Origin of the sequence: Colwellia sp. BRX10-9, assembly GCF_014077405.1 — a bacterium.
In the GTDB taxonomy this organism is placed as follows: Bacteria; Pseudomonadota; Gammaproteobacteria; order Enterobacterales; family Alteromonadaceae; genus Colwellia_A.
In genome coordinates, this window is the sequence record NZ_JACGVV010000014.1 from 1 (window position 1) to 57,671 (window position 57,671).

Consider the following 57,671-nt stretch of genomic DNA (forward strand, 5'->3'; position numbering starts at 1 on the left):
CCTGCGTTCGTAAGATGATTATTATTCTTAATTCTATGGTGAGGGATGGTGTCATGTGGGACCCTGAAAGGAATCAGAATTAATAATTGACACCATAGTCACTTATTAGACCGAAAAACTAAGCAATATATAACACTTAGCATTCCTTGTTTATTTAAAGTTACAATCATCATACTTTACAACATAATAACAACACTAACATTTTATTATTATTAAATATTTCAAAAGGTGCAACACCGAATCTTTCGGTATATTGGCAAAAGAACCGAACACCAGCTAAGCTGTATATAACAACAGTAAATGGATTTTATATTATGGACGCTAAATCGCCTTTTTTAATGAGTATCGAAGAGCATATGCGTAACTTAAGATACGCGAAAAGAACCATAGAAACTTATATTCATTGGATAAAGTATTTTATAAATTACTCAAATAAAACTCACCCTGCACTCATGGGGGATATCGAAGTTGAGAGATTTCTCAGTTATTTAGTTAATCAACAAAACGTTTCAACAGCTACCCAGTCACTTGCACTGAATGCATTAGCTTTTTTATACAAAGAAATTTTAAAAAACGAATTAAGTTTAAAGCTAAACTTTAACTTAAGCCGCCGGCCTAGAAAATTACCTGATGTGCTTACACCCACAGAAGTAATGAAACTTCTATCAAAAATACCCTCACAACATCATTTATTAGTAAGCCTCTTATATGGTAGTGGCTTAAGGCTAATGGAGGCTATTCGTTTAAGAGTACAAGATATAGACTTTAATTATCACTGTATCGCAGTTTGGAACGGTAAAGGGAACAAACATCGTCGAGTTACCCTCGCCACTGAGCTTATACCTGAACTGTACCGTCAAATTCAAAGGACTAATAAATATCATACTAGCGATATAGAAAATATTGACTATAAAGGTGTCTGGATTCCAAATGCTCTTAATCGCAAATACCCCAATGCCGCAAAAGAATTCAAGTGGCAATATTTATTTCCTTCTGCTCGATTAAGTATTGAACCAGAATTCAAATATCTTAGTCGGCATCACCTCAATGAAAGTAGTATTCAAAAGTCAGTTAAAAAAGCAGCAAATCAATTGAAGTTAAATAAGGTAATAACTTGTCATACTTTAAGGCATTCATTTGCTACGCATTTATTGCAAAGAGGGGCTGATATAAGAACAGTTCAAGAACAACTAGGGCACAGCGATTTACGTACAACCCAAATTTATACCCATGTACTTGAGCATGGCGCTAATGGTGTTCGAAGCCCTTTATCTGACTTGCTTTAGAGCATAATAATGATATCTAAATATCATTATCAGTACGTAAAGCATCAGCCCATAATTTTAACCATTGTTGAGCCTCTTTTTTCTCTGGAAAATCACGTTTACTATTAACCACTTCTAATAAGGTATTAAAAGCCTCTTTTTCTCGATTAAGCGCTTTGAGGGTTAACGCTAAATGATATTTAATTTCAATTTTAGAGTAATCTAGTGCAAGCGCTTGGCGAAATAGTGGCAGTGCTTTATCAAATTCTTGAGTATGATAATAAATCCAGCCAAGTGTATCGAGGGAATCAGGGTGGTTTTTTGTAATAGCTAAAGACGCTAAACTATGCTTTTCTGCCTCATCATACAAGGCTAAATTCAAAGCAGCAAACGCTGCATTATTATGTAATACGGCTTGTTGTGCATATTTCGTTAACAACAAAATATAAATATCGTAAGCTTTTTTCCACTGCTCATTAATCATATAAATTTCTGCTAGCGAAGAATTCATTAAAAAATTCATCGGCTCTTTGTTCAAATACTTTGTCAATAGCTGAGTTGCTTTGCTATTTCGTTTTTGTGCTTGATACACCAGACTTAAACCAACGACAATATTGTCATGATATTCATCTTGAGGTGGTGTTAATGCTAATGTCTTTTTATAACTCTTTTCGGCATTATCATATTGGCCAGACAAATAATAAGAATGCGCCAAAATCATCTGTAATTTAGTTGAATAACTTTCTAAAAAATCATTAGCAAGTTTAATCGCTTCAAGAGGTTTTTTCTGTTGATTCAAAAACTGACTTGCCGCCACTAACGGTATCTGCTTATTTTCAGACCAGGCAATAGACTTTTTATAGGCTTCAAGGGCATCATCTGGTTTATTATTTGCTTGGTAAAATTGGGCTATATAAAAATAGACCTTCCCTTTATCACCATCAAATTTTATAGCATTGTTGAAGCTTTGCAGTGCTTTGTCAAAATTGTTTTGTTGCTGATAGTAATTGCCTAGTAATACAAATAAATCAGCCGTTTGTTCATGATTAGATAAATAACTTTCTATTATTTCTATTGCTTCGACGGGTTCGCCTGCCGCCATGTAGCTAAAAGACAATTGTTTAAGTAAGTCTTTATTATTGGGTTCTATATTATAAGCCCTCTTAAACCAAACGATTGACTCTTTAAATTGTCTGGTTTGAGTATAATTCTTCCCTAAAGCGCTAATGAGTTCTTTATTATTTTCTTGTTTTAAAAGTGCTTGCTCTAATAATTCAAACGATGCTTTTATTTTGCCCGTCGCAAGTAGTGTTTCTGCCAAACTAATCAGTGATTTAATGTGTAAAGCGTCGATACTAAGAGCATGTTCGAATGCTTGTTTTGCTTTATTATAATCACCCACTATTTGATAAATAAAACCGAGATGATGAAGGAACTCTTTATTATCTGGTTGTGCTTTAACTAATTTTTCAGCAAGCGCTACCGCTTTAGTCATTTGCCCTGACTTTACATAGGCTTGCACCAATAAAAAACTAATGGTTGACTGATACTCCGATGAAGCGTTGATTGAAAGCAAGGTATCTATGGCCTGTTGATACGCCCCCATATCAATACTATTTTTTGCTAACTGTTGCGAGGCAATCGATGAGTCAGGTAGTAATTCAATAACTTTTTGAAAGTAAAACTTTGCTTTCTCATATTGCTTAAGCTCAGAACTGACCAACCCTAAAAGAGAGATAACTTTAGGGTTATTTTCTTTTTGTAAATTGGCTTTATTCAATACTGACAATGCCGCGGTATAGTTTTTCATGGCGATGTGAATTGTCGCTGAGAAGGTCATCGCTTTAATATTCAAGCGATCAATATTTAAATAATTTTTAATATATTGATCAGCTGCTTCATAATTGTTTTGCTGAAAAGCCACAACACTGGCCAAATAATAATAACTAGGGTTATTATCCAAGGTATCATTGTCAAGCGTTGACAATGATTCACTTAATTTTGAAAGTTTTTCCCTAGCATTTGAATTTTCGTCTTCTCTGGTTTCAATCATTGCTGATAAGAACATGGCCTTAGGTTCATAAGGGATAAGCTCAAGCACAGTTGCAATATCTTTTTTTGCGCTCTCGTATTCAATAAACTCTATATATAAACTAGCACGTAAAATAAGTGCCTGAATATGATTAGGGTTTTCTAATAAAGCATTATTTATAGCTTTAAAAGCAATATCTAATTCAGCTATATTTTGGTGGATACTCGCTTTTAATATCCAAGCATTCACTGGAGGAAAAAAACCGCTGAGTACATCATCAACATATGTTTGTGCTTCATCATAGCGATAATAATTTAAAGCCACCTGTGCTAAACCTAATTTTGCATCAGTATTAGCCGCATTAAGCAATAACGCTTGTTGGTAACGTTCTGCTGACAATGTTAACTGTCGCAAGCCTAGTTGTGCATGGCCTCGCAAAACAAAGATTTTGGCTTCGAGTATTTCATCTTGTACCTGTTTGTCTAGGTGATTGATGGTGTCATGGTATTTACCTTGTAATAAATAAGCTTCCGCAAACAGCAAGAATGTTCGGTTTTTGTCTGCCCCTAAATTTTCAGCAAAATTGAGTTCAACTTCTGCAGTAGCCCCTTTGCCAAAAGCAATAAGTACCTCAGCCATTAAAAGCCTTGCCGCTAAATTATTGGGTTCTTTTTGGGTTAAGTTTTTAAGATGAATGAGCGCTTCATTATGGCGGTTATCTTTAAAAGCGATATTAGCTTGTTCAAGCACATCTTTATCATTCCCCTGAGCTACTTGCTGAAAAGTTATTAAAAATAAAAATAAAAATATTTTGGGTATAAAAACGTGACGCACCATTAACTTCTCGAACAATTTAAAAGACAAGGATGATTGTGCTTTTTATCAGTAAACATTTCAATAAAAACCATTATCTACTCGTTAATAAGATAAATATTGCGCTATAATCTTTTCATGAAAAAGCAATTTATTAGCTTAACTATATTGCTCAAGCATAATACACTGTCAGGATATTTTACAACACTCTAGAGAAATAGGATAAAACTGGGCCCTAACGCCTACATCACCTTGTTTTAAATCTATATTTTTTTTACGGCTTAGTTATTGCATTGATTGTAAGCATCATGTACAAGATTTATCATATAATTTGGAAGTTAAGAATGACAATTTTCCGTTGTATTAAAAAACACACAACAAAGCTAATGATAATATCATCACTAGCTTTAGTTTCATTTAATAGCTTTGCTGGCTATACCCAAGTATCTGCATTAATAACTGGGTATAATGAATGTAATTACTATCTCCCAAATACTGAATCTGAATGCGTAATATCTGTGGTAGATGGTACTAATGGTACACAGTATCTATCTAATATTATTGCCAAGTTTGATATTGATGATGAAGATTCTAGTAAATCAATATTAGATAATTCCACATATTATGAATATGACCCATATAAGGACGACGTGGCAGAAGAAGATTGGGCGTTTTCTATTCCTGGAAATACAGAAGAAAACAAAACAGGTACTTGGACTTTCAACAAAGGCGTATATAAGTATCCGGATATACGTTTTTGGGTAGCAAAAGCAAGTAATGACTTTCGCTTGCATTGGCTAATTGAAGATAATAGTGTCAATAACTCTATTTGTGACGCTGGTAATGAAGCTGCAGATGGCGCAAACTTAAATTATGCTTGTATGAACTTAGCTGCATCAGTAACCAGTGGCGATTGGGTTACTCCCCCTAATGCTCAAAATGGAAAGAATTTTGGCTTGTCACACATTACCTTTTTTGGTGGCTTATGTGACAAAGTGGCTGGCTGTGCAGGCGACTCAACTACTTCTGTACCAGAGCCTGCTAGTTTAGCAATTTTAGCTCTAGGTTTATTAGGATTAGGTGCTCGTCGTAAGCAACGAATTAAAACAAAAATCTCTACTAATAACTAATTAACATTAGTTATTAAACCATTAGTACTAACTTGCCGATATTACCATTCTCCAACATACGTTGATGGGCTTTATCGGCATTTCCCCATGAATAGCAAGTATCAATTACCGGTAATAACTGCCCTGCGCAAAGTAACTTGCCAAAGTCTTCTTTGAAGTTAGCCACTAATTCAGCTTTATAATCATTGCTCCTGTTTCGTAATGTTGAAGCTGTAATAGTGACTCGGTTTGAAAGCATCTTACCTATGTCAATTTTTTCGCAGTAGCGGCCTTGTAAAATAGACAGAATAACAATGTGACCATCAACTGCGGCGACATTTATGTTTCTCTGTAAGTAATCTCCGCCCACTACATCAATAATGACATTAAAGCCATCGGGAACGTTTGCTTTTTTCCATTGTTCAAAAGAATTTTGATGGTAGTTAATCGCAACATCTGCACCTAATTTTAAACACGCTTGGCATTTTTCTTCACTGCCAGCGGTCACAACAACAAAACAGTCTTTCGCTTTGGCAAGTGTAATAGCAGCACAGCCAACACCACTGGCACCAGCATGTATCAACACTGATTGCTTAGGTTGTAACTGGGCAATTGAGAATAGACTTTGGTAGGCCGTTAGAAACGTTTCTGCGCAAGCTGCACCTTGTTCAAAAGTAAAGGTAGTAGGCAGATAAAATAACTGGCTAGATTTTATAACAACATATTCTGCGTAACCACCGCCAGCAACCAAACCAAAAACTTTGTCATTAATTTTCCAGTTATTTACCGCCCTACCACAAGCAACAATTTCACCACAAACCTCCAGTCCTAAAATAGTAGACTCGCCTTTAGGGGCTGGATATTTTCCTTGTCGCTGCAAAATATCGGCTCGGTTCACGCCAATAGCTTTTACACGAATTAAGCACTCATCTGCCGAAAACTCAGGTACGGGTGTTTCAGCAAAAGTTAACTGCTCATCGCTTGTTACGTTAATATATTTCAAGAAAACCTCTAAATTGTAAACGCTTGTTCGTTTTACGGGTAATTATCTACACAGTAGATTAGCTAATCGCGAAAAAGTTATGTTGTTGCCATTTAACTTGTTTTTTCTCCATACTTACCACTTCAGCTTCTGGTGGTCCGTACGCGAGCCATGCTAACATTTTATCTACGTCTTTTTCTTCACCGCAAATTAAAATTTCTACATCCCCATCATCCAAATTTTTTGCATAACCACTTAAACCATAATCAATAGCGACTTGTTGGCTAGACGCACGAAAATAAACCCCTTGTACTTTTCCGCTAACATGGGCGATATAACTAACATTCATACTTATTGTTCCTTAACGTAGACTGAAATAACTTAACGTGAAGATTGCACCCGAGCTTGGCATTGACTACACTCTGCGCAATTTCATTTACCAATTCATTAAGTATAGTCACATGTCAGCAAGAATTTATTTAAAAGTAAGCCGAGAGAAGTCTTTATTACGAAAACATCCTTGGATATTTTCTCAAGCGATTAATAAAATCAAGGGAAATCCGATGTTAGGCGATACCGTTGATGTCTTTGATCACAAGGAAAAATGGCTTGCTCGCGGTGCTTACTCGCCAGAATCACAGATTCGAGTTAGAGTTTGGAGCTTTAATGAAAATGAAGAAATTGACAGTGAATTTTTTCGTAAAAAATTAATAAGTGCTCAATCTAGACGTGAATGGTTTATCGAACAAGGCGGTTTAACCGGTTATCGTTTAATTGCTGGTGAATCTGACGGTTTACCCGGTATAACTATTGATAAATACGATAACTTAATTGTTTGCCAACTATTAAGTGCCGGTGCCGACTTTCAACGTTATACCTTAGTTGAAGTGATTAAAGAGCTCTATCCTCAATGTAGCATCTACGAACGCTCTGATGTTGACGTACGTAAAAAAGAAGGATTAGAGCCAATCACAGGTTGGTTAACAGAGCCACTTGAGTCAACCGCATGTGTGATTAAAGAGCATGGTTTATCGATTAATGTTGATATCGCAAAAGGCCATAAAACAGGTTTTTATTTAGATCAACGTGATTCTCGTGTGACTGCAGGTCGATATGCTAAAAATAAATCAGTCCTTAATTGTTTTTCTTATACCGGAACATTCGCCTTACATTGTGCAGCAAATGACGCTAAAGAAGTTATCAATGTTGATGTTTCTCAATCGGCACTCGACTTAGCCGAAGAAAATATTGCCCTTAATAACCTGCAAGACAAGAATGTTTCTTTTGTTAAAGCAGATGTATTTAAGTTACTCAGACAATATCGCGAAGAAAAACGTCAGTTTGATATGATAATTTTAGACCCACCTAAATTTGTTGAATCAAAAGCACAACTAACCGGTGCATGTCGTGGTTACAAAGACATTAATATGCTTGCTATGCAATTACTCAAGCCAAACGGTATATTACTGACCTTTTCTTGCTCTGGTTTAATGGAAGCAAGCCTATTTCAAAAAGTAGTTGCTGATGCCGCTCTTGATGCTCGTCGCGAGGTGCACTTTGTTGAGCGCTTGCAACAAGCTGGTGATCATCCAATATCGAGTAACTACCCAGAAGGTTATTATTTGAAAGGCTTAGTCTGCCAAGTAAGTTAGCTCACTTTTTGTGACTGTCTTAAAATAAAAAACGAGCACTTAGTGCTCGTTTTTTATTAGTTTTTTTATTGCCTAGTTAAGGCTCAGTCTTTAATCTATTTCGGCAATATTAATTCCAATTAAAAAGCACTCTTCACCCTCTTCGGTGACGCGTACTATTTTCCCTGAAACTTCCAACGGTTGAACATTGCTGCTCGCAGACCGCACACTAACTTTAACATGGGTATTAAGCTCTAAAGGATGCGTCATTTCAATCGCCATACCAGTCGCACTTAAGTCTCGACAAGTCGCTAATATTTGACTGTTCGCTTCATCGTCGATAATGGTCACGGTTACATCACTATTTAACATCATCCGATAGAAATCTCGTTTATCATCAAAGTTAACCATTACTACTCCATATTATTATTTAAATTTTTATTGTCTCTTTTATACCCATTGTAGTGTTTAGTGTCAAATTTCAAACTTGAATTGTTGATTAAATCGACTTAATCTGCTGAAATTTCTTTCAAATGATTTAAAATTCGCTTTGCAGAGACCGGATAAGCTGTCTTTAAATTTTGCGCAAATATCGAAACACGAAATTCTTCTATCATCCAGCGAACCGCTAAAATGTCATCAACAATAGGCTTGCCTTTGCTCTGTTTGGCAAGCAACGCTAAATAAACATCATTTACTTTCGCAACCTCTAACATTTTCAATCGGTCTTGGTTGGGATCAACCGGCAGCTTTTCCATACGTCTTAACATCGCTTGTAAGTAACGCGCAATATCTTCTAATCGTTGATGACCAGAAGCGGTCACAAAACCTTTAAACACCAGTAAGCCAAGTTGTTCTTTAATGTCGGCTTGTGCTTGAATAACCTCTAAAGACATTCGACCCTTTAGTTTTTTCCCTATTTCATGGGTTAAGGTTAATACTTTTTCTACTTTTAATGCTGACACGAGCACACAGTCGGCAAGTTCAGCACGAACATGGTCTTTAGCTTTTTCAAAATCATTTTGGTTACGTGGTATGTCGCCATGCTCTTTCACCAAGTGCTGGCAAGCAGCGAGTATACAATCGTCTAATAAATCAGGTATTGAACCAAAAGGGTTAAAATATAGGCTTAACTTAGCTTTATTAGGCAATTTTTGTTGTAGATATTTAACTGGAGAAGGTATATTTAATAAAATTAAACGACTCACACCATTAACCATCGCTTGCTCAGCAAGACTTTCTTGTTCAAATAATTCTATAGCAACCGTTTTATTTTTATCAACTAAGGCTGGAAAAGCTTTTATGGTGATATTAGCAATATTTTTTTCATAGCCTTTGGGAATGTTGTTGAAATCCCAGCTAGTAATTTGTTCACGTTCTATTCCTTTATCAGCCACTTTCTTAATTGATGCTTTTACTTTTCCTTGCAAAGAGGCTTTTAACTGTTCAAGCTTCCGGCTTTGATTAATAAGCACTCCTTTTTCGTCAATCACCTTAAAATTCATCGTTAGGTGAATGGGCAATTCAACATCTTGCCAAATATCTTCGGGTAAACGCACCCCCGTCATTCTTAATAAATGTTTTTCAACAGCGGCAACTAACTTACCGTCCTCCTCACTAATCACTGACAAACAAGCTTCTGCGTAGTTAGGAGCCGGCACAAAATTTCTTCGTGAAGATTTAGGTAAGCCTTTGATCAAGGCAATAATAAGCTCTAGTCGCAATGCTGGAATTAACCAATCAAAATCACGATTTTCAATTTGATTCAAAATACCAACAGGAATATGTAAGCTTATTCCATCATCTATATCGCCTGGGGTAAAATGATAACTTAACGGCAAGGTCAAATTACCTTGATGCCAAACATCAGGATAATCGTTGGCCGATAATACTTTAGCCGTTTCGTTTAATAAAAAGGCTTCGGTAAAATTAAGTAACTGAGCATTTTTTTGTTTAGACTTTTTCCACCATGACAAAAAACTACGTTGGCAAATAATGGTTTCTGGTAACTTTTCATCATAGAACTCAACTAAACGTTCTTCATCTACTAAAAAGTCTTTACGGCGAGCTTTTTGCTCTAACTTCTCAATGCTCGCAACTAGTTGGTGATTTTGCTGATAAAATTTTTCATTAAGGGTGCTATCACCATTGACTAATGCTTCACGAATAAATATCTCACGGCAGGTATGAGGTTCAATATGATTGAAGCTGATCTTTCTTTTCGCAACTATGGTCAGGCCATATAGCATCACTTGTTCAAAAGCCATTACCGCACCTTGCTTTTTCTCCCAGTGCGGTTCGCTATAATTGCGCTTAATAAGATGTTCAGCTAAAGGCTCTATCCATTGTGGGTCTATCTTTGCGACCATACGGGCAAACAAACGGCTGGTTTCAACCAATTCAGTTGCCATTATCCACTTAGGTGATTTCTTTGCGACACCCGACCCCGGAAATATGAAGAATCGGCTATTGCGTGCACCTTTATATTCTCTGTTTTCGTCAAGTTGCCCTAAATGACTGAGTAAACCTGACAAAATAGCTTGGTGAATAATATTGTTATTATTACTTTCTAGTGGCTCAGTTTTTTTACTTACATCGGTATTATTAGCATCTAATGATGGCGGAGTATATTCAACTCCGCTCATTGGAATGTTTAAATCGCGCAGTGTATGTTTAAGCTGACTAAAGATGTCTTGCCATTCACGAATACGCATATAAGCTAAAAACTCTTTTTTACACATATTTCGAAATTGGTTATTAGTCAGCGCTTTTTGTTGCTGTTGAATGTAGTGCCACAAATTAAGCAAGCTGATAAAGTCAGATTCTTTGTCTTTAAAGCGATTATGTTTTTCATCTGCCGCTTGCTGTTTTTCATGGGGACGTTCACGCGGATCTTGAATACTTACCGCACTAACAATAATAAAAATTTGCTCAATACAGCCTAAATCAATAGCTGACAGAATCATTTTTGATAAACGTGGATCGGTGGGGAATTTTGCTAACATCCGTCCCGCTTTGGTTAATACCACTTTGTTTTGCTGTTTTTCTATCGCCGCTAATTCTTCAAGCAATGAAACACCGTCATTAATATTACGACTGTCCGGTGGCTGAACAAAAGGAAAGTCACTGATTTCGCCGAGATCAAGCGCCAGCATTTGTAAAATAACTGTCGCTAAATTAGTACGCAATATTTCAGGATCAGTAAATTCAGGGCGACCAAGAAAGTCCTCTTCACTGTATAAACGTAAACATACACCCGCTGAAACACGACCACAACGCCCTGCTCTTTGATTAGCACTGGCTTGAGAAATAGCTTCTATAGGCAAACGCTGTACTTTAGTGCGGTAACTGTAACGAGAAATACGCGCGGTACCCGGGTCAATAACATATTTGATACCTGGTACGGTTAAGCTGGTTTCTGCAACGTTAGTGGCGAGCACAATATTACGGCCACTGTGTGGTTTAAAAATTCTATTTTGTTCTTGTACCGTTAACCGTGAATATAAAGGCAACACTTGGGTGTGTCGTAAATTTGCTCTTTCTAAGGCTAATGCGGCGTCTCGTATTTCGCGCTCGCCATTAAGAAAAATAAGAATATCGCCTTGGCTGATATGACCAAGTTCGTCAACGGCTTGCAAAATACCACTAATGATATCGTTACTACTTACTTCTTCTGTTTCATCATTATTGTCGCCATTAAGCGGACGATAGAGGATTTCAACAGGGAATGTTCGCCCCGAGACTTCAATAATAGGCGCGGGTTTGCCGTCTGCTGAAGCAAAATGCTGTGAAAATCTTTCTGGGTCGATGGTTGCCGAAGTAATAATGATTTTTAAATCAGGACGTTTAGGTAATATTTCGCGCAAATACCCCAATAAAAAGTCTATATTTAAACTACGTTCATGCGCTTCATCAATAATAATCGTATCGTATTTTCGCAGTAAACGGTCATGTTGCATTTCTGCCAATAAAATACCGTCGGTCATTAATTTTATATAGCTATTTTCACTCACTAAGTCATTAAAACGGACTTTATAACCAACCGCGTCGCCTAATGTTGTCGATAATTCATCAGCAATACGTGTAGCAACTGTTCGCGCCGCAATACGACGTGGCTGAGTATGACCAATCATGCCGTCGATACCGCGACCTAAAGCAAGACATATTTTTGGAATTTGAGTCGTTTTGCCCGAGCCTGTTTCACCCGCAATAATAATCACTTGGTTTTCAGTTATCGCTTTAGCAATAACGTCAGAATTTTGTGATACCGGCAAATCTTCTGGATAGGTGATTTTTGGAACATTCTGAATTTTACGCTGCTTTTTTTCGATTGACTCATCAATATGGGCAGAAATTTGACTGAGTGATTTTTGCTTTTTGTCACTATCAGTGATTTTCTTACTCGACATTAAGCGCTTTTTCAAACGAAACTGATCAGATTTAAAACACAATCCAAGGCGGCTAAAAAGCTTATCAATGTTAATAACTTGGCTGCGCTGAGATTCAGAAGAGGTAGTAATAGATTTTTCAGAAGACAAGGTTGACCCAAACAAAATAGCAAAAAATAATTTTACCAGCTTTATTAAGTCTGTACCACTTCAATCAAGTGGTACAAATAGACAGTGTGAAATTAACTCAGCTGACTAAGGTTTAAAGGTACTTCGAGTATATTGATCAATACCGTATAGAACATCATTACGACATATAGTACCCAGTAAAATACCATCTTCGTCTACCACTGGATAAACTTTAGGTTTATTCTGTAACATGCTTTGCGCAAGTTCTATGACACTGTCAGAGGGTTTAACTGATAATACTTCTTTGCGCATCAATGCGGCAACATCACTCACATGTTCATTATGATAAATCGTCTGTAGCATTGTTGCTAAAACATCACTTTCAGAGAGAAAACCAATAACACGATTATTACCATCGATCACTGGACCACCAATTTGCTTTGTTTTTAAAAAGCGCAACGCCGCCTCTTCAACCACCATTTCTGAAGTAAAAGTAACTGGATAGTGGTTCATATAGTCTTTTACTTGGATACTCAACATAGTTATTACCTCACTAAAATCAAAAATAAAATGCCCAACCAATAAAAATAACTGTAGACGCTTTTATTTAATAAATCATGAATTTAGTGAAAATAATTTTTTTATTTTTAATAAACATAGCTTGATTAAAGTAAAGACAGTAAAACGGGATCCGGAGAATTTTTTATGGTGTTTGTTAAAGCATGATAGGAAAGCGAAAATTGTTTTCGTAAATGTGATTTTAAATGAGGTTTTACCGCGTTAGGTCTTATCGCTTTAAGCAAACAAAATAGCGCTAAAGCATGCACTGTTTCATTTTCTGGCAATGCCGACTGACGGTTTGCATTAGGATTATTACACGAGCCACAGCCGCCTCTAAATTGATAAGCTGTGTTACTAAATATAATACCAAAGCCCATAAAACAAGCGATAACATCAACGGCTTGAGGAATAAACTCTTTGCCACCTGGTGGTAAACTAGCTTGTTGAACAATCAGGATATTCGCAAGGTTTTGTACAATCGACGAAATAAGATCTTGTGGCTGATTAACTTGATTTTCGCCATAAGAAAGCATGATCGGCTGTTGTTGGAGCTTCGCTGTATCTTCTTCACTTAATTTAGCAAAGGGCGTATTGTCACCACGACAATGGTCAACCATATTAAACGGTGGAATGGTTATTTGCTGAGTACCCGCAAAAAACTGCTCTGGTGTGATCAATATAATGGGCCACTGCTGCATACCAGCATAGGTGGTTGTTTGTTTAAAAATACTCAGTGCCATTTCATGAACACTAGTTACACTACCTTGATAAAATTGATTATTAGGTAATACAAGCTGACTATTGTTTTTAAACTCTGCAACATCAAAATGTGTAAGCGCCCAAGAAAAAGTATCGAGGATCCATTGATGACTATCTTGGTCAATGGCATCACTTACATCAATTTTACTCGCCGGTTTTATAATATTTAATAGTTTAGCTAGCATAACCAATAATTACTCAGTAAGTTGCGGTTCATCAGTTGTTTGAACAGCCGCTTCTTTTCCTTCTAAAAGTGCTCGTTCAGCTTTTGAAACATAACGGGGCTTGTTGCTGGTATGTAATTTAGCATTGGCTTTTTTCTGCTTACTTTTTAACGCGGCATTTATTTTTTTCTTACGATTCATTTTATTTTTCTATATTTAAATTTATAAAGCGTTATTTAAACGCACAGACCCTATCATTAAAATAGGCATTTATTACTTAAGTAATGGATGGTCTTCGGGTAATTGCTTTGCTATCCACATTGCTAATCGGTGTTTCATACTAAGCAAGTCTTCACCATCAGCAGGCGAAGCTTGAATAAGCTTGTCGTTAACCAATAGACGGTACAAGCTTTCAACCTTGTCTTTTGAAGCATTGGTGGCAGAAAAACCATTATAACCTCGGTTCATCGCATATTTTTCGCCAACTTCAATCGCTTTTTTTAATAAAGCGGTTTCATTCTTTAACTTTTTAGGTTTTTTCATTGGGCTTCTTTTATTGTGGCTTCACATCAAAGTAAAAGGCATTTAATTTACTGCCATCAAGGTCGATTCGTTATTTATAGCTTGAAAGTAACACTTTGGTAAACTGCTCGGTAGTAATTTCTTTTCCATGTTGAGTGATTAATCCCTCAAGATGAGTAATATCAGCCTCTAACGACGACATAGTCAGTGTATTGTCATCTAATAAATAAAGTTGCTTTAGGCTAGCATAATAAAATTTCAAAATAATTAAGGCACTTTCATCACCATTAACACTCGCTTGTTTAATTTTTTTCAAACGACGATAAATAATATTTTGCGTTTGTTTAAGTTGCCAAACATAATAAATTTCATTAAAAAAAGGGGTGTTTTTTAATTGTCTTAGTATCCCAGCACACGTTAACAATGCCAGAATAACGCCTAAAAAGTTATAACGAAAGTTACTGGTTTGCTGGCCCGACTCTATCGCGGTATTCATACTCGCGTGAGCCATGGTATCAAGCGCTAAGGGCTCAGCAAATACCGCAATCAATATACCACCAAAAGCAATGGCTAATATTGCGAAGGTAACAATAAAACCAACAATCACTTGATTAAGCTTACTGCGATAAGCTTTTTTATCTATGTCTTTTAACGTCATGGTACAACTTATTAATGGGTTACTAAAATTAAAACGTTATTCTAACGTAATTTCTTTCAGTAAACCCTATTCTCTAGCTTTATTTTTTATAGAGGTCGACACCTGAATAGCGTGTTGTTTTTGTCGTGACTCCTTGTCGCCAAACATTCGCTAAGGTAGCTATACTCAGTTTTTTCTTAGCCCGAGTAATAGCGGTATACATTAATTCCCTAGAAAGTAATTTATTATCAGTTTGTTCCGGTAATACCATCACAACATGTTCGAACTCACTTCCTTGAGTTTTATGAATGGTCATCGCATAAACGGTTTCATGCTGAGGTAAACGCGCCGGATTCACCCACTTATATTCATTGTCTGCTTGCTCAAAAACAGCCATTAAATGGCCCAACTCATTTTTCCACAATAAACCAATATCGCCGTTGTATAAACCTAGTGAATAATTATTAACATTGATCATAATAGGTTGCCCGCAATAGCGAGTATCAAAAGCATTAATATCACCGCGTTTAATCAGTATATTTTGTACTTGTTCGTTTAACGACTCAACCCCATGCTCACCAACACGTGTTGCGCATAAGATACGAAATTTTTGTAATTGTTTAAAGGCAGCAGACACTGTTTTTTGCGCGAAAATGGGCGCGTAATACTCACTGACGAATGCCGTTAACCAAGAACTAGTTTTACCTTCGAGTAAGCATAAGGTATTCCCAGACTGAGGCACGTCTTGGTGATTATTATCTATAACTGGTTTTTCTGTTAATAATTGCCAACTTTCGCTAAAGCGACCATTAATAACATGGCTCGCTATTTTTCCGATCCCACCTTCACCATCAAAACGTCTACTTTTGTCAAGAAACACCACGTGATCTGCGGCTAGGGTCAACCCTGATGATTTTGGCGACTTTTTCCACTGAGGTAAGTTTGCACATTGGCTGACTTGGCTTAAATATTGATGATTCTCGGGGCTGTAGCCACGATGAGGCTTAGGTGCTAAATCGTTAAGTACGCTACCAGCAGCAACGGACGGCAGTTGATCAGCGTCGCCTAAAAGTATGATTTGGCAATGGCTAGGTAAAGCTCTAAAAACTCTTACCATTAACGCCAAATCGACCATTGACACTTCGTCAATTAACAGCACATCAATATTCAGTAAATTGTCTTGGTGATGGCGAAAGTTAACACTGTTAGGAATAACACCTAAGAGTCGATGCAGCGTTTGTGCCTCTTGCGGTATTTTTGATAAAACCGCTGCGCTTATTTGTCCTGTAAATCCTTGCAAAGCATTAGTGACTGATTCAGATAAACGCTGAGCCGCCTTACCCGTTGGCGCTACCAAGGCTATCTTTAAGTCTGCATTGGGCTTTTCATTTGAGCTTGAGCTTGAGTTTAACATCACCAAAGCTGCTAACAACTTAGTCACCGTATAGGTTTTACCTGTGCCTGGCCCGCCAGCGATAATACTGAATTTTTTATTAATGGCATTGGCGACCGCAACCATTTGCCAATCTATTTCATCGTTATCATCTGCTGACTGTTGCTGTGGAAAGAGTGTTGCTAAACAGTTTTTAATATCAACGGCGTCAAATGTTTGTACATTTGAATCCTTGGCTTGAGCACTTTTTGCTGAAATAAAAGTCAGTAACTCTTGCTCAAAATGGTAATAACGACGTAAATACAGGTTATTTTCATAAAAAACAATAGCATGGTTATCATCAGCCATAATAGACAACTGTTCACATAAGCTGACTAGCTGTGGTTGCTCAGCAAAGGTAAAACCGTTATGAGTAACAATACCTTGTTTATCGCAGCTGTAACCAAAGCGTGTACTCGCGATGGTGGCTAAAGGTAAACAACTATGGCCTGCCCTAAGGCTTTCACTGAGGGCAATCAGTAAGTGAAAAAGTTGTTGGTTGTCATTATTGTTATGCTTGTCGCGATTAACTAGGCTTTGTTGAATTTCTTTTGCAAAAAAGTAGTCAACCGCTTCAATATTATTAAGCTGCTGTTGAGCATGACTGAACTGCTTATATAACACTGCCATATGCTTATTCAACTCCTAAAAACAATTGATCAAGTGCGGCAAGTTCGTGCGCCTCGATTTTTCGATAGTAAACACCACAATTAATGTGTTCAACTTGGTCAGTCATACCCCGTAAATATAAATAGTAAGTGCCGCCAAAATGCTGTTCTACGTCGTAATTATCTAAGCTGTGACTTAAATAACGGTGCAAGGCTAACGCATAAATCAAGTATTGTAAGTCATAGTGATTTTTTTCAATATTCTCTTTCATTGCTTGCTGGTTATAGTCACTAAAATCATTGCCTAAGTGGCTGGACTTATAATCACAGATATAATATTTATTATTATGCTCAAAAATCAAATCGATAAAACCGTGCATCATACCTTTTAACTGCTGGTATGCCGGTAAGCGAACAATTGATTGCTGTGTTGATTGACTGTGCGTATTTCGATGTTTCGACAATATCTGGGTTAATTTATCAGTACTCGCTGAGCACATTGGATAATAAAATTCACTTTCTCGCAGTGTTTTTGTTTGCTTTAAGTCAGCTAAGCTAAAGGGCTCGCTATTATCAATCTCTAATGCGCTATCACCCAACGGCGAATTAATCATTTGCGCTAACCAACTCTGCAGATCTTCAGCTTGATAACCCGCAGTTAATTCTCCGTACTTTTGCAAAGGCCAATGCATAGCTTCTTGCCAGTCGGGGGCATTAAAATCGGTATGTTCTAAAATATCATGCAATAAATTACCCGTATGAGCACCTTTTGCTAAATTAAAGCGTAATAAACTACTCGCTTGCATTGCACTAGATTGAAGCTCAGTCATGCTATTTTTTTCGAGTGGGTTATCTCGATCAGGCGAAGATACACCGCCGTGACGTAAATTTCGACTTAAGGCTGAAAATGAACTTAGCCACCAATCGCGTTCTATTTTACCGTTAAAGTGAGCAACTTGACCGGTTTTATCACTAACTTCCGCTAATGGCGCTTGTTGAGCAATAAGCTCACTGGCGTTTTCTAATGATGATAGGGTCACTAAACTGATGTTGTTAGGTTCATCATTAACCAGTTGGCGTAAGTTTTCTTCAATATCTTGCTGACTTTGCCACTTTAACGCTCTGCCCAGTGGCGAATGCTCGGCTTTATCAAAAGCGGTTGTTAAGATATAACAACGTTTTTCTGCTCGGGTTACCGCAACATATAATAGCCGAATGGCTTCAGCGTAAGCCTCATTGGCCATTGACTCCTTAGCATGGTCAGAGCCATCTAAACTTAATTTTAGCTGATGGTTTTCATCATGATACTCAATAAAGGTCACCGAGCTTGCACCGAACTTAAGTGGGTCTTTATGACGGGTGGCAAAAGGAACAAACACCACCGGGTATTCTAAACCTTTTGAGCCATGCTGGGTAATAATGCGTATTAAATTATCATCACTTTCTAAGCGTAACTCGGCTTCAATTTCAGGGTCGTCAACCCGACTTTGTTGTTCAAGCCAATAAAGTAATTCTTGTGGTTGACGGTGGCGTTGACTGGCCGTTTGCAGTATTTCAAATAAATGCAATAAATTGGTTAAAATGCGATCTTGGTTTTCATCGGCGATACAAAAATGATCATGCATTAATTTTAATGCCATCGAAATAAAACCTTTATACAACCATTCATTACGTAGTTGCTCAAAATCAAATTTCAATGCTTGCCAAGCAAGTTCGTTTTCTTGTAATCCACGATATTTTTCAGGGTGATAGTCGAGTAAATCACAGGCAATGGCAGCACTAAAGTAGCGTTCATTTTCAACAAACAAGATCCCTTTTAGCAGCTGTATCAATTGCTCTGTTTGCTCACTTTTTATTAAGTTAGCGCGATTACTCATAAAGACTGACGCTAAATTAGCCTGTTCTAACGCTTGTTTTATATCACGTGCTTCAGCGCCATCACGCACTAAAATAGCAATATCTTTTGAGCTTAATTTATGGTTATTTTCGTTAGTAGGCGCGGCAAGTAAATTGATAATTTCATTGGCACACCAAGTGGCCATCACTGGGCGAAAACTTTGAGCAACCGATTTTTTTGCTTCTTCATCAACAAAATGCACAAATTGTAAGGCGTTATCGGTAATTGCTTTATATTTAATAAGTGCTGGCGGTGAAGCTTTTACCGGAATATAGGGAATATCGTAACCAAACACCCGACTATTCCCTTGAGTAACATCAACTTTATCGGTGATCGCTTCGCCATAAAATAAGCGGTTATAGCCAGCGATCATTGCTGGTGTTGACCGCCAATTAGTATCCATTAACCACTGTTGGTCACAATCTTTTCGGGCAGATAAATATGCAAAAACATCGCCCCCTCGAAAACCATAAATCGCTTGCTTGGGGTCGCCTATCATGTATAAAGCGGCCGTACTTTGGTGATAATATATGGCTTCTAGTATCGAGAATTGTAAGGGATCGGTATCTTGGAATTCATCAACTAACGCCACCGGATATTGTTCAAATAGGGTTTGTGCTAGGACTTGTGCGTTACTGCTTTTCGCTTGTAAGCAATTGGCCAAGGTTGAAATAAGATCGTCAAAACTTAAAATATTGGTGGTGCTTTTTTGTTCTGTGATATTGGCACGTATTTGATAAATACCTTCGCGGACAATGACCAGTGCCTTGGCTTTTTCAATTTTTTTAGCCAGGGATTTCAATTCAGCTTTAACCATTTTTACGGGTTCAAATACCGCTAACAGTTCAATTTTACCCACCGAGCGCGCGTAACGCTTGCCATCAATAAAACCATCTGGCATTTTTTCATCAGCAACACGCAGATCTTCAGCAAGTCGATGTAACCATTGTATTAATGAGTCAAGCTCTTGTTGGCGTTTTTCACGTTCACTGCCTTTTTTAACATCAATAAGGTACTGAGTCAGCAGTGGTAGATTGTTCTCGAGGTTATAAACCGCTTGCTGTACTAATTCGGTAAATAACTGCTCTATTGCAGTAACATTGACGACATCAAGCGCATTATGTTTACTAATAGCTTTAGAGAATTGACTGAGAAAGTTTAACGGATTTGGCCAAAACTGCATCACTTGCTTAAAGTGTTCAGGACTATCTTTTGCCAATACTCGATACCAATCTTGGCAAGCTTGTAGCACTAAATCTTGGCAATTAGTTTCCATTTGCGCGTTAAAGGCCACACCACTAGCAAAGGCATGTTGGCTTAACACCCGTTTACAAAAGCCATGTATGGTTAATATTGCCGCTTCATCTAAATATAACAATGCTTGGCGCAAACGTATCTTTGCCGACTTTTCATCAATGTGCTGACTTATCGCGCTAAAGAACTCATCGCTGACAATTAACTCGTCCCAATGGTTAAGCGCTTGGCGAATAAAACTATCGATACGGCCACGTAGCTCTTCGGTCGCATCTTTGGTAAAGGTCATAACCAGTATTTGTTCAACAGGCAATTGCTTTTCGAGTAATAGCCGTAAATACAAGCGGGTGATATTAAAGGTTTTACCGGTACCGGCACTGGCTTCAATTAAGTGCTTACCCTGCAACGGGATCTGGTGAGCAATAAGATTATTCATCTTCATTTTATTTGCTCCTGAGCTTGCCACATCGGTTGATAAAGTGCGGTGAATGTTGATTGGTACTCGGAAAATTCAGGACATTGCTGCCAGAAATAATGCATATAAGGGTCTTGTCCTAGGGGTTTTACCACGCTAAGCATACTGCCACTGTCAGACCATAGTTTTTCAAAACTACTTTGCGCAAAGGCTTTAGCTTTAAAGAATTTTTCAATCAATTCAGTATTAAGTAATAAAGCTTGCTGTTGCCCTTTAAGATAGGTATCAACAATAAAAGCGAGTTGTGCCTGGGCATTGTCTATTTTACTAAAACGGTACTGTGTTGGTTTTTGATTTTTAGTATCAAAATAAAAACCTTTAGTGACATTCACCTGCGCAAGCATATTTTGCTCTTCGGTTAAATGAGCCGCATTTAAGTTCGAGGTATTTGCTTGCCAGCACTGCATAATAATTTGATGTAGATAAAGGCCAAACAAGTCTTTGCCTTTTGCCGAAGAGCTGCGATAAAACATTAAGCTGTCCGCTTGCACCGGGAAATTAGCACTGAGGGTAAAATGACTGTTATCGGTAAGTACCACATCAAGCTCGGTATTGATAAACGTTATCGGTAAGCTGTCGTTGGTTAATTGGCTTTGACTTTGAATGAATTCACTAAAGGTTTCACTGTCATCACGCCAGCGCTCTAGACTATCATGGGTACTGGGTAAATCAGGAAAAACGCCGCTCACCCCTGCCGCACTTACCGCAGAAGAAATCTCATCTTCGCTGCTACCCACGAGATAAAGCGCTAACAGCTGTTGACGTAACAAATAACTCTGCAAGAAGTTTTCACTGAATGGTTCAGTATCATCAAGTTGTGTTTCGTGGCTTTCAAAGAACAACTGCAAGTGTCGTTGAGCAAAGGCTTTTGCCGGATGCTGAAAAAAGCGGATCAGTTCATTAATATCGACAACTTTAGGATCATCATCAGCAATGATCGAAAGTGGTAACAATAAAGCATCGCTTTGTTGGATTTTTTTAGCTGATTTAAGTTTCAACCAATTAGGGTCAAAGCTTTTAAATTTGCCTAAATAGTTATGCTCACTGAATGCTTGCATGGGTAATTGTTTAATATCTGAAGATCGATCACCATTACCATTTTCGTCATTGCCAGCCTCAGCATTATGTAACTGCCAGCCATAGCCTGCTTCTAAATATTCCATCAATTCTTTCAGGACAACCGATGGCTGCTTTTCATTATTATTGCGAATATTACGGCCTTGATAGCTTAAATATAATGACTGTCGCGCCGATATAATGGCTTCTAAAAACAAGTATCTGTCGTCACCACGGCGCGATCTGTCACCCAATTCGCTTTTACTACTCGCCATAAGATCAAAACCTAGCGGTTGGCGTTGTCGAGGAAATTCGCCATCGTTCAAGCCTAAAATAGCAATCACTTTAAAGGGAATACTGCGCATCGGTAACATCGAGCAAAAGGTTATCTGCCCAACCATAAATTGCCGACCAGGATCGGGCTGACTAAAATGATTTGTCAGAAAGTCACGTACCACACTCAAACTGATATTGGGCTGATAATTGGCATGTTGACAGTATTCGGCCAAAGAGCCGATCGCTTGGTCAATAACGTTAAAGGCCATTTCGTCGGTTACTTCAAAAAGACTATTTAACATCGTTAATAAAAATTGTTGCCACTGATTGGCTGATTTATCTTGGCCAAGTTGTTGGGAAAAATGCTGTAATTGCTCGATAATCAACATTAACTTACCCAGTAAAATGGCATCGTTGCCCTCGACATTTGGTAAATATAGTTGTTCATCTACATATATTGAACGGTCAGAAAAAGCAAAGCCACGCATTAATCGTGACAAACCTTGTTGCCAGGTAAAAGCATTATTAACTTCGAGGCTATGTAAGACCTGTTGCTTATGTTGCTGGTCAACGCCCCAATGCACACAAGCTTGTTCAAGCCAAGCAGACATTTTGTCTAGCTCTTCAAGACTGATTGAAAATTTATTTTGCATGGCAGGTAAACGTAACATGCCAATGATTTGGGAAACTTGAAAACGACTATCGGGTAAACTCAGTAATTGGGTAAAAGCGGCAACAACGGGCTCTGCATCTTTGCTTACCCGGTCGGCAATAGAACAAGGTAATGGCGGGATTTTATCCGCTAAGTCTTGCCAGCCTCGTGCAAATACAGCACTAACATAAGGGGCATATTGTTCAACTTGTGGGCACATCACTAATACATCTTTAGGGGTTAAGGTTTTATCATCATTAAACTGATGCAGTAACCAGTCGTGCAAGCCTTGTACTTCACGTAATGCGCTGTGTGCGCTGGAAAAAACAATCGAGTTGTCTTGTTGGTTTTTGGCGGTGCTTCTTTGATCAGTTAACGTTAAAATGTCTTGTTGAACTTGCTGCAAAACCGATATATTTTCTGCTCCATCACTTTGTTCAACCGCATCAAAAACTTCAATATTTACCGTTGAATAATCGTTAAGCAAGGCCATAAACTCGCGGCCCTGCTGACCTAAATTAGCTAACAAAGGGTTACCAACATTTACGGTAATATCATCGTGCCCGACGACCCATTTTGAGAGTAGATTAATCGCTTGTTTTTCTGATTGTATATCGCCCCAATAATCAAAACAGGGATTAAGATGGAAAAAATGTACATCAAGATGTTCACTTATCGCTTCAATAAACGATAACCACATTGGCGCCATCGCATTGATACCAAAAAAAGATAAGCGCGGTGGCAATAAGTGCTTTTTGCTAACAATATTTTCAATGGCTTTATTGACTAACTCAAGCGGGTTATAACTTTGCTCTTGCGTTAACAATTGCCATAATTTTGCTTGCCATTTTTCAACGGCTAACGCTTGTTCTTTATTAACAAAACTTTGGCTGCTCTTACCTTGATGCCAATCATTAATCCACTGAGGCCTAAAAATCAAATATTGCTCATATAAATCAGCTAATTGACAAGCAAGTTGATAGCGTTTCAAGGTTTGCTGTTCGGTAAATACTCTTGGGTTGTCTTGCTTTATTTTTTCAGATTCGCCAACAGATCTATTGGCTAAGTCATCTTCATCAGTAGCGGCCCCTAACCAGTATTGGCTTGCACTGGAAAAATCAGGGTCTTGTATAACAACTGCACTAGCGAGTAACTGATCTATTCGCCATGAAAGTACTTCACGAGAGAATGGCGATTGATCGGGAACATCTTCATCACTTGCCATGCTTCTGACCAGTTTCCATAAAAACTGTGACGGCAAGGCATAACTGATATTCATGCTGATGCCGCGTTGTTGGGCTAACGACATATTAAGCCAATGCTGCATACCGGCATTTTGCACAACAATCATTTCTTGGCTGAAAATAGGAAGTGGTGAAACCTGTTGGATTTTATCGAGAAGTGCTAATAAATTTTCCATTTTATTAGCAGGATAAAGATAGAACAATATGAAGGCCTTAGGTGCAATATTTTCTGCCTAAATTTAAGCATAACAATACCAATAAAGCTATAAAAATCAGCTAAGTTATTGTGGTGAAACGGCTAGTTTTATTGAATAAAGTCTAGATGTCTTTGAAAATATTCACCTAAAAAAGGCACCGAATATTTTTCACCTAATATTGCATAATAGATAGCCATCAACCAGATAATAAATACAAAAACACTGGCTGCCCAGCCAATAAGAGGAATAAAGGACAAAAGCGTAAAAGTTAATACTAGGCCTAAAGATTGTTTTAAATGAAAAGTAGAAAAACTTGACCGATTACCACTATATAGCAGTATCGCAATACACCAACCAATAACGGTAAAGTAACTGATCACCGCGGCAAACTTTGCCATGTCAAAATTCGATTTACTCGGTATATGAAAATGTCCCATAGCCAAAGACTCAAATGAAGTCATAAATTAAGGTTAGTTGAAAAATTTTCTTTCGACAAACATATAAACGAGTAACTTTTATTAGTTTGTTTTAAATAAACACTTTTCATAAAAATAATTCATGCTTTTCTCATCATTATTGACCCTAATCAACAAAGACTTACCCCAAGTTGTGACATGCTAATTCATTGTACCGCCTTAGAGAGACACTTTGCTGACAAAGTTAAGTATCTTTAATGACTACCACTTACACAAACAGGATATTGGAAATCGCTAATGGACATAGATTTTGATGAAATCACCTATTTAAAAAATCCAGGTTCTCTTTTACTAAAAGCCGATTATATACAGTTTTTAATGACATTGACCGGGCCTACAGTAATTGATATTACCGGCAGTGATCAAGATAAATGTCGGGTATTTACCACACTATTACATGGCAATGAACCTTCTGGGTTAATTGCCATGCATCGTTGGTTAACGGCTAATGAGCAACTACCTGTGCCAACAACCAATGTCCGCTTTATTATTTGCTCGGTTGAGGCCGCTAATATTTCGCCGTTATTTAGTCGTCGTTATCTTGATGGCGGTAAAGATATTAATCGCTGTTTTTCTGGTGATAAAATTCCAGATTGTGGCTTTTGTCAACGAGCTTTACTGATAGAGAAAGCCATAAAAGAGGTTAATCCAGAACTTCTTGTTGACTTGCATAATTGTGCAGGGTCTGGACCTGCGTTTGCTATAGCACCGATGATAACGCCTGAGGTGTTATCAATAACGTCTTATTTTTGCCAGACCCTTATATTATCAGGCTTACAATTGGGAACATTAATGGAACGAAAGTTTGATTGCCCAATGATCACGGTAAAATGTGGCGGTAGCAAGGACGAACAGTCTCATCATGTTGCTTACCAAGGTTTAAAGCAGCTGACCTTAAATAAACAAGCTAAAACCTTCCAACAAAATAGAGCGGTTGATATTATTTATCGACCATTACGTTTAGAGTTAAAACCACACACCCCTTTAACTTATGGTGATCACGATGAAGGCTTTAGTGGTGTTTGTATAAAATCAAATATTGAACAACTTAACTATGGTATTTCTCGAAAAGATCAAATGTTAGGCTGGGTTGATGACAAAGGACTTGATAATTTTGTTCTCATTGACGAGCATGGAAATAATGTGATTGATGATCATTTTAGCTGTCGTAAAAACATTTTAACCTGTGCCGTTGATTTACGCATTTTTATGGCAACTGAAAATAAAAACATCGCTTTAAATGATTGCTTATTTTACGTGATAAAAGTTTAGTCAACGGCCCAAAGAGTAAAAGATAACGTTTATTATGAGCTGGATAATAATAACAGTGCCCTAGTAAATAGGGCTAAATAGCTCCAAAAATGATAATGCTCTTTTTAACAAGGATTAACTTAGTGCTAACCAAACCCCTACCCCGGCCATAAGTGTTCCTGCTATTCGATTCATAAGTTTGACGTTATCTCCCTTCGAGAGGAAAATTCTCAGCGTTTTACCACCACTTGCATATAACATCATACAAGTAAACTCTGAAACCATAATCACAGCAACTAAAACCATTAACTGAGGAGTTATTGCCAATTGAGTATTAATAAACGGTGGTAGGAGTGAAACCATAAATGCCCACCCTTTAGGATTTGAAATAGCGGTAAACAAGCCTTGATTAAATAAGGTAAGTCGCCCTATATTCGCAGGCTCTTGGGCACTGCTTAGCGACATTCGCCCCTTTGACAACCACATTTGTACACCAACATAAACCAAATAGGCTCCGCCGATATATTTTACTACAGCAAAGACATCGGGATATTTAAGCATGACTGAAGCAACACCAACAACCGCTGCAATAGCCACTGCAGCAACGCCAATGAGTTCTCCTAGCATCATCCACAAGGTTCTTTTTACACCAATACTCATGCCGAGTGTTAGGGCTAATGTCATACACATTCCAGGGGTAATACTAACAAAGAAGAATGTTGGTATGAATATAACTAAAGTGGTGTAATCAATCATCAGGGTAACTATCTAAGTAAAATTTGGCGTAGCTTATCAGAAGATATAATTGAACTAAAAGCGACTCGACTGGAAATCGATAAAAAAACTTGTTTGTTCTTTATCATTATTCGCTGATTTTTTTTCTACTGTTAACCATAACCGCCAAACCATATTATCTTCAGAGCAGCTACCTAACATTGTTTCTGCAACAAAATAATTTTTCTCTGTGGTGATGTCCTCAGTAAAAAACAAGGGAATTTTACCCATAAACATTGTTTTTCCTTCCATGTAGCCAACGACACTATACGAATCTTCAGCGGAAAAGTTATCCTTAAGCAAATGATCTTTTTTAAGTTCAACCCGTATATCAAAAGGGTGTTCTGTTAGCACTTTTCCAACATTAAACTTAACTAACATCCTGCCAAAAATGGTTTTAACTTCACAGATGCTTTGCGAAGTTAAACACTGAAATGGCAAACTCACTTGTTGAGATTTTTCTTGGGCGTCACAGCTGACAATGCTGACTAAAAAAAAAGCAATAAATAGCCTTTTGTAATTAAAATTATTAATAGGACAGTCTCTCTTTGGTGCTTTATGTACATTAATCGTACTAAGCTTTTAAATATTATTGATCTACAACAAAATTACTGCATATTCTAATGACTTTTCGATGCAAAATTATTACTATATACGGGAGATTTTTTATCGCTAAATGAAATTTATATTTTCAATTGTAACTTATCATTGGCGCTTAGTTTTTTTAATCATAAAAAATCGTTTTACGTTAACAATTATAACTGCGGAAACCATAACATGTCTCAAAGTAATGCGTCATCAGTAGACTACAATTTTGATGTTGTACGTCAATTTACTGTTATGACAGTAATATGGGGAATTGTCGGTACCCTCGTTGGTGTTCTAATTGCAGCTCAATTAATTTGGCCTGCGTTGAATTTCGAAACACCTTGGTTGACCTACTCCCGTCTTCGTCCACTTCACACTAATGCAGTTATTTTTGCATTTGGTACAAGTGCCTTATTTGCTACCTCTTATTATGTGGTTCAAAGAACCTGTAAAACAACATTATTTGGCGGCAAACTTGCTTCATTTACCTTTTGGGGCTGGCAAGCAGTTATTGTGCTCGCTGTTATCACGCTTCCTATGGGCTACACATCAAGTAAAGAATATGCTGAATTAGAATGGCCCGTTGACATTTTAATTGCCATTGTATGGATAAGTTACGCCATCGTTTTCTTTGGGACACTAGTTAAACGTAAAACCTCGCATATTTATGTTGCTAACTGGTTCTTTGGTGGCTTTATACTAACTGTTGCGGTATTACACATTGGTAATTCAATGGTAATTCCTGTTTCCATGATGAAGTCTTACTCTATCTACTCAGGTGCTATCGATGCGATGATGCAGTGGTGGTATGGACATAACGCCGTTGGCTTCCTATTAACCGCTGGTTTCCTAGGTATGATGTATTACTTCGTACCCAAACAAGCTGAACGTCCAGTTTATTCTTATCGTTTATCTATTGTGCATTTTTGGGCATTAGTTTCTTTATACATTTGGGCTGGCCCACATCACTTGCATTACACTGCACTGCCAGATTGGGCTCAGTCTGTTGGTATGGTAATGTCTATCGTGTTATTCCTACCTTCTTGGGGTGGTATGATTAACGGTATTATGACGCTTTCTGGCGCATGGCATAAACTTCGCCATGACCCGATTCTTCGCTTCTTAATTGTTTCATTGTCTTTCTACGGTATGTCTACCTTTGAAGGTCCTATGATGGCAATTAAATCTGTAAATGCACTTTCTCATTACACTGACTGGACCATTGGTCATGTGCATTCTGGTGCTTTAGGCTGGGTTGCTATGGTGTCAATTGGTGCTATGTACCATTTAATTCCAGTGCTATTTAATCAAGGTCGCATGTACAGTATTAAGTTGATCAATGTGCATTTCTGGTTACACACAACAGGTATTGTTTTATATATAGTTGCTATGTGGATTTCAGGTGTCATGCAAGGGTTAATGTGGAGAGCGGTTAACACCGATGGTACGCTAACTTACAGCTTTGTTGAAAGTTTAACGGCATCATACCCATTCTACTTTATCCGTTTCGTTGGTGGTGTATTAGTTGTTGCTGGTTTCTTATTGATGGCTTACAACATGTTCAAAACTATCTATGCTGAAGACGAAAGTCTTAAGCCCGTTGCCATAGATTAGGAGGCTGACGATGAAAAATAAACATGAAAAATTTGAAACAAATGTTGGTTTGTTTGCTATTTTCACTATTCTCGCGATAAGTATTGGCGGCTTAGTTGAAATAACACCGTTGTTTTTTCAAAAAGCAACGACAACACCTGTTGACAACCTCAGACCTTACACCGCTTTAGAAATGGAAGGTCGTGATATTTATATCCGTGAAGGTTGTAATGTATGTCATAGCCAAATGATACGCCCTTTTCGCGCTGAAACTGAGCGATACGGGCACTATTCAGTCGCTGGTGAAGGCGTATGGGAACATCCATTCTTGTGGGGTTCTAAACGTACAGGTCCTGACTTAGCTCGTGTTGGTGGTCGTTATAGTGACGATTGGCATCGTGCGCATTTACTTGACCCTCGTTCAGTGGTTCCAGAGTCGAATATGCCTTCGTTTAGCTGGTTAGCTGAAAACAAGTTAGATGGCGAATTAACCGAAAAGAAATTAGCTACTTTTAATTTCTTAACGCGCAATCGCAGCCATAAAGATGAACAAGGTAATCGTATCCCGTTATATTCAGCTGCAGATTTAGCCGGTGCTAAAGACGCGGTTAAAGATAAAACGGAAATGGAAGCTCTTATTGCTTATTTGCAATCTCTCGGTCATGCGTTGAAATAATGATGATGGATTATGGCACCCTCAGAGGGTTAATAGCTTTATTAATATTGGCACTATTTATTATTATTGTGGTTTGGTCTTATTCTAAAAAGCGTAAAAGCGCTTTTGATGAAGCTGCAAACTCTATCTTCGAAGAAGATAAAGAAAAGACTGAGCTTAATGACGTGAATGGCAAACAGGAGACTAATAAAAATGTCTAGCTTCTGGAATATATGGGTTTGGGTTTTAACCCTAGGAACTTTAGTCGGTTGTTTTTTACTACTTCGCTATTGTTTAAAGAACTTTGCAGGTGTTCCTGAAGGTGAGTCAATGGGACACACCTTCGATGGCATCGAAGAATTGAATAATCCACTGCCGCAATGGTGGAGTACATTCTTCTTATTAACTATCATTTGGGCTTTTGGTTATTTAGCACTCTATGGTTTAGGTAATTGGACTGGATTTATTGGTTGGAAAAGTTCTAACCAAGGAATTTTGAATCTTGCTGAATCTAAAGCGCAGATAATAGCCGCAAAAGAAAATGGTTATTTAGTACAGTATGACCGTGAAATTGAAGCCGCCGATTTAAAATATGGTCCAATTTTTGATGCCTATGCTGCACGCACCATTGAAGACTTAGCCACTGATGAAGAAGCGTTAAAAGTAGGTCAACGCCTATATTTACAAAATTGTTCTCAGTGTCATGGTTCAAATGCAAGTGGTACTACCGGTTTCCCTAACCTAACCGATAAAGACTGGTTATACGGCGGAGACCCACAGTCGATTAAGCATTCACTTTTATATGGTCGTAATGCTAATGGTATGATCGCTTGGGGCTCAGCATTAGGTGATCAAGGCGTTAAAGATGTTACCGCCTATGTACTGAGTTTAAGTGGTCGTGAAGTTGACGTTGCCAGTGCTGCTGCCGGTAAAGAAAAGTTCGCTCTGTGCGCAAGTTGCCATGGTGCTGACGGTAAAGGTAGTTTAGCTATGGGTATTCCTTTAGGAGCGCCTAACTTAACTGACAACATATGGTTGTATGGCGGCTCTCCACGTGCCGTTGAGTCATCTATTAAAAATGGTCGAGCTGGTGTAATGCCCGCATGGAAAGATATTTTAGGTGAACAAAAAATACATCTTGTTAGTGCATATGTGTATAGTTTATCGCAAGAATAACTGCGCTTAATTAGTCTCAATATATCAGCCTTGCGGTATTATTACCGCAAGGCTTTTTTATATCTTCCAAGCCAAGAATAGTGAGTAAATTGTTGGTTTTTTAATAGTTCCCAATAGAAAAAAGTCGTATAATATGCGCACTTTCACCGACTGAATTTTTAATATGAAAACATCTTGGTACAAAGAGCCTTGGGCTTGGTTCGTTTTTATTCTCCCCGCTACCGCGGTTGTTGCTGGTATTTCGACTTACTTTATTGCTAACCATAATCCCGATCCATTAGTCGTTGGTGATTACTATAAAAAAGGTAAAGCAATTAACCTAGAAGTATCTAAAGTAAAGCTTGCCCAAAAATTAGGGATGCGCTTTGCATTAAAACTGCAAGATAACGAATTAATTATCAAACCTACCGGTATTGATAAAGTATTCCCGGTGTTAAATCTTAATTTTTATCACCCGACTCTTGCTGATAGAGATTTCTATTTAGCACTCACGCCTGACGGTAATGGCTATTTTAGGCATGTCTTTGATGAACCAGTAAAGGGAAAATGGCGCTTAACCATAACGCCTTTTGAGAATCACTGGAAAATTCAAAATACTATTTTCTTACCTCAAAGTGAATTTATCGATATTATTCCTAATGTTAGAGAAGCTAACTAAGCGCCAATAGTCTCTATTAGCTTAGGTGTTGATTAACCTCACCTAAGCAACACCTCTATAAAAACCAATTATTTGCTTGGCCTCAACATATGAAAACACTTTGTTATCACTGCAGTGAAATTGTTCCTAATGGGTTAGATTTATCAATAAAAATTGAGAATACCATGCAGCCGATGTGCTGTATTGGATGTCAAAGTGTTGCTCAAGCGATTATTGATAACGGTTTAGGTGAATATTATCGTTTTAGAACAGCTCCCGCACTGAAAGGTGAGCCTCTGGTTCCTGAGCAGTTACAACGTAATAAGTTACTTGATGATGACAGCCTACAAAGTGAATTTACTTATAAAAATGATGAATATAGCGAAGCAATTTTAACGATTGACGGTATAAGCTGCGCGGCATGTGCGTGGCTTATCGAAATGCAACTTATCAAGATAAACGGCTTAATTAAAATTAATGTAAATGCCACGACACAACGTGCAACTGTTCGATGGAATAATAGTGAAGTACAACTTAGTGAGCTGATTAATCATATCAGCAATATTGGTTACCAAGCCCTCCCTTTTAAAGCGAGTACCGCCGAAAAACTTAACAAAACCCAAAGTAATAATTATATTAAACGCCTAGGTATCTCTGGTATTTTAATGATGCAAGTCATGATGATCGCTTTTGGCTTATACTTTGGCGCCTTTTCTGGCATGGACGAGTACAACTTAATCTATTTACGCTATGCGAGCTTATTCTTGACCTTACCTATTGTCACCTATGGCGCATTACCCTTCTACAAGGGAGCTATTAATGCTTTAAAAGTGAAGCGTTTATCTATGGATGTTCCTGTTGCTATAGCGATTTCACTGGCATTTTCGGCCAGTGCTTGGGCAACAATCACTCAGCAAGGTGAAGTCTATTTTGAATCAGTATCGATGTTCACTTTTTTACTACTTATTGGTAAATTTTTAGAATTTAGAGCAAGAAGTCGCGCCGCGGAAGTCTCGGCTAACTTGCTTAAGTTAATGCCGATGATAGCGACAAAACTCATTGATGATAAAGGAACAGAAAAAGAAGTCATACTACCAGCAAAAAAACTTCGTCCTCTCGATATTGTACTCATAAAACCAGGCGAAGTGGTTCCCGCTGATGGCACAATAATTACAGGCAGCAGCCAACTCAACGAAGCGATGTTGTCGGGTGAGCAGTTACCCTTAAATAAATCAATAGGCGATACTGTCTTTGCAGGCACTATAAATGGTGACGGTAATATCAACGTTGAAGTTAAACAAGCCAGTGAACATTCTTTTTTAAGCCAACTGATCAGATTAAGTGAATCATCTCAGGCGCATAAACCCAAATTAGCAAAATTATCAGATAAAATCGCTCAATACTTTGTTGCGATTATTTTACTAACCGCTATAGGCACTGCATTTTATTGGCAACAGCATTTACCTGAAGAAGCTTTTTGGATCACCTTATCGGTACTCGTTGCTACCTGCCCTTGCGCATTGTCACTGGCAACCCCCACAGCGTTAACCTGTGCGACCACACGCTTAAACCGCGAAGGTATCATGATCAAATCTGCACATGTTATGGAAACATTACCGAAATTAACCACTATTGCTTTTGATAAAACAGGTACCTTAACTTCTGGTGATTTTTCTATTAATGAAATAAAGCGCTTTAATAATGAAAAGCTTAACTATAGCAAGCAGCAGGTTTTAGCTATAGCAGCAGCGCTCGAGTCTTATTCTGAGCACCCTTTAGCCAAACCGTTTAAAGCATTTCGTGATTACTCCTACCATACTCAAGCCGTTGAAATTAAATCTGGTGCTGGTATTCAAGGGAAAGTGAACGGTCAAAACTTTCAAATCGGTAAACCTAATTGGTTGCTTAGCGAATCAAGTATGTTGGCAGAATTTGCGACGGCTTCTTGCCTATTAGTAGCAGACAACCAATTAGTCGCTGCTTTTTATTTAAGCGATGAAATTCGCAATGATGCCCAAACGCTGTTAGATGACTTAAAGAAAAGTAATATTTATACCATCATGCTATCGGGTGATAACCCTGCTGGCTGTGAAAAAGTTCAGGCATTGCTACATTTAGACGAGATACATAGTACTTTGACTGCGGCTAATAAGATGGCGATAATAAAAAGTCAGCCTAAAAACTCAACCGTTGCTATGGTCGGCGATGGTGTCAATGATACGCCAGTATTCGGCGCAGCCCATGTCTCGATTGCTATGGGGAGTGGCACCGATATAGCTAAAAGTGGTGCCGATGTTATCTTACTCAATAATCGTTTAAAGTCGATAACAACATTAAGACAAGTCGCCAATAAAACTCGTCGCATTATTTGGCAAAATTATTTTTGGGCATTCGGTTATAATGCTATTGTATTGCCCCTTGCCGTTTCAGGCTACATTACCCCCTATATGGCGGTTATAGGTATGTCTGCAAGTTCGATATTGGTTATCACTAACTCGTTACGTTTATTAAAAAAGTAAACGCAAACTTATAATAGAGCATAAAGACCATGAGCATTATTTATATTTTGATCCCCATAGCGATAATCCTAACCTCTATCGCCATTTATTTATTTTTTTGGGCAGTAAAAACTGAACAATTTGATGATTTAGAGAAACAAGGTATGAGTATCTTGTTTGATGAAGATGAAAACACTACCACCAAAAAGTCCACTGAAACCCATAGCGAAAATACAGCTAAGAATGATACGGGTAGTAAATAACAGCCATGTTGAGTATAGATTATTTATCGGCATTCATCATCGGCTTGTTAGGTTCGGGACATTGTATCGGTATGTGCGGTGGTATAACAACGATGTTAACATCTGCTATATCACCGCAACAAAAAGGCAGCGATAAATTTAAGCTGGTCGGTGCATATAATGTTGGCCGAATTTTTTCTTATAGCTTAATTGGGGCAATCGTTGGATTTAGTAGTTCTATTGCAATAAAGAATATTGGCGTTCCATTAGGTTTTTTACGGTTATTTGCAGCGGTATTTTTAATTTTATTAGGCTTGTATTTAGGCCAATGGTTAATGTGGCTATCAAAAGTTGAAAAAATGGGTAAGTTCCTTTGGCGCTATCTATCCCCGTTAAGTAAAAGGTTTATTCCCATTAATAATGCTAAACAAGCGCTAGCATTAGGAGCAGTCTGGGGATGGTTACCTTGTGGTTTAGTCTACTCAACATTAACTTGGTCCTTAGCCAGTGGAAGTGCCCTCAGTGGCGCCCTAATTATGACCAGTTTTGGTTTAGGTACTTTACCAGCCTTGTTAAGTCTTTCACTTGGCTCTTTTGGTATAAAGTCGTTGGTAACAAACACGAAATTCAAGAAAATAATGGCGCTAATGATAATTTCATACGGAATATACAGTTTAATGTTTGCATATCAGCAATTGTTTTAATATGATCGATAAATTAGGGATAACTCATTTAGGTTAATATGTATAAAAAGCCATGTTCTACATCTCAACATATTCATTGTCAAAACTGTAGTATCAGCGAGCTGTGTTTACCTTTCTCTTTAAATGATAAAGAACTCGATACACTAGACAGCATTATTGACCGTAAACGCCCTATTCATAAAGGCGAACAAATTTTCCAAGATGGCGACAAAATGCAAGCTTTATACGCTATTCGCTCTGGAACATTCAAAACATTTACGGTAAATGAACAAGGTGAAGAACAAATTACCGGTTTTCATTTAGCGGGTGATTTATTAGGTTTTGATGCTATTGCTGAGTCAGAGCATCCTAGTTTTGCAAAAGCCTTAGAAACATCTATGGTCTGTGAGATACCTTACAATACTTTAGATTCATTATCGAATACGATGCCTAAGTTGAAAAAACAAATTCTTCGCATGATGAGTTCCGAAATCCGCTCAGATCAAGAAATGTTAACGCTACTTAACCGCAAAAATGCTGAACAACGCTTAGCAACTTTTATTTCAACCTTAGCCAGTCGCTATCATGCACGGGGTATGTCACTAACAGATTTTCGCCTAACGATGACGCGAAGTGACATTGGTAATTATATTGGTTTAACGGTTGAAACCATCAGTAGATTATTAAATCGTTTTCAAAAAAATGAATTAATCACAGTTGATGGAAAACTCATCACAATACTTAATATGGATAAACTTAACGAGTGTGCTTCACTGTAGTTTATCGCTTTTTTAAATAATTATAGATAAATGCTTAACATTAAAGATGTTAAGCATTTTTTTTATTGAAATATTATGATTTAAAGCAAATAATATCTATTAATTATGGTCTATTATTAATATTATTTAATAACTAGGGAGTAAATATTATGGATAAGTATAAAAAAATATTAGCCGTTATTGATCCAACCACTGAAAATCAAAAAGCGTTGAAACGTGCGATTGAATTAGCACGACATAGTGGCGGACAGATCACTGCATTTTTAACCATTTATGATTTATCTTATGAAATGACCACCATGCTTTCTGGCGATGAGCGAGAAGCAATGCGTCAATCGGTTATTAATGATCGTAAACTATGGTTAGAAGAAAAGATTTCAGAAACTGATCACCAAGACATAACCATAGATACCTGTATTATTTGGCATAATCGCCCATTTGAAAAGATCATAAAAAAAGTACTGGCTGAAAACTTCGATATTGTCATCAAAGGCACCCATCAACATGACAAGCTAAAGTCGGTTATTTTTACGCCAACAGATTGGCATATCTTAAGGAAATGTCCCTGCCCAGTATTACTGGTTAAAGACCATAGCTGGCCAAGCAATGGTAATTTACTTACCGCACTCAATATCGGTAGCGATGATGATGAGCACAAAGCGCTTAATAATAAGTTAACCCAAGAATCAATAGTGTTTTCTTCACTGATTAAAGCCAATGTCCATTTAGTGAATTCTTATCCAGGTACGCCAGTAAATATTGCCATTGAAATTCCAGAGTTTAACGCCTCTGAATATAACGACACTATGTTTAATCATCACAAAAGTGCGATGAAAGACCATGCTAATAGCTTTAATATTCCGCTTAAAAATACCCATGTTAAAGAAGGTTTACCTGAAGATGTTATTCAAAGTATTTCTAAGCACGTTGATGCTGAATTAGTTGTGTTAGGTACTATTGGTCGAACGGGGATTTCAGCGGCACTTATTGGTAATACTGCAGAGCATGTCATTGACCGCCTTAACTGTGATGTCTTAGCGATAAAACCTGATGGTTACCTCTCGCCATTAGCTTAATATTGAAATATGTAAATATCCATTAAAAAGCCGAGGATTTCCTTGGCTTTTTGCTATACTACGCGCGGTAAAATTCATACTTTTTATTTCAAATATCTCTAGGAAACACTATGAGCGCTCAATCAGCGACACCAATAACATCTTTAACACCCAGCCAAAAAATACAGCTGAGTAAACTTGAGAAGCGCTTAAGACGACATGTTGGCCAAGCTATCGCGCAATATAATATGATAGAAGATGGCGATAAAATAATGGTGTGCTTATCGGGTGGCAAGGACAGTTACGCCCTTCTGGCTATTTTAATGTTGTTAAAAGAATCAGCGCCCATTCATTTTGATATTGTTGCCGTTAATCTTGATCAAAAACAACCCGGTTTTCCTGAGCATATCCTTCCCGAATACTTAGAAGCTTTAGGTGTTGAATATAAAATTGCGCAAGAAGATACCTACTCCATTGTTAAAGATAAAATACCTGAGGGGAAGACCACCTGCAGTTTATGCTCTCGTTTACGCAGAGCTATTTTATATAAGGTCGCTGCAGAAATAGGCGCAACTAAAATTGCACTAGGCCATCATCGTGATGACATGGTTGAAACACTGATGCTAAATATGTTTTATGGCGGTAAATTAAAATCAATGCCAGCAAAATTGGTCTCTGATAATGGTGAGCATGTCGTCATTAGACCGTTAGCTTTTTGTAAAGAAGCAGAACTCATCCAATATGCACAACTAAAAGCGTTCCCAATTATTCCTTGTAATTTATGTGGCTCTCAACCTAATTTACAACGTCAAAACATTAAGAAAATGTTACAGGACTGGAATGTTAATCATCCAGGACGAATTGAATCTATGTTTACTGCCATTCGCAATGTGGTTCCATCACATTTGTGTGACAGTGAACTTTTTGATTTTAAAGGGATTAACGCTGATTCAGGCATTATCAATGGTGGCGATATCGCTTTTGATGATGAACCTATTATTGCCGCTCAATTAACAAACAACGTCAATATTGAAGACAATTCAAAAGCCAAACTTTCATTAAGTAACAGTTTGAATATTATAGAAATAAAGTAGAATCTACCTTAATTAATACCAAGTATCTAAGCGCGATAACAACACCTGTTAAAAGAATGAATGTTATCGCTCGCCATCATTATCTGACGCGTAATAAAATAAGCCGAGCCTAAATAACCTTAGGTTTTGGCTTCGACAATATTTTATCAAAATACACTTTATTATGGCGGATCATTTCTGTTATTTCTAAGACATAATCAGTGCCTCTAATAGAATAACGCAGTAATCCTGTTGCTAAGATTTGTGGCGATAGTGGTTGTTCTTGAGCGCGTAACTGCCCTCTAATTGAACGAAAAACACCATAAGCATGATTAGTATTAATATTGTGTAAATAACGCTGTACCGCATGCTCTAAACTATTAAATGCCGCTACTTCATGTTTAGCACCGTCATCTCTTCCTCTTGGCACCATGCCACAACCCTTTTTATAGCACCACATACCAAAAAAGTTTAAACCAACTCGAGCAAAACGAGAAGTGCCCCAAGCTGATTCATTGGCTGCCTGCACTAATACTAGTTCAACAGGCACAATATCAATACGCAAAAATAATTCATTAAGTTGCTGTAGCGGCGAGTGTTTTTGATTAACTTTATATTTCTTAATTAATCGCTCAAGCAAAGCTTGTTGATCTGCTAAAAGATTTTCCTCGAGGAAAAGTGTTTCTATCATCAAGGAGACTTCTGCCCTTAACATAAGAATATTGCTATTCTCTTGCGCTATTGCTGGATAAATATAACGGAAAAACTGACGTTTTTTCGTTTTAACATCGCTTATAGAAGCAAAGTTTGGGATCTTAACGTTATGAAGCGGTTGCTCAACCACTTTTACTTTCGCCTTGACCACAGGAACGATAACAACGTTTGTTACTTCCGGCGTGGGAAGTTCAAAAGTTGGCGCTAAAAAAGTGAAGGGCGCAATAAGCGCAAGAAAAAATACACTTATTAACACAGTTCTCATCAAATATTGAATGATCATAGTAGCCTTTTTGTTAACAATAAGGTTTTGCACAGAGCTTTACGCTGAAAATGTATCACTCGTTTGCTGAGCGGGTACATCCGTGGCTTGTAACTGCATGCCAAAAATTTCTCGGTATAAAATGCCTTTAACATTATAAAATAGCGGTGCTATAAATGTTAATGCGACTAAGAAAAGCATAACACCAATCACTGAAAATTGTGTTTTAGCAAGAATGGCTAAGGGGATTAAAGATAAAAATAAAGTTAAAAAGAGTAAGCTATAAATAGCGAGTAACTTAAACCACTGAAAACGTGTAGCTTGTAAACTCAAGGTTATAGCTTTTATCGGTGATAATTTTTTATCTACTACAAGCGGCAGTACTAATGACAAGGCGACCGCTAAATAAATACCTGGAAAAACAAATAAACTCATACCTAAAGTTATTAATACTGACGTTAACAGCGCACAAACAGCAACCCAACTGCCTCGTTTTAAGAAAGCAAAAATTAATTTACTATTGGTTTTTAAGCCAACGGCATGAAAAACGCCCATCATCTCGACACCAACTAAAAAAGGATAGATAACCATAGTGACAACAATATTTAATAATGTTGTTGATTGTGGGTCTTTAATCACTTGTTCAATACCACCCATGGTATTACTGATCAAAAATGAAACAACAATCCCCAAAATAAGCGTAAAAAGTAATCCTAAATTAATAGCGATTCGCGAGCGAAGTGTTAATTGCCACGCCTCTTTTAATACCGAAGAAACGTCAATAGTATATTCACCCTGCAAAGACTTTTCTATGCTACCACCAATTTGTACTACTTTTTTTTCATCCACGAAAATGACTACCTTTGTGTAAATTTTTCAACATTATAGCAAGTTGATTTGATATTGGAAAATAGCATAAATTTTCACCTGAATTATTGGTGTAATTTAGCAATACGTTTTAATATATTTTGAAAGTAATGAGCACCTTTCTCTTGGGCTAAGGCAATATTATTATCAGGTATTTGCTGTGGATTTTTATACACAGATAGTACCTTTTCCATACTCGCTTCTCGTATTAAATGAAGCGTAGGTAATGGCGAACGGTTGGTATAATTAGAGGCTGCGTTGAATGGCTCACCTTCAAAATAATAATCAGGATGAAAACTGGCCAGTTGAAAGATACCTTCATGACCTAAGGTGAACAACAATTCATTAGCCTCATCGAGTAAATCAAGGTAGCTTTCAAAACCTTTAAAGCCTTCAGTAAAAATCAATAAAGTCGTTTCTATGCTGGGGTCAGCCACGAGTCTTTCAAATTCTATGGCTAATTCTGCTAAAGCCGGTTCGACCTTTTTTGCTGGGCAAACTTGATAATGTATCGTGTTATTAACAAACTCTTTTTTTGCAAAAGGGCAAAAATTCAAACCAATAATTATTTCTTCTAGCCACTGCTTAGTTTGTGAAATTTCAACGGCATACATTTGTTTATCAGGCATTTTGTTGCAGTTGCCATATCGTTGCGTAATGACCCTTTTTAGTGAGTAGTGTTTGATGGTCGCCCTGCTCGATTATTTCCCCTTTGTGCAGGACAATAATATTATCGGCATCAATAATAGTTGATAATCGATGAGCTATCACTAAGCTAGTGTGATCTTTAGCCACCTCTTTGATTGCTTTTAAAATAGCTTGCTCTGAGTGACTATCAAGTGACGACGTTGCTTCATCAAAGACCAAAATAGCAGGATTTTTCAAAATGGTCCGGGCAATGGCAACCCGTTGCTTTTCGCCCCCAGAAAGCTTTAAGCCACGCTCGCCAACGACGGTATCAAAACCTTTTGGTAACGAGGTAATAAAGTGACTTAAATGCGATAATCTTGCGGCTTCTTCAACTTGTGCATTACTCGCGTTTACATTGCCATATTTAACATTTTCAAATAAACTTTCATTAAATAACACCGTATCTTGTGGCACGATGCCAATATTCTTTCTCAAGGAATGTTGCGTAATATCAGTTACGGCTTCGCCGTCAATTTTAATACAGCCTTGTTGGCAGTCATAAAAACGAAAAAGTAGTTTCACTAAGGTCGATTTTCCTGAGCCACTCTCGCCAACAACAGCGACTTTTTGACCCGCTTTAACGTCGAATGAAACATTTTTTAAAATGGGTCTTTGCTCATCATAAAAGAAGCTAACGTTATCAAATTTAATAGCACCATGGCTTATCGCTAATTCTTTGGCATCTTGTGCATCAACAACCTTAGGTACTTTTTGCAACAAGGTAAACATTTGCTCAATATTTGCTAAAGAACCTTTTATTTCTCGATAAACAAATCCTAAAAAGTTTAAAGGGATAAATAATTGCATCATAAAAGCATTAACCAGGACAAAGTCTCCTAAGGTCATTTGTTGATGAGTCACTTGATAAGCCGCTAACGCTAACATTGCCGTCATCGCTAACGACACGATAATGGCCTGACCACCATTTAAAGCAAACAGTGACAAACGGTTTTGCATTTTTGCTTTTTCCCAATCAGCTAATTGACTGTCGTAAGCTGTTGATTCATATGATTCATTAGTAAAATACTTAACCGTTTCATAATTTAACAGACTGTCTATTGCACGAGTATTACTTGATGAGTCAGCTTTATTTGCGGCTCTAATGTAGCGCGTGCGCCATTCTGTTGCGTAAATCGAGTAAGCGATATAGCTGGCAATAGAGACGCCGGTGATCAGCGCAAACCAAATGCCATAATTCACCCATAATATGGTAATAACCATAATTATTTCGAGTAAGGTTGGCACAATATTAAAAACCATAAACCGCATTAAGAAGTTAACCCCAGACGTACCACGGTCAATGTCACGCGAGAGTCCACCTGTCTGGCGGTCCAAATGAAAGTCTAAGTCAAGTTGATGGAGGTGCTCGAAAACCTTCAAACCAATGCGGCGGATCGCTCGTTCGGTAACACGGCCAAATAAGGTGTCGCGTATTTCTGCCAGTAGCACAATAGTTAAACGCACTAGACCATAAGCGGCAACTAAAGCAAAAGGCACAATGAAAATATTGTTTTCTTGTTGAGCATCAAGTCCGTCAACGATATCTTTTAAGATAAAAGGCAGATAAACACTGGCGAGTTTAGTTAACACCAAACAAAACAACGCAAAACCTATTCGCACTTTAAATTCGAGTAAGTAGGGAATAAGTGACTTTAGCACTCGCCAATTAATGGTGGCATTTTCAGGTGACGAGTAGGAAGATCTGCGCATTAAGGGATATTACTCTGGTAGGAATTAGGCAAACTTTAACGGCTTTAATCACTTAAAGCAATCAAGAAAATCAACCCATAGTGAACACAACATCTGTTTTTCACTTAATTGAAAAAGCGCTGCCGCACTGTAGTAGCTATAAACTGAGTATATTAAGTACGTCTCTGCATATCTAATCCATAACGCCACTTTAATCATGACGCTGATCTGAAATAAACAGCTAAAAAAAAATGATTATAATTTGTTGTTAGCAAATTATAATCAGCATTTAATCGTCTCTAAGAGCGAAGGAGAACTCCATAGTTATTTAAAGTTCCCCCCTTTTAAATAGATAAGTAAAAGAATCACATACCGGTAAATATACGTACCTAAAAATTTAATGCCTTACGTTAAGCTTTAAATTGTTGCGTTAATTTATTGAGCTCATCTGAAGAACTTTGCATAAGTTGAGAATTTTTTGTCATCGCATTTAATTGTTCTAAACTGCTATGACCTGCGCTAACAATTCTATTAACGTTACTGCTTAACTCTTCTGCAACAGTACTTTGTTCTTCAACCGCAGAGGCTATTTGCGTCGCCATTTCAGTAATTTGTTCTGTAGAGCTTAAAATGCTACTAATAGACTCACCTGAACTGAGTGCATTTTCAACTGACGCCTTACTTTTAACCTGGCTATCTTCCATAACATGAACCGCTGATTTAGCACCTGATTGTAAACGTTCAATGGTCTGCTGAATTTGTGCAGTGCTTTCTTGAGTTCGACTGGCCAAAGCCCTAACTTCATCGGCAACCACAGCAAAACCACGCCCTTGCTCTCCAGCACGAGCCGCTTCAATGGCGGCGTTTAACGCCAATAAGTTTGTTTGTTCGGCAATTCCGCGAATGACATCTAAGACTGAAACAATGCCTTTAACATCATCCTCAAGCGCACCAACCACCTTAGTGGCTTCATTAAGGTGATCAGATAAGCCATTTATTGACTCAATAGACTCTTTAATAATAGCGGATACTGCTCGTGCATCTTGATTTGCTTGCTCTGCTGAGCCTGCAGTTAACTGAACATTATTAGCAATTTCTTTTGCTGACGCTGACATTTCAGTGATGGCGGTAGCCACCTGATCCGTTTCAGACTGTTGATTTTCTAAATGCCCACGACTGGCCTCAGAAGCTTGATATACATTTTGTGACACCTCTGAAGTCTGCTTTACCGACAATTGAATAGATTGAACAAGTAATTGAATTTTATCTACAAAGACGTTGAATGACTCTGCAACAAGGCCTATTTCGTCTTCACGTTTAACGCGTAGTCGCTGCGTTAGGTCGCCTTCTCCACGCGCAATATTCTCTAAAGCATTGGCAACTTCACTTAAAGGCTGCGTTACTAGTTTAGCGAATAGAAAGTAGATCGCTGAAATTAAAAATACGTCAAGCAATACTCCTTTAACAATGATGCGAGAAGCTAAAGATGACAATTCGAGATCTATTGAAGAACTATCGATAAACAAAGTAACATTACCAACACTGGTACTTTGACCGTCCTCAATATGTTGTAACTTAAAAGTGATCGCTTCGTTTGTTTTCTTTCCTTTTGATTGAGATATTGTTTTTTTATCTTCATTGGTTATTTCTATTAAAGCGATGTCTTCTGATTGTTGTTCCGAGTTTAAAATACCCTTCATTTGATCTTCTTCATAATTCCAAACAGCAGAAGGTAAATTAAGTTTCAATCGAGACTCGACCAAAGAAAGTTGATTTATTTGCTTATTTTTCAGTAAATTACTTTGTGCCATATAATCATACACACCAAAAGAAATGACGAGTGTGGTGACAATAATCAATGCTGAAAAAATAAGTTTAAATGATATAGATTTAGTAACGTTCATATTATTTTTATACCTTTTTACTGCCAGTCTTGTAGACCATATTTATTTAGAATATCTTTTAGCTGTCCAGATGCTCTAAGTGTTTCTGTACCTTTCTCGATTAATTCAATGTACATTTTACTGGTCGGCTTTGCAGGTGAACAAGCAATGTAAATCGGTGCTTTCTCAGCGTTAGTCCCTGCGCTTTTTAGTGCTTCATTAAAACCAAGTTCTTTTAACTTTGCATTCGCGACTGAAACCGATTCAACGACAACATCAATTCGGTTATTAACGAGTTTTTTAAAGTTTTTTTCCAAAGCATCAGTTCCTGAAACATCTTTAAAAACATCGGGTCGACTTTTTATTAACGCGTCAAACTCTTCGCCATAAGCATAACCACTAATAACACCTACTTTCTGAGTTAATAGCGAATCAAAACCGGTAAATGTCCAAGTTGATGCATTATTAACATAATATCCCGTACCATCCATTCCCCAATTCAAAGAAGGAAAAATAAAATCGGGTGCATCTTCAGGATACGCTCCGACAACGCAGTCAAACTTACCTTCACGAACCGAGTTTATCGCCCTTTCCCATGGCATTACCTTATAATCAACTGTATGTCCTGCTGCTGTAAAAATTGCTGTAGCCATATCAATCATATAGCCTTGCTTGTCGCCATTTGGATCGCCATTCATCGGAAACCAATCGTCCGCACGAATAGTAATTGTCGCTGCAGATGCTGGCAGTGAAATGGCAATAGTAAGTAAACCAATAACTAGTTTCATCGTATTAACCTTGTATAATGTATAGTTGAGTGAATTACGCACATCTGCTTTTAATCAACTGTTATCATGTTCATTAATAACAAAGTGCGTAAATACAACAATCTATTGAGTTAGCCTGAAAAACTATTCTTTATGTATAATTGACATAAGGTCCTATTCATTCAAATATTTTTTCATCACCGCCGTAATATCAATCTTCTTTAAACCTTCATTATAGATAGCTAACCATTTCTGACCTTCTGCACTCTTTTTAAAGGCTACGAACAATTCTTTTTCTGTCAACAACTTAGTATTCATTTGCACTTGTTCTTGCGCCTTTTCTAAGTCTTTGCTATTTGCTAGTAAGTAGCTGAAAACATTGGTATCGATAACAGCAGCATCGATTCGACCACCCGCAACTTTACGAATATTGGTTTCATCAGAGGTAGCGGTTTGCGCTTTTATTTCGCCACTAGCAATTAATGCATCAACTTCAGCTGTATTAACATAATCTTGAACTACGCCAATTTTATATTGCGTTAAATCTTTAACCGCAGACCATACTATGGGTTTTTTCTTGTTTTCAATTAACCCTAAAGGGCCCTTCCCCATCGGATTAGAAAATGAAAACTCATTTGACTCATAGTAATACTCAGGAAAATAACCTGCATATTTTGAGTCTGGTTCCGATGCAAGCTTTACAGCACGGCTCCAAGGGAAAAAATCAACCTTCAACTCATGTCCCATTGCCTTAAACGCTGCTTTAGCTACAGCAACTGAAGCACCTTGCTCATTTAAAGCCTTTCCTGAATATGGCGGCCAAGTTAACGAGGTTAGATGGACGGTGTCGCTAAATGCGGGTGTGCTAAAAGACAAAATTAATATAATTTTTATGACTTTATTAAACATGGCTATCTCCTAAAACTGAAATGTACGAGCAACGGTAAGCAATAGTGTGGTATCGCCATAAGTATCTAAATCAGTGCCGTGCAGCCCTAATGAAAAATCAAAACCATTGGTACTAAAGTTACTGGTGACTTGCCAGTGGTTATAACTGTCACTACCGGGCTCCCATTGCCATTTGTCATCATCTAAACTACTCGACCTGTCAATACCCACTAATAAAGTTAACTCATCATTAATGGTAAAGGTATGATTTAACATAACAATGTAATGACCTGCCCCTGTTCCAAAGTAATCCCAAGCATACCAAAAGTTTAAATCGGTAGCGCCGAAATTCCATTTAGTATATATCTCAGTATAGTTACCGTCAGAACTATAGCTTGCGCCGTTATAAGTATATTGAGCAACGCCAACATCAAGATTAACGTTATCATTTACTGCGGTGTAATAACCGAGATAAACATCTGCTTCTATATTCGTATCATCACCAAAATCAACATTTGACGCCCAACCACCCGCATACCAACCCCCCGCACCAGACCAATCAAGACTACCTTGAAGTGCTGGGCCCTCATCTGTTTGACTAACACCATTAAAAAGATAATCGCTTGCTACTGTAACGGTTGATGACCAGTCAGCGAACGCAGGTGAAGACATGGTAAGTAAAGTTGTTACTAATATTAAATGTTTTTTCATTAAGTTAATCCTATAAAAGATATCTATAAAATTATAGTCACTGATCGCTTAATAACAATATTTTACTGATATTAATAAGTAGATGGGCTAACTCAACTCATTGATGGTGAAGAACTTGTATGGTGATTACGGCAATAAATGTTAGCAGATGAGTTATTTAAGTCGTATTGGTATTAGGTAATTGCTGTATTAATGCTACTTTATGTTAGTTTGCATTGATAATAGTTAGTCGATATCGATGTTATTATCTAGTCATCAACTCCGCGATGAATAGGGTGTGATAAGTTTGTGTGACTTTCCCTAGAGGCCATTTATCTAAAATGCCAAGATATTAACCTATCTCGATAAAGATGAAGTTAGTTTGTTAAATAGTTAAATAGTTAAATAGTTAAATAGAGGTTCGAAAATCAACAGTCGCTTTACGGCCACCACTTGCATCATTATTTTGATATGACCAATGCATTTTATTGACGATTTTATCAACTAACCTTAAACCTAAACCATAGCCGTAATCAGCACCACTGTGATCAAAGTCACCTTCACTTATATTAATATTTTCAACGATAACTAGGCCTTGGCTACATTGAATAATAACTTCGCCTTCTGCTGTATATTGAAATGCATTGCGAATTAGATTGTTGAGGATCAAGCGACAAGGTGTTTCAAGTACCTTAATATGAGTAGGCGTCAATTTAAGTGTTATTTTAACTTTTTTACTTTGTAATAAGTACGCGTTATCTTCAACCAAGTTGTTAATCATCAAGTTTAAGTCTATTTCGACTAAAGCCAATGTTTGTTGATTGCTTTGTTCTATGGAGTGTTCCTGGCTGAGCCATAATAGTGTTTCTGTGGTGTGTTGCATATTGAGTGCTGCCCTACTGATTCGGGCTAAAGACTGTTCACCTTTGTCTTTATTATTTTCGCTAGAGAATATTCGGGTTAATAATTCACTGTTACTTTTAACAACCGCTATTGGGGTTCGTAATTCATGACTTGCATGGCGTAAAAAATCTTGTTCTTTACCAAGCATAGCACTGAGCCTTAATAGCGCTTTTTGTTGTTGAACTGCAATCGCTGTTAATTCATAGAATTCAAAGTTTGGTGTGTCTTGCTCAACATTTTCAAGGGTTAAACTTTCAACCCAATCACCAATACGGTAAAAGGGTGTTAACGTTCGTTTAAGCAATAACTGGACAGAAAAATGCATCACTAATAAAAAAATTAATGCGATTGGCCACGTTAGCTGGAACATTTTACTGATACCCATTTGGCTTAAGGCATCATATTGTTTAATATTTATTTTTCGTACTAAATAAAAAATTTTACCATCAAATAAGGGCTGTGCAATAACAAATATAGCCTGCTCTGGCCATGAAATAAAAGTGTCTTCACTGAAAAGTCTAATGTTATCCATCGCCATTTTTTTTACATTTTCAAAGGCAGCAAAATGCTCTCGTACTTCGACGGGAAGACTTTTCCAATCTAAAAAACCTTGGAAGTGAATGTTATTAGGCAGTGGATGATCGATGTTTTTTTGATATTGACGTGCAAAATCATTACTTTCTAAATGAAGATCCTGAAAGTTAGCTTCATCAAGCCCATGAATAAAATAAAAGTTAATCACTAAGGTGTAACTAAGCACGATAATTAAGGCAATCATGCTTTGTACTTTTAAGACGTATCGACGAAGGGTTTGTGGTTTTTTCTTAGTTTTACTCATATCAATTATTAACTATAAAGTAGCTATTATAATGTTCATTAATCTCATCATGCACGAAAAACAAAACCTTGTCCCGCCACCGTATGAATAAGCTTACTTTCATTGCTGGTATCGACTTGTTGTCTCAATTTAAACAAATGGACTTTCAAACTATCACTGTCTGGTTGTTCATTACCCCAAACAGCTTGTAACAGTTGTTTTTTTGAAACAACCTCAGGTGATTTTCGCATCAGTACTTCAAGAATTTTCCAACCTGTTGGTGACAATTGTAACGTACGTTGTTGCCGTTTTAATGTTTTAGCGCCAAAATCAGCGTCAAGACCGAACAGTGATAATCGGTTTGTTTGACCACTGCGGCGATTTGCTAACACCTGAATACGGGCAATCAGCTCTTGCATTTCAAACGGTTTAACCAAGTAATCATCTGATCCTGCCGCAAAGCCAGCCAGTTTATCATCTAAGGTATCTCGAGCGGTCAACATCAAAATCGCCGTACTATTTCCTTGCTCGCGCATTTTTTTGCAGACGGTTAAACCGTCCATGCGCGGCATATTCACATCGAGGATCATCACATCAAAGTGGTGATTACTGAGCAATGCTAAGCCAGCAACACCGTTAGCTGCGTGATCACAGGTTATGCCTTCTAATTCAAGATAATCAATAATTGTTGTCGCTAAATCAAGATCATCTTCAACTAACAGTACATGAACTAGCATCGACTGATCTTAAAGAAACTGGCATATAAAACAGGTACAACCGCTAAGGTTAAAATTGTGCCAACGCCTAAGCCGAATGCTAATACGGTTGCCATACCATAAAACATTGACATTGGGTCTATCAATAACGGTAATAACCCCATAATGGTGGTAACGGTTGTCATCGTTATTGGGCGTAACCGTGTTAAACACGAATTAACAATGGCTTGATAGTCACTTTGCCCTGTGGCTCGTTCAATTTCAATTCGGTCAATTAAGACAATCGCATTATTAATAATAATACCTGCCAAACTATAAATACCTAAGGTGACCATAAATCCAAAAGGCGCATTCATGACTAATAAACCAACAACCGTCCCTATCAGTGATAAGGGAATAGTCAGCACAATAATTGACGCTCGGCGGAATGAATTAAATTGCATAACCAATAAAATTAGCACCAAACCAATAACCATCGGCATACTAGCCCCAAGAGCTTGTTGCGCTTCTTTAGACTGGACAATAACACCGTCGTATTCAATTAAATGGTTAACGGGTAAATCTTTTTTTAATGCTTGAATATCGCCGTCAATAACCCCCTTTAGATCTTCCGCTGTCATTTGGGTATTACTGGCTTCAATCGTGATAGTGGTAAACATGTTCTCACGTTGAATTTTTGCATACTGATTAACTGGAATAAAGTCTGCCACTTGAAATAACGGCACTGATGATCCAGTTTGATTAGAAAATATTGAAACGGTACGCAGCCTATCTAGATTAAAACGCTCTTCTTCTTCTGCGCGAAACACCACGGGAATAATATCATCGCCATCACGATATTCAGTAACATTAGCGCCGCTAAAGTAGCCTTGTAAGGCGGTAGCTACGTCAGAAGAGGTAACACCGGCTCGACGGGCACGATGTTGATCAATTTTAACTTGCATCTTAACAATACGATTTTCCCAATCGGTACGCACATTTTTAGTATGAGGGACCGCTTGTAAAACGCTCATAATTTCTTTAGCTTTTTCATATAAAATGTCTTTATCAGGACCTTTTACTTGAATACTTATTGTGCTTGAATCTGAAGGGCCCGCAAACATCCGCTTAACGCGTCCAGACACATTGGGGAAGTTTTCAATAATACCGTTATGTAATTTATTAACAAAAGTATTAATTTTTGTCTCATCTTTAACATTAATGACGACAAACCCTTTATTATTAGCGGGATCTTCTGGATTAAGTGTTAATACAAAACGCGGTCCGTTAAAACCAGAATACCCCGAATAGTTACTGATCTCAGGAAAACTCGTCTTATCATCTAACCAAGTAAACACCTCTTGCATTTGACGATTAGTTTCTCTTGCCGAAGTCCCATTAGGTAGGTCAATGTACATCATCACCTGAGTTCGGTCAGAGTCAGGAAAGAATTGTTTTTTTAGTAAGCCAAAGCCACTTAAAGATACGATTAAGGTGACGACCATCAAGGTCATAAAAATGGCTTTATGTGCTAAAACCCAATGAAGAAATTTTTCATATATTTGATAGAATTTCGTTGAATTTTCAGTGGGTTTATCTGTTGTTGCCGACCCCTTATTTTCAGCTTTGATAAAGAAATAACAAAGCGTTGGAGTAACACATAAAGCTAAAACCCAACTGGTCATCAACGTTATCAGTATAACCAGGGAAACTGAGCGGGTGAATTCACCCGCCACATGCTCGGCAAGCATTAAGGGTAAGAAAAATAAAATAGTGGTTACCGATGAACTGAGTAATGGCATGGCAAGTTCTTTACCGCCCTGGCACATGGCATCAAAGCGGTCTATACCTTGTTCAATTCTTCGTTTAAAGTCTTCAGCGATAACAATTCCATTATCAACCAATAAACCCAAGGCAATGATAAGTGTTGCTAAGCTCATTTTCTCTAACGTCATACCAGAGAACTTCATAATAGCTAATGTGGTTAGCATCACAAAAGGTACAATTGAGCCAACAATTAAACCGGTACGTAAACCTAAAAAGTAAATAACAACCAATAATACAATCACCAGTGTTTGTATTACATTGATTGAGACCCCTTCAATAGATTTCTGTACTTGATCCGCTTGATAAGTTGCAATATTGATTTTGTAACCAATCGGTAAAGTATTTTCAATATTGGTGACCATATTTTTAACTCTTGGCGCATATTCCAATAAGTTATATTTTTGCAGCATGGAAACCCCAAACATAATAGCGGGTTCGCCATTAAAGTAGGCAGGTTTATCTGGCGGATCAATAAAGCCCCGGCGCAGGCTAACAATATCTTTTAGCGCGATGGTATCGTCAGTCCCGGTGATCCTAATATGAGTATTACCTATTTCTTCCAGTGAAGAAAAATTACCCGTTGGTTCAACCACTATGGAACGTAAACCCGTATCGATTTGTCCACCTGGACTAATAATATTTTGATTTTGTAGTTCACTAATAATGCTACGCGGTGAAATACCCAATTGAGCGAGTTTAGCTGTTTTTACTTCAAGGTATATTCGCTCAGCTTGAACGCCGATAATATCAACCTTTTTAGTACCGGCAACACTGTATAAATTGTCACGAATATGTTTAGAAATATCATACATTTCACCTAAGTCAAAACCGTCAGCGGTTAAGGCTAAAGTGACAACAGATACGTCACCAAATGAGTCATTAACAAAAGGAGGACTAGTCCCTTCTGGCAAATTCAATTGCGCTTGTTTAACTTTATTACGTAAATCTTGCCAAATATTATCTAAATTAAAATAGCGATCGTAAATTTCAACATGAATGACCGATTGTCCCGTCATTGAGGTCGATGTAAGTTTTTCAACTTCAGGAATTTTTCTAATTTCTTTTTCAATGGCACGCGTGATTAATTGTTCAACACGTTCGGGGGCCATGCCTGGGTATGAAGTGGTAACAATGGCTTTACGTATAGTTATTGTTGGGTTTTCTTGTGCTGGTAAGGTTAAATAAGCAAAAACACCGTTGATCAATAATAAGGCAAGTACCATTAAAATGGACTTTCGGTAGGTAAAAGCAATTTTAGTTAAATTCATAAAAGTCTCTAAATTTCAAGTTATACGGGAACGTGATTAATTAAAACGCTTTACATGCTTATCAAGCAACCGAACCGACTGGCCATCACGTAAAAACGAGACACCGGCAATCGCAATAATTTCTCCTGACGATAAGCCAGCAGAAACCAAGACTTCATTGTTTAAAATACTTTCTGTTTGCACCATACGTTTTTGTAAAATTTGTTGTTCAACGTTATAAACAAATACATACGACTTTTGTCCTTCATCTGCTGCCAGTGCTGCAATAGGGAGACGAAAAGCTTTACCTTGATAACCCGTTCGTCCAATACCTTGAAAGGTAAAGTCAACTTCGGCTGTCATGCCTGCTCGCAAATTTTTTGTTTCAGAATTAATAAGAATAGTCACCGGAAATGCATTAGCTGTAGCGGCGCGAGAACTAATTTCTGCGATTGTGCCTTTACTGTTTAAGCCGGGAAACGCGGGATAATGAATATCAATTTCGCTTCCTTTAGATAAATCTCTGATCATCGTTTCGGGGACCATGACTTGCACCTCTAAACCATCGTCACCTTCAATTTGAAAAATGGCTTGGCCCGGAGAAATTTGCATAGAAGGTTCGCTAAGACGTTTCGTTATTTTACCATTGTAAGGGGCCGTTAATATTGAATCACTTAAATCTTTATTGGCGATATCAAGTTGAGTTTTAGCAATGTTTACGGCACTGCTTGCTGACTCAAAAGCTGCTTTGGCATTATCAAAGCCAGACTTTGACACTAAACCTTTGGCTGATAACTCGGCGTAACGTTTATATTCATTTTCAGTTTCAGATAGTGCGGCATAGCTTTTTTGTAGGTTTGCTTGTGCTGATTGACGACTCAAATTAAAGTTTCGTTGGTCTAAACGCGCTAGGGCATCGCCTCGCTTAACTTCATCACCGAGTTTTACTTTTATCCATTGTATTTTTCCACCAACCTCAAAACTTAAATTAGCTTCTTCAACCGGGTAAATAGTGCCAGACAAACGACGCACTTGGTCAAATGAGGTTTGCTGAACTTCTTGCCATGCAATAGGACGAATAACTTCTTCAAAAGGCTGCTCTTCTTTACCACACCCTGAGAGTACCGTGATAATAGAAAAAGCTAATAAAAATAAACGCATACAAAACTCCATGAAAAAAACTGCAATAATAAGGCTATTATAGCGGCTTTACAGTTAACGACCGGTTAATTATCAATACTGTTAAATAATTGCTCTGCTAACGCTTTTAATGTCTCTGGATCTGGATTTGATTGAGCAAAAGTGCGTAAACCATAAATCCCCATGATTAAAAATTGCGCTAAGTGTTCACTCTTTTTATTTAATGATAATTCTTTCGCTGCTTGTGCTTGCAAAAACTTATCAGCTAGCGCTTGTTGCCATTGTAAAACATTGTCGGCAATAACGGCTTGTACTTCTTGATCTTCTTCTGTTGACTCGTAAAGGGTTTTAATAAATAAGCAGCCTTTCGCGGGGTCACCGCTAACACACTCATTGACCATATGGTCTAAATATTTTTTTAATTGTGCAAGAATGGTCTCGTCACTTAAAAAAAACTGTGAAAATTCGGCATTACGGTCAGCTTTATACTGGGCGATAGCGGCTAACAGTAAACCGCGTTTATTCTCAAATGCACAATAAATTGAACCTGGATGTAACCCTGTCACTTCTTTTAAATCAGGCATACTTGTTTTGCTATAGCCTTTTTCCAGAAATAAGCTCATCGCTGCTCTTAGTACTTTTTCTCGGTCGAACTCAGCATTTCTCATGATCACCACTTTTCATTTATCTACTAGATAACGACATGATACTTAATTTTGAACAATCATTCAAAAATAATACTTGAATGATTGTTCAAATAACGTTATCTTGAACGCATATTCAAGAAAAAAATCAATTAATAGAGATAATTAATGACTGATAATTTATTCCAACCTTATGCACTAAATGACACCATCACTTTAAACAACCGTATATTAATGGCGCCATTAACCCGCTGTATGGCCGATGATAACTTAGTGCCTACGGTAGCAATGGCCGAATATTATGGCCGCAGAGCAGAAGCCGGTTTAATCATTTCTGAAGCAACGATAATCCGTCCTGATGGTCAAGGTAATCCAAATACACCGGGCTTATTTACCCAAGAACAAGTCAATGCTTGGAAATTTGTCACCAAGACAGTTCACGATAAGGGCGGTAAAATATTTGCTCAACTTTGGCACACCGGCCGAGTTGCTCATCCTCACTTCTTTGAGCACAATAATAATGGCTCTAGTGACGTTTTAGCGCCATCGGCGGTAGGTGTTGAAGGCACAGTACCGAGAATGCGCGATTTAAACTATCAAGTGCCAAGAGCTGTTACTCATCAAGAGATTGAGCAGTTAATAGCAGACTTTGCTCAAGCGGCAAAAAATGCTATCGAAGCAGGTTTTGACGGTGTCGAGATTCATGGTGCTAACGGCTATTTAATTGACCAGTTCCTTCATTACGACAGCAACCGTCGCACCGATGAATACGGCGAAACACCAGAAAACATGACACGTTTTCCGTTAGCGGTTGTTGATGCGGTTATTGCCAGCATTGGTAAAGATAGAACGGCATTAAGAATAAGCCCAGGTGCCTATTTCTTTATGTCTGGGGATGGAAGAGACCGCCAAGTATTTGATCACTTACTGACTGAACTTGAACAGCGTGATCTGGCATTTTTACATTTAGGTATTTTTGATGATTCTATGGTCTTCGATTATTTAGATGGCCAAGCATCAAGTTATATCCGCGCCAACTACACTAAAACATTAGTGGGTGTAGGCAGTTATACTCCAGATACTGCCAGTGATGCCATTGCCGATAATAAGTTTGACTTAGTCGCAATCGGACGACCTTTTATTGCTAATGCTGATTACGTCGCTAAAGTGCGAGCGGGTGAAGGTTTGGTTGAATATAATGCCGAAATGTTAACCAGCTTAATTTAAATAATAGCTAAGCGAAGCATAACTTGCTTCGCTTTTTTTAGTCACTTACCCTAAATTTAAATCGCTAAAAAATGTCCGTAATAAAGCCGTGATCCAACCAGTGACTCTAGCTCTGCACTGCTAGGAAAAGTAGCCCACTTTTTAGCATTTTCTTCAACCGCTGCTTCATCTAACCAAACTAATTGCCAACAAATTTCTTCATCATTATCGGTCTTACTTAATATACGATGTGATATTAAGACGGCTCTTTCCTTGTTCATTTCTTCAAACAATAACTGACTTAATTCAATCACTCTTTGTTGATTTTCTTTACTAACAGAAAATACGGCAACCTCATAACAATATGACATGTAAACTCTCACTAGGTGATCAATCAATGACTTCACTTGGTATATCCATCAATGATGATTATAATCTCGAATAATTTTTCAAATATACAACGAGCTAAGATTAATTACTATGGATCTATTTTTACTTAAAAAAATTATTAGCGCGCTGATCATGCCGTTAAGTATCGTCATACTATTATTGGTATTAGCTATTATTTTTTATCAATATAAAAAGAGATTCAGTTATAGCTGCTTAATCTTGGCGACCTTATTATTAACGCTAGGTTCATTAGGTCCGGTCGCTAATCTAGTTATGGCACCGCTAGAAAGCCAATACTCCGCGTTCACACGTTCAAGTAAACCTGTTCATTATATTATTATTTTAGGCTGCAAGCACACCACAGATGCTCAATTACCAGCGACTAGCGAATTAGGTATTTGTTCGTTGCAACGACTCGTTGAAGCGATGCGTATTCTGCGTATTCACCCTGAAGCGCACTTAATTACCTCAGGTTATGCCGGTAATGACGAAACAAGTAATGCCGAGAAGGTTAAGCAAGCCGCAATGCTGTTAGGTGTTGCTGAGAGAAAAATAATTGTTGAGGGATTTGCACAAGATACCGAAGAAGAAGCACAATTAATGGCGCCAAGGGTCAGTGGAAAAAACGTTGTCTTAGTAACTAATTCTGACCACATGCCGCGTGCAATTAAGTACTTCCAACGAGAAGGTATTAACCCCATCGCCGCCCCCGCAGGTAAATGGACAAAAGGAATGAATGACGAAAAATATTGGCAAGATTATATCCCTAAGCCAAAAAATTTAGAACAAACAACTCATGCCTGGTATGAGAGCATAGGCCGCGTGGTTCAGTGGTTAAAGAGCTAGTAGCGGCTTATATTGCTGTTATGCTGATACTGAAATACATTCAGCATGACGGTTTCTGTATCTGGTCTTTATGTTATGAACGACGAGATCCTGAAATAAATTCAGGATGACGGAAGGGGCTCATATGACCAATGGGGTGCATTCAGTATCTGGTCTTTGTGCCATGAAATACGAGATCCTGAAATAAATTCAGGATGACGGATGGGGGCTCATATGACGAATGGGGTGCATTCTGTATCTGGTCTTTGTGTTCTCCGCTGTCATACTGATACTGAAATAAATTCAGCATGACGGATGGGGGTTCATATGTCGAATGGGGTGCATTCAGTATCTGGTCTTTGTTCTATGAAATACGAGATCCTGAAATAAATTCAGGATGACGGATGGGGGCTCATATGACGCTTGAGGTGCATTCAGTATCTGGGCTTTATGTTCTTCGCCCGTCATGCTGAACTCGTTTCAGTATCTGGTCTTTGTATTCTCCGCCGCCATACTGATACTGAAATAAATTCAGGATGACGGAAGGGGGGTCATATGACGGATGGAGAGTCATATGACGTTCGGGGGTTCATATGTCGAATGGGGTGCATTCTGGATGACGTAGGGTTTAATCATTACGGCTGGGTATATTCTCTACGCAGGGTTATCAATATCAATAAAAACTGTCGGTATTGATAATTCTTTTTCAAGATGTTTTGCCAACGCTTTAGCGCCATAACGCTCGGTTGCATGATGGCCAGCAGCAAAAAAATGAATATCCATTTCTGTTGCAACATGGGTCGTTTGCTCTGAAATTTCGCCACTAATAAATGCGTCAATGCCCTGCTCTGCAGCAAGCTCGATATAATTTTGTCCGCCACCACTGCACCAAGCAACTGTTTTTATTTTTTTATTAGACGGTGGTGTAATATGCAAGCAATTTCTCGATAGTTGCTGGGAGATACGTGTACTCAGTTCATCACCTGAAATATGATGTGAGAACTCACCACGTACAGCGACACTTAAAGGATTGCCAACTTCTAGAGGTTGGACATTATTTATTTCAAATAATTGAGCAAGCTGAGCGTTATTTCCTAATACCGGATGAATATCAAGCGGCAAATGGTAGGCAAATAAGCTTATATTGTGATCAAGCAGCGCCTTAATTCGTTGATATTTCATGCCACGAATAACATAAGATTCATTTTTCCAAAAAAAACCATGGTGTACCACTAAAGCATCTGCTTTTTCATCAATAGCTCTGGCAATTAACGCTTGTGTTGCGGTTACGCCCGTGACAATTTTATGGATTTGATCACTGCCCTGAACTTGTAAACCATTAGGACAAAAGTCTTTAATTTGTTCAGGCTTTAGCAAGGCATTTAGGTGCTGCTCTAAATCATTACGATGGATCATTACTGTATTCTCTTTGTTAGGAACTTAAAAGTTAGTTAATTTTATGTGATGAATTCATACTAGGCACTTCTACCTGTTTAAACTTCGGCCTTATCGCCCATTTAGGCTTAATAGGCGTTAACGGGTGAACACGTTTTTTGGCCACTAAGACATAGATAGACCCTAAATTAGGTAAGAAGTCACTGGCAATTTTTTGCCAAAGTTGAACAATTTTACCTTGGCTTAAACGTCCCGATAAAGAAGAATAAATAACTTTTTCATCAACTAATATTTCATAGCCCATTAAATGCAGCCAATCTTTCACTCGCATTGCCGAAAAAAAACGTTCGTTCCACGGAGTGTTATGTTTACGATAGGGAATAAATTTATTAAGTCCCGCTAAACTAAAAGGGTTAAAACCAGTAATAACTAAGTAACCATTAGGGATCAATACTCGGTTTGCTTCTCGCACTACATGGTGAGGGTCAAGTGAAAATTCTAAGGCGTGACTAAGTAAACAAACATCAATGCTATGTTCTAAAAAGGGTAAATCATCTACATCAGCAATA

The 57,671-nt window shown here is 37.8% G+C and carries 49 protein-coding genes (1 of these 49 running past the window's edge); 17 read left to right on the top strand and 32 right to left on the bottom strand.

Annotated elements, in window-relative coordinates:
* The first annotated feature begins 314 nt into the window (after nucleotides 1-314).
* On the top strand, nucleotides 315-1,286 hold the full coding sequence (locus H4J69_RS09915; RefSeq protein WP_182214389.1) for an integron integrase: 972 nt from the start codon (nucleotides 315-317) through the stop codon (nucleotides 1,284-1,286).
* Between the two features lie 16 nt (nucleotides 1,287-1,302).
* On the opposite strand, the gene prsT is transcribed toward H4J69_RS09915, so the two are convergent.
* Nucleotides 1,303-4,134: an XrtA/PEP-CTERM system TPR-repeat protein PrsT gene (prsT, locus tag H4J69_RS09920; protein ID WP_182214387.1), complete on the bottom strand. Its 2,832-nt coding sequence runs from the start codon at nucleotides 4,132-4,134 to the stop codon at nucleotides 1,303-1,305.
* Nucleotides 4,135-4,454: 320 nt separating this feature from the next.
* On the opposite strand from prsT, the gene H4J69_RS09925 reads away from it, so the two are divergent.
* Entirely contained in the window at nucleotides 4,455-5,240 is a 786-nt protein-coding gene (locus H4J69_RS09925; protein ID WP_182214386.1) for a PEP-CTERM sorting domain-containing protein, read from the top strand.
* Between the two features lie 13 nt (nucleotides 5,241-5,253).
* Here H4J69_RS09925 and H4J69_RS09930 read toward each other — a convergent pair whose 3' ends face one another.
* Nucleotides 5,254-6,222: an NAD(P)H-quinone oxidoreductase gene (locus tag H4J69_RS09930; RefSeq protein ID WP_182214384.1), complete on the bottom strand. Its 969-nt coding sequence runs from the start codon at nucleotides 6,220-6,222 to the stop codon at nucleotides 5,254-5,256.
* A gap of 58 nt (nucleotides 6,223-6,280) precedes the next feature.
* On the bottom strand, nucleotides 6,281-6,550 hold the full coding sequence (locus H4J69_RS09935) for an acylphosphatase (protein WP_070376726.1): 270 nt from the start codon (nucleotides 6,548-6,550) through the stop codon (nucleotides 6,281-6,283).
* Nucleotides 6,551-6,662: 112 nt separating this feature from the next.
* On the opposite strand from H4J69_RS09935, the gene H4J69_RS09940 reads away from it, so the two are divergent.
* Entirely contained in the window at nucleotides 6,663-7,853 is a 1,191-nt protein-coding gene (locus H4J69_RS09940; protein ID WP_070376725.1) for a class I SAM-dependent methyltransferase, read from the top strand.
* 90 nt (nucleotides 7,854-7,943) lie between these two features.
* Here H4J69_RS09940 and H4J69_RS09945 read toward each other — a convergent pair whose 3' ends face one another.
* The 11 genes from H4J69_RS09945 to H4J69_RS09995 form a co-directional block, all read right to left on the bottom strand.
* Nucleotides 7,944-8,243 (bottom strand): PilZ domain-containing protein, encoded by a 300-nt coding sequence (locus tag H4J69_RS09945; RefSeq protein ID WP_070376724.1) that lies wholly within the window; start codon nucleotides 8,241-8,243, stop codon nucleotides 7,944-7,946.
* A 98-nt stretch (nucleotides 8,244-8,341) separates the two neighbouring features.
* Complete coding sequence (gene hrpA / locus H4J69_RS09950; protein WP_404842428.1) at nucleotides 8,342-12,241, bottom strand: ATP-dependent RNA helicase HrpA; 3,900 nt, start codon at nucleotides 12,239-12,241, stop codon at nucleotides 8,342-8,344.
* A 234-nt stretch (nucleotides 12,242-12,475) separates the two neighbouring features.
* Nucleotides 12,476-12,889, bottom strand: a complete 414-nt coding sequence (locus H4J69_RS09955) for a CBS domain-containing protein (RefSeq protein ID WP_070376723.1) — start codon at nucleotides 12,887-12,889, stop codon at nucleotides 12,476-12,478.
* A 125-nt stretch (nucleotides 12,890-13,014) separates the two neighbouring features.
* A complete protein-coding gene (locus H4J69_RS09960; RefSeq protein ID WP_083278094.1) occupies nucleotides 13,015-13,854 on the bottom strand; it encodes a hypothetical protein in 840 nt (279 codons plus the stop codon).
* Nucleotides 13,855-13,863: 9 nt separating this feature from the next.
* Nucleotides 13,864-14,034: a DUF2986 domain-containing protein gene (locus H4J69_RS09965; protein ID WP_070376722.1), complete on the bottom strand. Its 171-nt coding sequence runs from the start codon at nucleotides 14,032-14,034 to the stop codon at nucleotides 13,864-13,866.
* A 72-nt stretch (nucleotides 14,035-14,106) separates the two neighbouring features.
* The gene (locus H4J69_RS09970) at nucleotides 14,107-14,376 is read right to left on the bottom strand and encodes a DUF5062 family protein (RefSeq protein WP_070376721.1); all 270 of its coding nucleotides are present in this window, start codon (nucleotides 14,374-14,376) and stop codon (nucleotides 14,107-14,109) included.
* A gap of 70 nt (nucleotides 14,377-14,446) precedes the next feature.
* Nucleotides 14,447-15,013, bottom strand: coding sequence for a DUF3087 family protein (locus tag H4J69_RS09975; protein WP_182244463.1), 567 nt, complete (start codon nucleotides 15,011-15,013; stop codon nucleotides 14,447-14,449).
* Between the two features lie 79 nt (nucleotides 15,014-15,092).
* Nucleotides 15,093-17,054: an exodeoxyribonuclease V subunit alpha gene (recD, locus tag H4J69_RS09980; RefSeq protein WP_182244462.1), complete on the bottom strand. Its 1,962-nt coding sequence runs from the start codon at nucleotides 17,052-17,054 to the stop codon at nucleotides 15,093-15,095.
* 4 nt (nucleotides 17,055-17,058) lie between these two features.
* The gene (gene recB, locus H4J69_RS09985) at nucleotides 17,059-20,625 is read right to left on the bottom strand and encodes an exodeoxyribonuclease V subunit beta (protein WP_182244461.1); all 3,567 of its coding nucleotides are present in this window, start codon (nucleotides 20,623-20,625) and stop codon (nucleotides 17,059-17,061) included.
* Nucleotides 20,622-24,089: an exodeoxyribonuclease V subunit gamma gene (gene recC / locus H4J69_RS09990; RefSeq protein ID WP_259367740.1), complete on the bottom strand. Its 3,468-nt coding sequence runs from the start codon at nucleotides 24,087-24,089 to the stop codon at nucleotides 20,622-20,624. Before recC ends, recB begins: the two co-directional genes overlap by 4 nt.
* A gap of 101 nt (nucleotides 24,090-24,190) precedes the next feature.
* Entirely contained in the window at nucleotides 24,191-24,544 is a 354-nt protein-coding gene (locus H4J69_RS09995; protein ID WP_182222131.1) for a hypothetical protein, read from the bottom strand.
* Between the two features lie 252 nt (nucleotides 24,545-24,796).
* On the opposite strand from H4J69_RS09995, the gene H4J69_RS10000 reads away from it, so the two are divergent.
* Complete coding sequence (locus H4J69_RS10000; RefSeq protein ID WP_182222132.1) at nucleotides 24,797-25,831, top strand: succinylglutamate desuccinylase/aspartoacylase family protein; 1,035 nt, start codon at nucleotides 24,797-24,799, stop codon at nucleotides 25,829-25,831.
* A 114-nt stretch (nucleotides 25,832-25,945) separates the two neighbouring features.
* Here H4J69_RS10000 and H4J69_RS10005 read toward each other — a convergent pair whose 3' ends face one another.
* The gene (locus tag H4J69_RS10005) at nucleotides 25,946-26,566 is read right to left on the bottom strand and encodes a LysE family translocator (protein WP_182214373.1); all 621 of its coding nucleotides are present in this window, start codon (nucleotides 26,564-26,566) and stop codon (nucleotides 25,946-25,948) included.
* Between the two features lie 54 nt (nucleotides 26,567-26,620).
* Complete coding sequence (locus H4J69_RS10010) at nucleotides 26,621-27,031, bottom strand: hypothetical protein (protein ID WP_182230416.1); 411 nt, start codon at nucleotides 27,029-27,031, stop codon at nucleotides 26,621-26,623.
* Nucleotides 27,032-27,361: 330 nt separating this feature from the next.
* Here H4J69_RS10010 and ccoN point away from each other — a divergent pair, with 330 nt between their 5' ends.
* The 11 genes from ccoN to ttcA all read left to right on the top strand — a co-directional run bounded on the left by ccoN (nucleotide 27,362) and on the right by ttcA (nucleotide 37,584).
* Complete coding sequence (gene ccoN, locus H4J69_RS10015) at nucleotides 27,362-28,786, top strand: cytochrome-c oxidase, cbb3-type subunit I (protein WP_182214369.1); 1,425 nt, start codon at nucleotides 27,362-27,364, stop codon at nucleotides 28,784-28,786.
* Between the two features lie 10 nt (nucleotides 28,787-28,796).
* Nucleotides 28,797-29,441 carry a cytochrome-c oxidase, cbb3-type subunit II gene (gene ccoO, locus H4J69_RS10020; RefSeq protein WP_070376712.1) on the top strand — a complete coding sequence of 215 codons (645 nt, stop codon included), beginning with the start codon at nucleotides 28,797-28,799 and terminating at the stop codon, nucleotides 29,439-29,441.
* 5 nt (nucleotides 29,442-29,446) lie between these two features.
* Nucleotides 29,447-29,641, top strand: coding sequence for a CcoQ/FixQ family Cbb3-type cytochrome c oxidase assembly chaperone (locus tag H4J69_RS10025; RefSeq protein WP_070377255.1), 195 nt, complete (start codon nucleotides 29,447-29,449; stop codon nucleotides 29,639-29,641).
* On the top strand, nucleotides 29,634-30,596 hold the full coding sequence (gene ccoP, locus H4J69_RS10030; protein ID WP_182244459.1) for a cytochrome-c oxidase, cbb3-type subunit III: 963 nt from the start codon (nucleotides 29,634-29,636) through the stop codon (nucleotides 30,594-30,596). The genes H4J69_RS10025 and ccoP overlap by 8 nt, the downstream gene beginning before the upstream one ends.
* 163 nt (nucleotides 30,597-30,759) lie before the next feature.
* Nucleotides 30,760-31,254: a FixH family protein gene (locus H4J69_RS10035; RefSeq protein ID WP_182214365.1), complete on the top strand. Its 495-nt coding sequence runs from the start codon at nucleotides 30,760-30,762 to the stop codon at nucleotides 31,252-31,254.
* 89 nt (nucleotides 31,255-31,343) lie between these two features.
* Entirely contained in the window at nucleotides 31,344-33,752 is a 2,409-nt protein-coding gene (locus H4J69_RS10040) for a heavy metal translocating P-type ATPase (protein WP_182244458.1), read from the top strand.
* Between the two features lie 29 nt (nucleotides 33,753-33,781).
* Complete coding sequence (gene ccoS / locus H4J69_RS10045) at nucleotides 33,782-33,994, top strand: cbb3-type cytochrome oxidase assembly protein CcoS (protein WP_182214361.1); 213 nt, start codon at nucleotides 33,782-33,784, stop codon at nucleotides 33,992-33,994.
* Between the two features lie 5 nt (nucleotides 33,995-33,999).
* Nucleotides 34,000-34,677, top strand: a complete 678-nt coding sequence (locus H4J69_RS10050; protein WP_259367741.1) for a sulfite exporter TauE/SafE family protein — start codon at nucleotides 34,000-34,002, stop codon at nucleotides 34,675-34,677.
* A 38-nt stretch (nucleotides 34,678-34,715) separates the two neighbouring features.
* Nucleotides 34,716-35,435, top strand: coding sequence for a fumarate/nitrate reduction transcriptional regulator Fnr (fnr, locus tag H4J69_RS10055; protein WP_182214359.1), 720 nt, complete (start codon nucleotides 34,716-34,718; stop codon nucleotides 35,433-35,435).
* Between the two features lie 149 nt (nucleotides 35,436-35,584).
* Nucleotides 35,585-36,511, top strand: a complete 927-nt coding sequence (uspE, locus tag H4J69_RS10060) for a universal stress protein UspE (RefSeq protein ID WP_182244457.1) — start codon at nucleotides 35,585-35,587, stop codon at nucleotides 36,509-36,511.
* A gap of 110 nt (nucleotides 36,512-36,621) precedes the next feature.
* Entirely contained in the window at nucleotides 36,622-37,584 is a 963-nt protein-coding gene (gene ttcA / locus H4J69_RS10065; RefSeq protein WP_182214355.1) for a tRNA 2-thiocytidine(32) synthetase TtcA, read from the top strand.
* A gap of 109 nt (nucleotides 37,585-37,693) precedes the next feature.
* Here the strand turns inward: ttcA and H4J69_RS10070 are convergent, their stop codons facing one another.
* The 13 genes from H4J69_RS10070 to H4J69_RS10130 all read right to left on the bottom strand — a co-directional run bounded on the left by H4J69_RS10070 (nucleotide 37,694) and on the right by H4J69_RS10130 (nucleotide 53,310).
* A complete protein-coding gene (locus H4J69_RS10070; protein ID WP_182244456.1) occupies nucleotides 37,694-38,560 on the bottom strand; it encodes a glucosaminidase domain-containing protein in 867 nt (288 codons plus the stop codon).
* Nucleotides 38,561-38,599: 39 nt separating this feature from the next.
* Complete coding sequence (locus H4J69_RS10075; RefSeq protein WP_182244455.1) at nucleotides 38,600-39,388, bottom strand: hypothetical protein; 789 nt, start codon at nucleotides 39,386-39,388, stop codon at nucleotides 38,600-38,602.
* Nucleotides 39,389-39,471: 83 nt separating this feature from the next.
* Entirely contained in the window at nucleotides 39,472-40,035 is a 564-nt protein-coding gene (locus tag H4J69_RS10080) for a DUF1415 domain-containing protein (RefSeq protein ID WP_220467870.1), read from the bottom strand.
* Complete coding sequence (locus tag H4J69_RS10085; protein WP_182244454.1) at nucleotides 40,028-41,806, bottom strand: ABC transporter ATP-binding protein/permease; 1,779 nt, start codon at nucleotides 41,804-41,806, stop codon at nucleotides 40,028-40,030. Before H4J69_RS10085 ends, H4J69_RS10080 begins: the two co-directional genes overlap by 8 nt.
* A 389-nt stretch (nucleotides 41,807-42,195) precedes the next feature.
* Nucleotides 42,196-43,689 (bottom strand): methyl-accepting chemotaxis protein, encoded by a 1,494-nt coding sequence (locus H4J69_RS10090; protein WP_182214348.1) that lies wholly within the window; start codon nucleotides 43,687-43,689, stop codon nucleotides 42,196-42,198.
* Between the two features lie 17 nt (nucleotides 43,690-43,706).
* Entirely contained in the window at nucleotides 43,707-44,456 is a 750-nt protein-coding gene (locus tag H4J69_RS10095) for an ABC transporter substrate-binding protein (RefSeq protein ID WP_182244453.1), read from the bottom strand.
* Between the two features lie 153 nt (nucleotides 44,457-44,609).
* A complete protein-coding gene (locus H4J69_RS10100) occupies nucleotides 44,610-45,344 on the bottom strand; it encodes an ABC transporter substrate-binding protein (protein WP_182244452.1) in 735 nt (244 codons plus the stop codon).
* 9 nt (nucleotides 45,345-45,353) lie between these two features.
* Nucleotides 45,354-46,034 (bottom strand): TorF family putative porin, encoded by a 681-nt coding sequence (locus H4J69_RS10105; protein WP_182214343.1) that lies wholly within the window; start codon nucleotides 46,032-46,034, stop codon nucleotides 45,354-45,356.
* A gap of 388 nt (nucleotides 46,035-46,422) precedes the next feature.
* Nucleotides 46,423-47,754 carry a HAMP domain-containing sensor histidine kinase gene (locus H4J69_RS10110; RefSeq protein ID WP_182244451.1) on the bottom strand — a complete coding sequence of 444 codons (1,332 nt, stop codon included), beginning with the start codon at nucleotides 47,752-47,754 and terminating at the stop codon, nucleotides 46,423-46,425.
* Between the two features lie 47 nt (nucleotides 47,755-47,801).
* The gene (locus tag H4J69_RS10115) at nucleotides 47,802-48,470 is read right to left on the bottom strand and encodes a response regulator transcription factor (RefSeq protein ID WP_182244450.1); all 669 of its coding nucleotides are present in this window, start codon (nucleotides 48,468-48,470) and stop codon (nucleotides 47,802-47,804) included.
* Nucleotides 48,464-51,523, bottom strand: a complete 3,060-nt coding sequence (locus tag H4J69_RS10120; protein ID WP_182222142.1) for an efflux RND transporter permease subunit — start codon at nucleotides 51,521-51,523, stop codon at nucleotides 48,464-48,466. The genes H4J69_RS10115 and H4J69_RS10120 overlap by 7 nt, the downstream gene beginning before the upstream one ends.
* Nucleotides 51,524-51,559: 36 nt before the next feature.
* Nucleotides 51,560-52,663: an efflux RND transporter periplasmic adaptor subunit gene (locus H4J69_RS10125; protein WP_157471051.1), complete on the bottom strand. Its 1,104-nt coding sequence runs from the start codon at nucleotides 52,661-52,663 to the stop codon at nucleotides 51,560-51,562.
* Between the two features lie 65 nt (nucleotides 52,664-52,728).
* Nucleotides 52,729-53,310, bottom strand: a complete 582-nt coding sequence (locus H4J69_RS10130; protein WP_182244449.1) for a TetR/AcrR family transcriptional regulator — start codon at nucleotides 53,308-53,310, stop codon at nucleotides 52,729-52,731.
* Between the two features lie 144 nt (nucleotides 53,311-53,454).
* On the opposite strand from H4J69_RS10130, the gene H4J69_RS10135 reads away from it, so the two are divergent.
* The gene (locus tag H4J69_RS10135) at nucleotides 53,455-54,513 is read left to right on the top strand and encodes an alkene reductase (protein ID WP_182244448.1); all 1,059 of its coding nucleotides are present in this window, start codon (nucleotides 53,455-53,457) and stop codon (nucleotides 54,511-54,513) included.
* A gap of 56 nt (nucleotides 54,514-54,569) precedes the next feature.
* On the opposite strand, the gene H4J69_RS10140 is transcribed toward H4J69_RS10135, so the two are convergent.
* Nucleotides 54,570-54,863 (bottom strand): hypothetical protein, encoded by a 294-nt coding sequence (locus H4J69_RS10140; RefSeq protein WP_182214333.1) that lies wholly within the window; start codon nucleotides 54,861-54,863, stop codon nucleotides 54,570-54,572.
* Between the two features lie 109 nt (nucleotides 54,864-54,972).
* Between H4J69_RS10140 and H4J69_RS10145 the strand changes: the two genes are divergently transcribed.
* Nucleotides 54,973-55,728 (top strand): ElyC/SanA/YdcF family protein, encoded by a 756-nt coding sequence (locus tag H4J69_RS10145; RefSeq protein WP_182244447.1) that lies wholly within the window; start codon nucleotides 54,973-54,975, stop codon nucleotides 55,726-55,728.
* A 633-nt stretch (nucleotides 55,729-56,361) separates the two neighbouring features.
* Here the strand turns inward: H4J69_RS10145 and H4J69_RS10150 are convergent.
* Together H4J69_RS10150 and H4J69_RS10155 are read right to left on the bottom strand one after the other, a co-directional pair.
* A complete protein-coding gene (locus H4J69_RS10150; RefSeq protein ID WP_220465294.1) occupies nucleotides 56,362-57,123 on the bottom strand; it encodes a Nif3-like dinuclear metal center hexameric protein in 762 nt (253 codons plus the stop codon).
* 31 nt (nucleotides 57,124-57,154) lie between these two features.
* Nucleotides 57,155-57,671 carry the 3' portion of a class I SAM-dependent methyltransferase gene (locus tag H4J69_RS10155; RefSeq protein ID WP_182214329.1) on the bottom strand. Its footprint extends 230 nt past the window's final position, so the window shows 517 of its 747 coding nt (coding positions 231-747); its start codon lies beyond the right edge, outside the window; its stop codon occupies nucleotides 57,155-57,157.

Excerpts from the sequence above, each read along its gene's own strand:
- H4J69_RS09995 (WP_182222131.1), bottom strand. The coding sequence starts at position 24,544 with ATGACTTCATTTGAGTCTTTGGCTATGGGACATTTTCATATACCGAGT.
- H4J69_RS09960 (WP_083278094.1), bottom strand. The coding sequence starts at position 13,854 with ATGCTAGCTAAACTATTAAATATTATAAAACCGGCGAGTAAAATTGAT.
- uspE (WP_182244457.1), top strand. The coding sequence starts at position 35,585 with ATGGATAAGTATAAAAAAATATTAGCCGTTATTGATCCAACCACTGAA.
- ccoO (WP_070376712.1), top strand. The coding sequence starts at position 28,797 with ATGAAAAATAAACATGAAAAATTTGAAACAAATGTTGGTTTGTTTGCT.
- H4J69_RS10150 (WP_220465294.1), bottom strand. The coding sequence starts at position 57,123 with ATGATCCATCGTAATGATTTAGAGCAGCACCTAAATGCCTTGCTAAAG.
- H4J69_RS10115 (WP_182244450.1), bottom strand. The coding sequence starts at position 48,470 with ATGCTAGTTCATGTACTGTTAGTTGAAGATGATCTTGATTTAGCGACA.
- H4J69_RS09935 (WP_070376726.1), bottom strand. The coding sequence starts at position 6,550 with ATGAATGTTAGTTATATCGCCCATGTTAGCGGAAAAGTACAAGGGGTT.
- H4J69_RS09955 (WP_070376723.1), bottom strand. The coding sequence starts at position 12,889 with ATGTTGAGTATCCAAGTAAAAGACTATATGAACCACTATCCAGTTACT.
- ccoN (WP_182214369.1), top strand. The coding sequence starts at position 27,362 with ATGTCTCAAAGTAATGCGTCATCAGTAGACTACAATTTTGATGTTGTA.
- H4J69_RS09925 (WP_182214386.1), top strand. The coding sequence starts at position 4,455 with ATGACAATTTTCCGTTGTATTAAAAAACACACAACAAAGCTAATGATA.
- H4J69_RS10120 (WP_182222142.1), bottom strand. The coding sequence starts at position 51,523 with ATGAATTTAACTAAAATTGCTTTTACCTACCGAAAGTCCATTTTAATG.
- H4J69_RS10100 (WP_182244452.1), bottom strand. The coding sequence starts at position 45,344 with ATGTTTAATAAAGTCATAAAAATTATATTAATTTTGTCTTTTAGCACA.
- H4J69_RS10040 (WP_182244458.1), top strand. The coding sequence starts at position 31,344 with ATGAAAACACTTTGTTATCACTGCAGTGAAATTGTTCCTAATGGGTTA.
- H4J69_RS10025 (WP_070377255.1), top strand. The coding sequence starts at position 29,447 with ATGGATTATGGCACCCTCAGAGGGTTAATAGCTTTATTAATATTGGCA.
- H4J69_RS10105 (WP_182214343.1), bottom strand. The coding sequence starts at position 46,034 with ATGAAAAAACATTTAATATTAGTAACAACTTTACTTACCATGTCTTCA.
- H4J69_RS10145 (WP_182244447.1), top strand. The coding sequence starts at position 54,973 with ATGGATCTATTTTTACTTAAAAAAATTATTAGCGCGCTGATCATGCCG.
- H4J69_RS10095 (WP_182244453.1), bottom strand. The coding sequence starts at position 44,456 with ATGAAACTAGTTATTGGTTTACTTACTATTGCCATTTCACTGCCAGCA.
- recD (WP_182244462.1), bottom strand. The coding sequence starts at position 17,054 with ATGGCAGTGTTATATAAGCAGTTCAGTCATGCTCAACAGCAGCTTAAT.
- ccoP (WP_182244459.1), top strand. The coding sequence starts at position 29,634 with ATGTCTAGCTTCTGGAATATATGGGTTTGGGTTTTAACCCTAGGAACT.
- H4J69_RS10035 (WP_182214365.1), top strand. The coding sequence starts at position 30,760 with ATGAAAACATCTTGGTACAAAGAGCCTTGGGCTTGGTTCGTTTTTATT.
- hrpA (WP_404842428.1), bottom strand. The coding sequence starts at position 12,241 with ATGTCGAGTAAGAAAATCACTGATAGTGACAAAAAGCAAAAATCACTC.
- H4J69_RS09975 (WP_182244463.1), bottom strand. The coding sequence starts at position 15,013 with ATGACGTTAAAAGACATAGATAAAAAAGCTTATCGCAGTAAGCTTAAT.
- H4J69_RS10000 (WP_182222132.1), top strand. The coding sequence starts at position 24,797 with ATGGACATAGATTTTGATGAAATCACCTATTTAAAAAATCCAGGTTCT.
- H4J69_RS10085 (WP_182244454.1), bottom strand. The coding sequence starts at position 41,806 with ATGCGCAGATCTTCCTACTCGTCACCTGAAAATGCCACCATTAATTGG.
- prsT (WP_182214387.1), bottom strand. The coding sequence starts at position 4,134 with ATGGTGCGTCACGTTTTTATACCCAAAATATTTTTATTTTTATTTTTA.
- ttcA (WP_182214355.1), top strand. The coding sequence starts at position 36,622 with ATGAGCGCTCAATCAGCGACACCAATAACATCTTTAACACCCAGCCAA.
- H4J69_RS09940 (WP_070376725.1), top strand. The coding sequence starts at position 6,663 with ATGTCAGCAAGAATTTATTTAAAAGTAAGCCGAGAGAAGTCTTTATTA.
- H4J69_RS10110 (WP_182244451.1), bottom strand. The coding sequence starts at position 47,754 with ATGAGTAAAACTAAGAAAAAACCACAAACCCTTCGTCGATACGTCTTA.
- H4J69_RS10135 (WP_182244448.1), top strand. The coding sequence starts at position 53,455 with ATGACTGATAATTTATTCCAACCTTATGCACTAAATGACACCATCACT.
- H4J69_RS10070 (WP_182244456.1), bottom strand. The coding sequence starts at position 38,560 with ATGATCATTCAATATTTGATGAGAACTGTGTTAATAAGTGTATTTTTT.
- H4J69_RS09945 (WP_070376724.1), bottom strand. The coding sequence starts at position 8,243 with ATGGTTAACTTTGATGATAAACGAGATTTCTATCGGATGATGTTAAAT.
- H4J69_RS10125 (WP_157471051.1), bottom strand. The coding sequence starts at position 52,663 with ATGCGTTTATTTTTATTAGCTTTTTCTATTATCACGGTACTCTCAGGG.
- H4J69_RS10130 (WP_182244449.1), bottom strand. The coding sequence starts at position 53,310 with ATGAGAAATGCTGAGTTCGACCGAGAAAAAGTACTAAGAGCAGCGATG.
- H4J69_RS10005 (WP_182214373.1), bottom strand. The coding sequence starts at position 26,566 with ATGATTGATTACACCACTTTAGTTATATTCATACCAACATTCTTCTTT.
- fnr (WP_182214359.1), top strand. The coding sequence starts at position 34,716 with ATGTATAAAAAGCCATGTTCTACATCTCAACATATTCATTGTCAAAAC.
- ccoS (WP_182214361.1), top strand. The coding sequence starts at position 33,782 with ATGAGCATTATTTATATTTTGATCCCCATAGCGATAATCCTAACCTCT.
- H4J69_RS10140 (WP_182214333.1), bottom strand. The coding sequence starts at position 54,863 with ATGTCATATTGTTATGAGGTTGCCGTATTTTCTGTTAGTAAAGAAAAT.
- H4J69_RS09915 (WP_182214389.1), top strand. The coding sequence starts at position 315 with ATGGACGCTAAATCGCCTTTTTTAATGAGTATCGAAGAGCATATGCGT.
- H4J69_RS10090 (WP_182214348.1), bottom strand. The coding sequence starts at position 43,689 with ATGAACGTTACTAAATCTATATCATTTAAACTTATTTTTTCAGCATTG.
- H4J69_RS09965 (WP_070376722.1), bottom strand. The coding sequence starts at position 14,034 with ATGAATCGTAAGAAAAAAATAAATGCCGCGTTAAAAAGTAAGCAGAAA.
- recB (WP_182244461.1), bottom strand. The coding sequence starts at position 20,625 with ATGAAGATGAATAATCTTATTGCTCACCAGATCCCGTTGCAGGGTAAG.
- H4J69_RS10080 (WP_220467870.1), bottom strand. The coding sequence starts at position 40,035 with ATGCCTGATAAACAAATGTATGCCGTTGAAATTTCACAAACTAAGCAG.
- H4J69_RS09970 (WP_070376721.1), bottom strand. The coding sequence starts at position 14,376 with ATGAAAAAACCTAAAAAGTTAAAGAATGAAACCGCTTTATTAAAAAAA.
- H4J69_RS10050 (WP_259367741.1), top strand. The coding sequence starts at position 34,000 with ATGTTGAGTATAGATTATTTATCGGCATTCATCATCGGCTTGTTAGGT.